This is a genomic window from Streptomyces sp. NPDC004610 (assembly GCF_040609715.1).
GTDB lineage: Bacteria > Actinomycetota > Actinomycetes > Streptomycetales > Streptomycetaceae > Streptomyces.
Genome location: NZ_JBEXLA010000031.1, coordinates 73037 through 130413, shown reverse-complemented (window position 1 = coordinate 130413; position 57377 = coordinate 73037). Strand labels below are relative to the sequence as shown.

General features: G+C 72.8%; 48 protein-coding genes and 1 pseudogene. 26 read left to right on the top strand and 23 right to left on the bottom strand.

Annotated elements, in window-relative coordinates:
- Positions 1–33: 33 nt before the first annotated feature.
- On the bottom strand, positions 34–249 hold the full coding sequence (locus ABZX40_RS30010) for a hypothetical protein (RefSeq protein WP_355744441.1): 216 nt from the start codon (positions 247–249) through the stop codon (positions 34–36).
- Positions 246–608, bottom strand: coding sequence for an NAD(P)H-dependent oxidoreductase (locus tag ABZX40_RS30005; RefSeq protein WP_355744444.1), 363 nt, complete (start codon positions 606–608; stop codon positions 246–248). Before ABZX40_RS30005 ends, ABZX40_RS30010 begins: the two co-directional genes overlap by 4 nt.
- A gap of 149 nt (positions 609–757) precedes the next feature.
- Here ABZX40_RS30005 and ABZX40_RS30000 point away from each other — a divergent pair, with 149 nt between their 5' ends.
- Positions 758–3403 (top strand): AfsR/SARP family transcriptional regulator, encoded by a 2646-nt coding sequence (locus ABZX40_RS30000; RefSeq protein WP_355744447.1) that lies wholly within the window; start codon positions 758–760, stop codon positions 3401–3403.
- Positions 3404–3412: 9 nt separating this feature from the next.
- Here the strand turns inward: ABZX40_RS30000 and ABZX40_RS29995 are convergent, their stop codons facing one another.
- Positions 3413–4165, bottom strand: coding sequence for a TetR/AcrR family transcriptional regulator (locus tag ABZX40_RS29995; RefSeq protein WP_355744450.1), 753 nt, complete (start codon positions 4163–4165; stop codon positions 3413–3415).
- Positions 4166–4251: 86 nt separating this feature from the next.
- Between ABZX40_RS29995 and ABZX40_RS29990 the strand changes: the two genes are divergently transcribed.
- The 7 genes from ABZX40_RS29990 (at position 4252) to ABZX40_RS29960 (ending at position 11758) form a co-directional block, all read left to right on the top strand.
- A complete protein-coding gene (locus ABZX40_RS29990; RefSeq protein ID WP_355744453.1) occupies positions 4252–5889 on the top strand; it encodes an MFS transporter in 1638 nt (545 codons plus the stop codon).
- A gap of 129 nt (positions 5890–6018) precedes the next feature.
- Positions 6019–6609 carry a hypothetical protein gene (locus tag ABZX40_RS29985; protein WP_355744456.1) on the top strand — a complete coding sequence of 197 codons (591 nt, stop codon included), beginning with the start codon at positions 6019–6021 and terminating at the stop codon, positions 6607–6609.
- Complete coding sequence (locus ABZX40_RS29980; RefSeq protein ID WP_355744459.1) at positions 6606–9458, top strand: M48 family metalloprotease; 2853 nt, start codon at positions 6606–6608, stop codon at positions 9456–9458. The genes ABZX40_RS29985 and ABZX40_RS29980 overlap by 4 nt, the downstream gene beginning before the upstream one ends.
- A 139-nt stretch (positions 9459–9597) precedes the next feature.
- The gene (locus ABZX40_RS29975) at positions 9598–9834 is read left to right on the top strand and encodes a hypothetical protein (RefSeq protein ID WP_355744462.1); all 237 of its coding nucleotides are present in this window, start codon (positions 9598–9600) and stop codon (positions 9832–9834) included.
- Positions 9834–10211 (top strand): toxin Doc, encoded by a 378-nt coding sequence (locus tag ABZX40_RS29970; RefSeq protein ID WP_355744464.1) that lies wholly within the window; start codon positions 9834–9836, stop codon positions 10209–10211. The genes ABZX40_RS29975 and ABZX40_RS29970 overlap by 1 nt, the downstream gene beginning before the upstream one ends.
- A gap of 215 nt (positions 10212–10426) precedes the next feature.
- Entirely contained in the window at positions 10427–11149 is a 723-nt protein-coding gene (locus ABZX40_RS29965; RefSeq protein ID WP_355744467.1) for an alpha/beta hydrolase, read from the top strand.
- A gap of 84 nt (positions 11150–11233) precedes the next feature.
- A complete protein-coding gene (locus tag ABZX40_RS29960) occupies positions 11234–11758 on the top strand; it encodes an ATP-binding protein (protein WP_355744470.1) in 525 nt (174 codons plus the stop codon).
- A 46-nt stretch (positions 11759–11804) separates the two neighbouring features.
- On the opposite strand, the gene ABZX40_RS29955 is transcribed toward ABZX40_RS29960, so the two are convergent.
- The 6 genes from ABZX40_RS29955 to ABZX40_RS29930 all read right to left on the bottom strand — a co-directional run bounded on the left by ABZX40_RS29955 (position 11805) and on the right by ABZX40_RS29930 (position 17406).
- Complete coding sequence (locus tag ABZX40_RS29955) at positions 11805–12803, bottom strand: MerR family transcriptional regulator (protein ID WP_355744473.1); 999 nt, start codon at positions 12801–12803, stop codon at positions 11805–11807.
- Positions 12790–13479 (bottom strand): HEAT repeat domain-containing protein, encoded by a 690-nt coding sequence (locus tag ABZX40_RS29950; protein ID WP_355744476.1) that lies wholly within the window; start codon positions 13477–13479, stop codon positions 12790–12792. Before ABZX40_RS29950 ends, ABZX40_RS29955 begins: the two co-directional genes overlap by 14 nt.
- A gap of 78 nt (positions 13480–13557) precedes the next feature.
- Complete coding sequence (locus ABZX40_RS29945; RefSeq protein ID WP_355744479.1) at positions 13558–14184, bottom strand: ATP/GTP-binding protein; 627 nt, start codon at positions 14182–14184, stop codon at positions 13558–13560.
- A complete protein-coding gene (locus tag ABZX40_RS29940; protein ID WP_355744481.1) occupies positions 14165–14557 on the bottom strand; it encodes a DUF742 domain-containing protein in 393 nt (130 codons plus the stop codon). Before ABZX40_RS29940 ends, ABZX40_RS29945 begins: the two co-directional genes overlap by 20 nt.
- The gene (locus ABZX40_RS29935; protein WP_355744484.1) at positions 14558–14992 is read right to left on the bottom strand and encodes a roadblock/LC7 domain-containing protein; all 435 of its coding nucleotides are present in this window, start codon (positions 14990–14992) and stop codon (positions 14558–14560) included.
- Positions 14989–17406 (bottom strand): nitrate- and nitrite sensing domain-containing protein, encoded by a 2418-nt coding sequence (locus ABZX40_RS29930; protein ID WP_355744487.1) that lies wholly within the window; start codon positions 17404–17406, stop codon positions 14989–14991. The genes ABZX40_RS29935 and ABZX40_RS29930 overlap by 4 nt, the downstream gene beginning before the upstream one ends.
- A 356-nt stretch (positions 17407–17762) precedes the next feature.
- Here ABZX40_RS29930 and ABZX40_RS29925 point away from each other — a divergent pair, with 356 nt between their 5' ends.
- The 3 genes from ABZX40_RS29925 to ABZX40_RS29915 are packed head-to-tail and all read left to right on the top strand — an operon-like array spanning position 17763 to position 19355.
- Complete coding sequence (locus tag ABZX40_RS29925; RefSeq protein WP_355744489.1) at positions 17763–18518, top strand: sporulation protein; 756 nt, start codon at positions 17763–17765, stop codon at positions 18516–18518.
- A gap of 28 nt (positions 18519–18546) precedes the next feature.
- Positions 18547–18729 (top strand): hypothetical protein, encoded by a 183-nt coding sequence (locus ABZX40_RS29920; protein ID WP_355744492.1) that lies wholly within the window; start codon positions 18547–18549, stop codon positions 18727–18729.
- A complete protein-coding gene (locus ABZX40_RS29915) occupies positions 18726–19355 on the top strand; it encodes a hypothetical protein (protein ID WP_355744495.1) in 630 nt (209 codons plus the stop codon). The genes ABZX40_RS29920 and ABZX40_RS29915 overlap by 4 nt, the downstream gene beginning before the upstream one ends.
- Positions 19356–19409: 54 nt before the next feature.
- Here the strand turns inward: ABZX40_RS29915 and ABZX40_RS29910 are convergent, their stop codons facing one another.
- Both ABZX40_RS29910 and ABZX40_RS29905 read right to left on the bottom strand, forming a co-directional pair.
- The gene (locus ABZX40_RS29910) at positions 19410–21404 is read right to left on the bottom strand and encodes a DUF5107 domain-containing protein (RefSeq protein WP_355744498.1); all 1995 of its coding nucleotides are present in this window, start codon (positions 21402–21404) and stop codon (positions 19410–19412) included.
- A 99-nt stretch (positions 21405–21503) separates the two neighbouring features.
- Positions 21504–22787, bottom strand: coding sequence for an ROK family transcriptional regulator (locus tag ABZX40_RS29905; protein WP_355744501.1), 1284 nt, complete (start codon positions 22785–22787; stop codon positions 21504–21506).
- Between the two features lie 543 nt (positions 22788–23330).
- Here ABZX40_RS29905 and ABZX40_RS29900 point away from each other — a divergent pair.
- The 6 genes from ABZX40_RS29900 to ABZX40_RS29875 all read left to right on the top strand — a co-directional run bounded on the left by ABZX40_RS29900 (position 23331) and on the right by ABZX40_RS29875 (position 30585).
- Positions 23331–24683, top strand: a complete 1353-nt coding sequence (locus tag ABZX40_RS29900; RefSeq protein ID WP_355744504.1) for an ABC transporter substrate-binding protein — start codon at positions 23331–23333, stop codon at positions 24681–24683.
- Positions 24684–24688: 5 nt separating this feature from the next.
- On the top strand, positions 24689–25648 hold the full coding sequence (locus ABZX40_RS29895; RefSeq protein WP_355744506.1) for a sugar ABC transporter permease: 960 nt from the start codon (positions 24689–24691) through the stop codon (positions 25646–25648).
- Between the two features lie 9 nt (positions 25649–25657).
- Entirely contained in the window at positions 25658–26626 is a 969-nt protein-coding gene (locus ABZX40_RS29890; protein ID WP_355744509.1) for a carbohydrate ABC transporter permease, read from the top strand.
- A 117-nt stretch (positions 26627–26743) separates the two neighbouring features.
- Complete coding sequence (locus tag ABZX40_RS29885) at positions 26744–28684, top strand: hypothetical protein (RefSeq protein WP_355744512.1); 1941 nt, start codon at positions 26744–26746, stop codon at positions 28682–28684.
- Positions 28685–28739: 55 nt separating this feature from the next.
- Entirely contained in the window at positions 28740–29630 is an 891-nt protein-coding gene (locus tag ABZX40_RS29880; protein WP_355744515.1) for a glycoside hydrolase family 16 protein, read from the top strand.
- Positions 29631–29853: 223 nt separating this feature from the next.
- Entirely contained in the window at positions 29854–30585 is a 732-nt protein-coding gene (locus ABZX40_RS29875; protein WP_355744518.1) for a glycosyltransferase, read from the top strand.
- 46 nt (positions 30586–30631) lie between these two features.
- Here the strand turns inward: ABZX40_RS29875 and ABZX40_RS29870 are convergent, their stop codons facing one another.
- The 3 genes from ABZX40_RS29870 to ABZX40_RS29860 form a co-directional block, all read right to left on the bottom strand.
- The gene (locus ABZX40_RS29870) at positions 30632–30835 is read right to left on the bottom strand and encodes a hypothetical protein (RefSeq protein WP_355744521.1); all 204 of its coding nucleotides are present in this window, start codon (positions 30833–30835) and stop codon (positions 30632–30634) included.
- 279 nt (positions 30836–31114) lie between these two features.
- Positions 31115–31621: a peptidase inhibitor family I36 protein gene (locus tag ABZX40_RS29865; protein WP_355744524.1), complete on the bottom strand. Its 507-nt coding sequence runs from the start codon at positions 31619–31621 to the stop codon at positions 31115–31117.
- A gap of 5 nt (positions 31622–31626) precedes the next feature.
- Complete coding sequence (locus tag ABZX40_RS29860) at positions 31627–32667, bottom strand: helix-turn-helix domain-containing protein (protein WP_355744527.1); 1041 nt, start codon at positions 32665–32667, stop codon at positions 31627–31629.
- Positions 32668–33037: 370 nt separating this feature from the next.
- On the opposite strand from ABZX40_RS29860, the gene ABZX40_RS29855 reads away from it, so the two are divergent.
- Entirely contained in the window at positions 33038–33910 is an 873-nt protein-coding gene (locus ABZX40_RS29855; RefSeq protein ID WP_355744530.1) for an NAD(P)-binding domain-containing protein, read from the top strand.
- A gap of 55 nt (positions 33911–33965) precedes the next feature.
- On the opposite strand, the gene ABZX40_RS29850 is transcribed toward ABZX40_RS29855, so the two are convergent.
- The gene (locus ABZX40_RS29850; RefSeq protein ID WP_355744533.1) at positions 33966–34610 is read right to left on the bottom strand and encodes a TetR/AcrR family transcriptional regulator; all 645 of its coding nucleotides are present in this window, start codon (positions 34608–34610) and stop codon (positions 33966–33968) included.
- Positions 34611–34723: 113 nt separating this feature from the next.
- The gene (locus ABZX40_RS29845) at positions 34724–36778 is read right to left on the bottom strand and encodes an FHA domain-containing protein (RefSeq protein ID WP_355744536.1); all 2055 of its coding nucleotides are present in this window, start codon (positions 36776–36778) and stop codon (positions 34724–34726) included.
- 509 nt (positions 36779–37287) lie between these two features.
- On the opposite strand from ABZX40_RS29845, the gene ABZX40_RS29840 reads away from it, so the two are divergent.
- A complete protein-coding gene (locus ABZX40_RS29840; RefSeq protein WP_355744539.1) occupies positions 37288–38862 on the top strand; it encodes a serine/threonine-protein kinase in 1575 nt (524 codons plus the stop codon).
- A gap of 114 nt (positions 38863–38976) precedes the next feature.
- Entirely contained in the window at positions 38977–40902 is a 1926-nt protein-coding gene (locus ABZX40_RS29835; protein WP_355744542.1) for an SMI1/KNR4 family protein, read from the top strand.
- 95 nt (positions 40903–40997) lie between these two features.
- On the opposite strand, the gene ABZX40_RS29830 is transcribed toward ABZX40_RS29835, so the two are convergent.
- The gene (locus ABZX40_RS29830) at positions 40998–42554 is read right to left on the bottom strand and encodes an MFS transporter (protein WP_355744545.1); all 1557 of its coding nucleotides are present in this window, start codon (positions 42552–42554) and stop codon (positions 40998–41000) included.
- Positions 42555–42648: 94 nt separating this feature from the next.
- Between ABZX40_RS29830 and ABZX40_RS29825 the strand changes: the two genes are divergently transcribed.
- Together ABZX40_RS29825 and ABZX40_RS29820 are read left to right on the top strand one after the other, a co-directional pair.
- Positions 42649–45432: a BTAD domain-containing putative transcriptional regulator gene (locus tag ABZX40_RS29825; RefSeq protein WP_355744548.1), complete on the top strand. Its 2784-nt coding sequence runs from the start codon at positions 42649–42651 to the stop codon at positions 45430–45432.
- Between the two features lie 21 nt (positions 45433–45453).
- Complete coding sequence (locus ABZX40_RS29820) at positions 45454–45867, top strand: cytidine deaminase (RefSeq protein WP_355744551.1); 414 nt, start codon at positions 45454–45456, stop codon at positions 45865–45867.
- Between the two features lie 87 nt (positions 45868–45954).
- On the opposite strand, the gene ABZX40_RS29815 is transcribed toward ABZX40_RS29820, so the two are convergent.
- The 3 genes and pseudogenes from ABZX40_RS29815 to ABZX40_RS29805 all read right to left on the bottom strand — a co-directional run bounded on the left by ABZX40_RS29815 (position 45955) and on the right by ABZX40_RS29805 (position 47669).
- On the bottom strand, positions 45955–46404 hold the full coding sequence (locus ABZX40_RS29815; RefSeq protein WP_355744554.1) for a TetR/AcrR family transcriptional regulator C-terminal domain-containing protein: 450 nt from the start codon (positions 46402–46404) through the stop codon (positions 45955–45957).
- Positions 46405–46416: 12 nt separating this feature from the next.
- A pseudogene (locus ABZX40_RS29810) lies at positions 46417–46542 on the bottom strand (helix-turn-helix domain-containing protein); the annotation flags it as partial.
- Positions 46543–46706: 164 nt separating this feature from the next.
- The gene (locus ABZX40_RS29805) at positions 46707–47669 is read right to left on the bottom strand and encodes an NADP-dependent oxidoreductase (RefSeq protein ID WP_355744557.1); all 963 of its coding nucleotides are present in this window, start codon (positions 47667–47669) and stop codon (positions 46707–46709) included.
- Positions 47670–47835: 166 nt separating this feature from the next.
- On the opposite strand from ABZX40_RS29805, the gene ABZX40_RS29800 reads away from it, so the two are divergent.
- Positions 47836–48939, top strand: coding sequence for an FAD-dependent oxidoreductase (locus ABZX40_RS29800; protein WP_355744560.1), 1104 nt, complete (start codon positions 47836–47838; stop codon positions 48937–48939).
- 76 nt (positions 48940–49015) lie between these two features.
- Positions 49016–49819: a glucose 1-dehydrogenase gene (locus ABZX40_RS29795; RefSeq protein WP_355744563.1), complete on the top strand. Its 804-nt coding sequence runs from the start codon at positions 49016–49018 to the stop codon at positions 49817–49819.
- Between the two features lie 121 nt (positions 49820–49940).
- Here the strand turns inward: ABZX40_RS29795 and ABZX40_RS29790 are convergent, their stop codons facing one another.
- From ABZX40_RS29790 to ABZX40_RS29780, 3 genes are all read right to left on the bottom strand, one after another.
- Positions 49941–51455 (bottom strand): FAD-dependent monooxygenase, encoded by a 1515-nt coding sequence (locus tag ABZX40_RS29790; RefSeq protein WP_355744566.1) that lies wholly within the window; start codon positions 51453–51455, stop codon positions 49941–49943.
- 596 nt (positions 51456–52051) lie between these two features.
- On the bottom strand, positions 52052–52867 hold the full coding sequence (locus tag ABZX40_RS29785) for a response regulator transcription factor (protein WP_355744569.1): 816 nt from the start codon (positions 52865–52867) through the stop codon (positions 52052–52054).
- A gap of 145 nt (positions 52868–53012) precedes the next feature.
- Entirely contained in the window at positions 53013–53540 is a 528-nt protein-coding gene (locus ABZX40_RS29780; RefSeq protein WP_355744571.1) for a MarR family winged helix-turn-helix transcriptional regulator, read from the bottom strand.
- A 135-nt stretch (positions 53541–53675) separates the two neighbouring features.
- On the opposite strand from ABZX40_RS29780, the gene ABZX40_RS29775 reads away from it, so the two are divergent.
- A complete protein-coding gene (locus ABZX40_RS29775; RefSeq protein WP_355744574.1) occupies positions 53676–55133 on the top strand; it encodes an MFS transporter in 1458 nt (485 codons plus the stop codon).
- Between the two features lie 12 nt (positions 55134–55145).
- On the top strand, positions 55146–56696 hold the full coding sequence (locus ABZX40_RS29770; protein WP_355744577.1) for an LLM class flavin-dependent oxidoreductase: 1551 nt from the start codon (positions 55146–55148) through the stop codon (positions 56694–56696).
- The last annotated feature ends 681 nt before the right edge of the window (positions 56697–57377 follow it).

The window sequence follows — 57377 nt, the reverse complement described above, 5'->3', positions numbered from 1 at the left end:
CCCCCAAGCCATCAACTCGACAGGGGGAGAGAGTCATGCCAACTCCGGAGGCCGGGCGCCCCATTGCGGGGCCACCAAGAAGGTAATGGGGGGGGGCGGCTTCGCCGTGGACGGGGCGTCGTGCATCGGCTTGCCGCGGGGGGTCGGGGTGTTGCGGTGCGGATCGTCGTTCGTCTGGGCGTGGTTGGTCGGGGGATGCTTGGTCGGGACGTCGTTCGTCGGATCGTCGTTCGTCGGGACGTCGTTCATGACGTCACCTCCAGCTGGGGTGCGGTGTGAGCGGGTGGGGTGGCGGTCGCGGGCCGGTCGCCGAGGGTCTCCCGGCGGGCCGCTTCGGCGGTGGCGAGGGTGGCGCGGACCCTGGCGGGCCGCAGATGGGCGGGGACACCGGTCATCTCGGTGCCGTGCAGCAGCCGTACCGCCGACGCGGTGATGCCGCTGAACTCCGAGATGCCGACGCGCAGTTGGACGTCCATGGCCCGGTCCAGGCCGGTGTGCGCGAACTGCTCGGCGGTGCCGCCCGCCAGGCCCAGCCACAGCATCCGCTTCCCGGCCAGCCGGGGGGCGCTGCGGCCGTAGGCGAAACCGTAGTTCCAGACCCGGTCCACCCAGCCCTTGAGAACTGGGCCTCGACCCCAGCCCGGCCCTGGCCGCCCTGCACACCGCGATGCTCCGCCAGGACCCGGCACTGAACGCCCCCGCCAAGCCCCGCACCTCACCCCCATCCCCATCCCCACCCCCACCCCCATCCGCACCCGTGCGGGAGCCCGCCCCGTCCAACACCACCCCCACCAACCTCCCCGCTCCCCCGCTCACCCCCCTCGTCGGCCGCGAGGACGCCGTCGCGGATCTGGCCCTGCTCCTCGCCGAGCGGCGTCTGGTCACGCTCACCGGCCCCGGCGGCGTCGGCAAGACGCGCCTCGCGCTGGCCGTCGTGGCGGAACTGCGCGGGACGTACCCGGACGGCGAGTGGCTGGTGGAGCTGGCCGGGGCCGACCGGCGCCCGGCCGGGCTCGCCGCTGTGCCCGGGACCGCCGCCGTGGGCAGGACCGCTGCCGTAGCCACCGCCGTCGCCGTGGCCAGGACCGCCGCCGTATCCACCGCCGCCGTATCCACCGCCGCCGCTGCGGCCGGAACCACCACCGTAGGCACCGCCGCATCCACCGCCGTAGCCACCGCCGTCGCCGAGATCACCGCCCTCGCGCTCCGGCTGCGCGACGACGGGACCTGGGGGCAGCGCGCGCCGGGTGAGCCCGACCCCGGGGCCGTCGGGCGGCTGGCGACGGCGCTCGGGGACCGCCGTCTCCTGCTGGTGCTCGACAACTGCGAGCATGTCGTGGACGAGGCCGCCGCCCTGGTCGAGTTGCTGCTGCGCGCGGTGCCGGGGCTGACCGTGCTGACGACCAGTCAGGAACCGCTGGCGCTGGCCGGGGAGACCCTGTGGTCGGTGCCGCCGCTCGCACCCGCCGGTGCCCTGGAACTGTTCGCGGCGCGGGCCGCCGCCGCGGCGCCCGGCTTCGTGCTGGACGACTCCAACCGGGCCGCTGCCGAGGCGGTCTGCCGCCGCCTGGACGGCATCCCGCTCGCCCTGGAACTGGCCGCGACCCGTGTGCGCGCCCTCGGGGTGCACCGGCTGCTGGAGCGCCTGGACGACCGCTTCCGGCTGCTCACCGCCGGGACGCGCGGCGCCCCCGCCCGGCAGCAGACGCTCCGCGCGATGATCGACTGGAGCTGGGAGCTGCTGACCGAGCCGGAGCGGGCGGTGCTGCGCCGGCTCGCCGCGCACGCCGAGGGCTGCACCCTGGAGGCCGCCGAAGCGGTGTGCGCGGGCGGTGAGGTGGCCGCCGAGGACGTCCTCGGGATCCTCGCCCGCCTCATCGACCGCTCCCTGGTCACCGCCGCGCCCGACGGCTCCCGCTACCGGCTGCTGGAGTCCGTCGCCGTGTACTGCCTCCAGCGCCTGGACGAGGCCGGGGAGCGTCCGTCCGTACAGGCCCGCCATCTCGCCCACTACCTCGATCTGGCCCTCGCCGCCGAGCCCCGGCTGCGCGGCCCCGGCCAACTGCCCGCGCTGCACCGGCTCGACGCCGACGGCGCCAATCTCCGGACGGCCCTCGATACCGCCGTACGCCGGAGTCCACCGGACGCGCTGCCGCTGGTCGACGCGCTGGCCTGGTACTGGATCCTGCGCGGCCGTCTCGGCGAGGGCCTGCGTTCGGCGACCGCCGCGCTCGCCGGGCCCGGCGGGGACCCGGTGCTGCGCGCCCGGGTCGGTGTCTGGCGCACCGGCCTCACCGTCCTCACGGGCGACGGAACCGACCGGGCGGCCCGTATCGAGGCGGCGGTGACGGCGTACGAGGCGGTGTGCGCGGCAGCGGCGGGGCCCGGCGTTCCGCCGGACGGCAGGAGCCCGGACTGGGCACGCTGGTTCCTCGGTCACGCGCTGGCCGGTACCGGGAACATCACCGAGGGCGAGGCGCTGACCGGCCGGGCCCTCACCGGGTTCCGGCGGCGCGGCGACACCTGGGGCGAGGCCGCCGCCCTCGCCGACCGTGCGACGCAGCGGCTGCTCAAGGGCGCGCTCACGGACGCCGGGCGGGACGCGGAACGCGCGGCCGGGCTGTTCGAGGGGCTCGGGGACGCCTGCGCCGGGCTGTGGACGGTGTATCCGAGGGCCTCGCTCGCGGAGATCCACGGCGACTATGTCCGTGCGGCGGGGCTGTGGCGGGACGGGCTGGAGGTGGCCCGGCGGTTCGGGACGTCACCGCAGGCCGTCGATCTGCTCGCCGGGCTCGGCAGGGCGGCGCTGCTCACCGGTGACCTGGACGCCTCGTACACCCATCATGAGCAGGCCCGGCGCGCGGCCGTCGAGATCGGCTTCCAGGCCGGTGAGATCAACGCCCGCCTCGGTCTGGCGCTCACCGCCCGCCGGGCGGGCCGTCCCGACGAGGCCGAGACCCATCTCCACGCCGTCCTCCAGTGGCACCGGGACGTGGGACTCGACGGCGCGAACGCGCTGATCCACGCGGAACTGGGCTTCGTCGCCGAACTGCGCGGGGACGCCGCCGGGGCCCACGACCGGCAGCGGCAGGGTTACACCACGGCCCTGACCACCGGTGACCCGCGCGCCCTCGCTCTCGCCCTGGAGGGCATGGCCGCCGCGCACACTCTCACCGCCACACCGGACGCCCTGCGTACCGCCGCGCTCCTGCTGGGCGCCGCCGCCGCTGCCCGCCGCGCCACCGGGGCCCCGCTGCCGCCCGCCGAGAGCGGCGATGTCGACCGGGCGACGGCCCGGATCCGGGCGGGGCTGGAGGCGGCGGAGTGGGAGCGGCTCCTCGGCCGGGGCGGGGGCCTGACGCCGCAGCAGGCGGTCGCCGAGGCGGGCGGCGCGGGGCGGTGAGCGGCGACCCTACGGCTTCCCGATGAGTCCCTCGATGCCGTCGAGCAGGCGCTGCAAACCGAAGTCGAACTGTCCCCGCGCGTAGGGCACCGCGCCGGCTGCGAGGGCCCGGCCCAGCGCCGGGAACCGGCTGAAGTCGACCAGCCGGGCGAGGACCTGGTCCCGCTCGCGCGCCGCGTCGACGCCCCCGCCCTCGACATCGCCCTCTGTACCGGCCTTGCCGGTCGCGTCCCGCTGGAGTCGGGCCGCGCCGCGCACATACGCGTCGACGGACTCGATCGCGGCCAGCTTCTGCGGTTCGCCGAGCGCGACACCGTCGAAGACGCGCAGGGCGGAGTCCAGCCAGCGCATCATGTTCGGGCCCGGCAATTGCTCGGCGCCGCCCAGTTCGAGGACCCAGGGGTCGTCCCGCAGATCCCGCCACTCGGCGTGTGCCGTGGCCGCCAGCTTCGCCCGCCAGTCGCCGGGCCACTCGTGCGGCAGGGGCCCGGTGACGGCCACGGCGTCGATCATCAGCGCCTCCAGCTCGGCCCGGCCCGGGACATAGGTGTAGAGGGAGGCGGCGGCGACTCCGAGGTGGCCCGCCACCCGGCGCAGGGACAGCGCGGCCGTACCGTCCCGCCGCGCCAGCTCGATCGCCGCGCCGACGATCTGGTCCAGCGTCAGCCCCCGCGCGGGTCCCCTGGCGCCGCGCCGGTCCTGGTCCCAGAGCAGCGCCAGCGCACGCGCCCGCGCGTCCCCGGACGTGTCCCGCTCCACCATGCCCGGACCTGCCTCTTCCTCAGCGTGCCGCCACCCGGTTGTGCGCACACCCTAACTCCGACTACCGTTCGGAATTATCTTGAACAGTGTTCGGAGTTTTAGGTCTGGAGGAGCCCATCGACAACACCACCCCCGCCACCCCTGGTGTCGTCGACACACCACCCGAGGCCCTCGCACGCCGCCGCCGCGCCGAACGAGCCCTCCGCGCCGCCACGCTCACCAACGGCCCCAACGAACTGCTGGACTTCCTCCTCCCCCTCTGGGCCGGTGCCGCCCTGGGACTGAGCCCCACCGAGGTCGGCGTCCTGCTCGCCGTGGAGATGGCCGTCTCGGTCGTCGCCCGCCCCCTCGCGGGCATCCTGGCCGACACCCGCGAACGCCGCTCCGTCGCCGCGGTCGGCGCCCTGCTGTACGGGGTGTCTGCGGCCGGTTACGCGGTGACCCCGGGGGCGGCGGGCGCCTATGCCGCCGCGATGGTCGGCGGGGCCGGGGGCGCCCTGCTCTGGGTCGCGCTCCGCGCCCTCGTCGGCGAACGCCTGACCGACGACTCCGCGGCCTTCGCCAGACTGTTCTCCGCACAGGAGACAGGCACCTGGGTCGCCTTCTTCGCCGGGCTCACCCTGATCGGCCCGATCGGCTACGACGGTGTCTTCTGGGCCTGCGCCGCGGCGTGCGCGCTGGCGGCCGGGGCACTGCTGTCGGCGCCGCGCCAGGAGCGGCCGGGCGGGAGGCGCGGGCGTGACGGGCATGACGTCACCGGGCTCGGATCCGTGGGCCGTCGGCTGCGGCCCATGCTCGTCGCCGTCGTGCTCACCATGACGGCGGAGGCCACCCTCTCCCTTCTGCTGCTCCTCCACCTCCAGCGCACCTTCGGACTCGACGCCCTGGGTGTGGCCTATGTCTTCCTGCCCGGCGCCATCGCGATGAGCGTCGCCGCCGAGCGGCTGCACACCTGGGTCGTACGGTTCGGCCGGAGACGGGTCCTCACCTACGCCTCGCTCGCCAGCGCGGCCTTCGCCGCCAACCTCGCCTGGGCGCCGAACCCCTATGTGATCGCCGTGCTGTGGATCCTCAGCGGACTCGCCTGGGCAGCCGTCATCCCCGTCCAGCAGGCGGTGATCACGGAGGCGTCCGGCGACCGGGTCGGGCGCGGCATGGGCGTCTACGAATCGGCCGGGCTGCTGGGCGCGCTGATCGGTTCCCTGCTGGGCGGCGCCCTCTACGACACGGCCGACTGGACCGTCTCCTGTCTGAGCATCGCCGCCCTGCTGCTGGCCGGAGCCGTGATCATGCCCCACGCGGTGGGGAGGGTGGGCGTGACCGACGTACCCGAAACACCGGCCTCCGCAACGGCACGGAAACCCCGGCCCGACCCCGGACCTCAAGCTGACCCCGGCCCAGGACCCAAGCCCGACCCCGACCCCGCCCCCGAGCCCGCTTCCGGCGCGCAGGGCAGCCACCCCCTCCGGCAACTCGCCCGCCGGGCCGCCCTGTTCGCCGCGGTCCAGCTCGCCCTGCTCCTCTTGGGCGCGTCCTGGCTGCACGACCTGGCCACCGGCGACTTCCTCGACGTCCTGATGCGCGGCTCCGATCGCGACTCCGCCGTGCTGGACGCGCTGGTCACGATCGGGAAGTTCTGGACGTTCGCGTTGATCATGGATGCGATCTGGACGGGTGTGGGGTGCGTGCGGCGAGGACGCCGTCGGCTCAAGGGATCTCGGTGACTCCGGTGGCCCGCCATGAGTGCGGATGGGCGAGTGCGAATGGGCAAATGTGGTCTGTCCCCGGGCGTTCCCGCTGCTGCACTCTGAGAGGGCCGTGCAGGAGCGGTCCGACGGGGAGGCTGTGAGCGCATGCGGGCGAGCGTGCTCGATGTGGTGCGGGACGTCATCGACCAACAGGCGCCGCACGAACGGCAGTTGGTGGAGGACCTGGTCGGACTGGACTACGGCCTGGTGGTGCGGCGGATGCGGCAGGCGGCCTCCGGTGGGCGGGCCGACCCGCTGGGATTCGGCCTGGACGACCTCGCGACCGTACTCACTCCCCTGGTGCTGCTCCTCGTCGACGAGGCGTGCCGTGCCGCCGTCGCGGACGGGACCGGGCGGCTGATGACCCGGGCCACGTCCGCCCTCGGGCGGCTGCGCCCGTCCGCCCGCCGTGCGATCACCCCGCCCGAGGTGCCCGACCTCGACCGCGGGCAACTGGCCGCCGTGCGGCGGCGGGTACGGGAGGAGGCCGTCCGGCGCGGGCTCTCCGAGGCGGACGCGGGCGGCCTCGCGGACAGCGTCGTCGCGCGGCTGGCGTTGGCGGGGGCGGCGGACGGGCTGTCCGTGCCACCCGGAGCGCCGGACCGAGCCGGTGGGCCGGACGGACCCGGCGACGGCCCGGACACCGACGGCGGTGACGGCGACGCCGATCGCCGGGAGGACGGAGCCGTACGATGAGCGGCGACGGGAACACCCCAGGGCTCCCCTCACTCCCCCGGGCCCCGGCCCCGCCGGCCCCCGACCCGGGCGCGCTGCCCGCCGGAACCACCCTGCGCTTCCTGATCCTGGTCGTGGTGATGATGGCGGCCACCCTGGACATGCTGGGCGACCTCCTGCGGCCCGCACCCAGCGAGGACATCACCTTCCTGTGCCAGTTCGCGGCGGGGTTCGATCCGGGCGGCGATTTCCTCGACACCGTGACGCGGAGCCTCGCCCAGTCGGAGGCCATCAACAAGTGCGCCGAGGGCGCCTCCGTACCGGCGGAGTGGTACGGCCCGGTCGGCAGTGGGGCCGTGCTGCTGGTGGCCGCGGCGGTCTATCTGCTGCTGCCGCGCTGGAAGCGGCGGCGGCGCGGGCTGGTGCCCCTGCACGAGCGTGATCCCCGGGGTGAGATCCACGCCGAGATCGCCCGGCTGGCCTGGAGCGCGGGGCTGCGGACCCTGCCCGCCGTCGTGGTCGATCTGACCGCCCTCGACGCCGGTGCGGTGGTCTTCGGCCATACGGGCGGACGCGTCCTCAGTGTCAACAACGGCCTGCTGCACGCCCGCCGCTCCGACCCGGCCCGCTTCCAGGCCGTCGTCCTGCACGAGTTCGCCCATCTGCGTCACCGGGACGTGGATATCGCGTATGCCGTGACGGCGCTGTGGCGGACGTTTCTGGTGCTGGCCGCGCTGCCGTTCACCCTCTTCTACGGCGGGAGTCTCGTCGCGGCGCAGTTGGGCTGGTTCGTGGGCGTCGACTCCGTCTTCTGGCCGGCCGCCCGGCCGATCATCGTCAGGGAGATCGCCGTCGCGGCGTTCCTGTTCCTCCTGGTCGTCCTGGCCCGTGCCGACACCCTGCGCCACCGTGAGCTGTACGCCGACCGGTGGGCCGTGGCCCTCGGCGCCGATCCGGGCGTCTGGCGGGGCCGGGCGGAGCGCGTCACGGCACGGGGCCGCCCGGCGCGTGGCGTCTCGGCGCTGTGGCGCAGTCACCCCTCCTGGGAGGAGCGGCGTCGCGTACTGGACGATCCCGAGCGGCTCTTCGCGCTCACGGACCCGCCGTTCTTCCTGCTCGGCGTGGCGACCCTGCTCACCGCGGACGCGGTGGGCAACGGCTGGGACGACACCTGGGCCGCCTGGCTGGTCGGGGGTCTGGCCGCCGCGCTGCTGACGGTCTCGGTCTGGCGGGCGGCTCTGTACGCCGCGTACCGCGGCCTGCGGGGTCCCTCGGGTCTGCGGGCGGGCCTGCTGCTCGGACTGGGCCTGGTCTGCGGGGAGTTGCTGTCCGGTGACTTCCTGCTCAGCACGTGGTGGCCCGCGGATCCGCGCCCCCTGCTCTACCCGCTGCTGGGCGCGGTGGTCTGCCTCTGCTGGCTGGCCCAGTGCGCGTGGCTGCGCCTGCGGCACACACCGGGCACACTCCCCGCGTTGCGCGGGGCGGTCCTCGTGGCGGTGGCCGCGGGCTGGGTGGTGGCGGCGGGCGGTCTCGGCTGGTGGCTGGACGAGGGCCAGCTGAGGCTGGCCGGCAGTCTGTCCGAGGCGGGCGGCCTGGACCAGCACGTACGAGACTACTTCCCCGGCCCCTGGGAGGAGGACGGGCATTACGCGTCGGTGCTGCCCTGGGTCGGCTCGGTCCTCGCCGGCGCTAGCGTCCTGGGCACGGATGCCTCCACCGCGGCCGGCGCCGTGGTGCTCTGGGCCTATCCGGCGGTACTGCTGCTGCTGCGGGCGCGCAGGCGGGGACTGCCGTCGACGGTGCTGGCCGGTCTCGCCGGGGGTGTCCTCGGGGTCGCCGCGGTGGCGTTGGCGATGGCCTGGATCCACCCCTGGCGGCCCCCGGTGGGTGAGCGGGGTGGGGCTTTCGGGCTCGTCTACCTGTGGTGGCGGACCGTCGCCCTGGGCGCCGCCGTGGCCGGCACGGCGGCCGTTGTCGCCCTCACCGCCCGCGCCGACCGGCTGCCCCGCGCCCTCACCGCCGCGGGTGTCGCCCAGGTCGTCGCACTGGCGGGGCAGTTCCTGCTCCTGTCCGCCGACGGCTGTCTCGGCCCGCTGCGGGTCATGGGCGAGACCTGCCACTGGGTCCCCGACGGCGCCTGGCCGCTGACCCAGCTCCAGTTCCATTCCTCCACGGCGGTCATGTTCGCCGCCGCACTGATCGCCACGCCCCTGACCCTGCTCCCTCGCGCCGAGCGGCGTCGTCCACGGGGCGAAGCCGATGCCGCGTTCCAGCCCCGGGAGCAGGTGGTGCGGCGGTCCTGGCCGATCGGGATCGCCGTGGGTGTCGTCGCGCTCATGGCGGTCGTGTCGTCCGTCGTCGCCGTGCGTTCGGTGTCGGAGTCGCGCGGCGCCCTGGCGATTCCCACCAGTCCGCCACCCGCCGACACGGACGAGAGAGTACGAAGCTTCCAGATGCTGGCCTGGTTCACGACCTCCGGCCAGGACGACATGTCCGCCCTGGCCGGGCGGTACTCCGCGTTCGGAACATGGCTGACGGAGGCTGCGGACGCCGGGACGGACACCATCGACGGTGACGTCCTGCGCCCCCTCTGCGCCGGTCTCGCCGAGGACGCCGCCACCGCCCAGGAGCACCTGGGCGTACCCGACCCCGGCCTCGGCGAGGCATGGACCACCCTGCTGACCGACACCCGGGACGCGGCCGAGGAGTGCTTGGCCCTGATCGACTCACCGGAAACCGATGTCCAACGCAACGTGGACATGCTGAATCGGCTGGTCGACGGCCATATCGCGGCGGGCCGCACACTGCCGTCGCTGACGGACCGGGTCGACGCCGCGCTGGAGCACTGGCCGAAGTGGGCGGGGGACTGAGCGCGGACGAGGTCGGGGGGCGCGGGCGGCCGGATCGCCGAGTCCGGCGGCCTCAAGCCCGCGGACGGCCCGGCGTGCGCCCCCGGCCGCCGCTGCCCGGCCATGACACTCCTGGCACCAATCAGGTACCATCCCCGGCATGCCATCACTGAACGTGTCCTTCTCCGACGAGGAGATGGAGGGCGTCCGCGCCTCCGCCGCGGCGGAGGGCAAGAGCCTCAAGCAGTATCTGCACGACCTCGGCGTACGGGAGAGCCACCGCAAGCAGTTCGTCGCCGGGGCCGCCGCCTGGGCCGACCGGCTGCGCGGCGAGTTCGACGAGGCGTTCCCCGAGGAGGTCCCCCCGTCCGGGCGCGGCAGCGCCGCGGCGGCCTGATGGCCCTGCACATCGATGTCTCCTGGCTGCTCGATGTCCAGGAAGCCGCCCTCGGGCAGGACGACGTGACGGTCTCCGACTACTCGGCGCTGGTGGCCGCCGTCGCCCGGCACAGGACCCGGATGCCGACCCTGCACGCCTCCGACCCCGATCCCGCCTGGCGCGCGGCGGCGCTCCTGCACAGCATCGTCCGCCTCGAACCCCTCCCCCACCGCAACGGTCTCTTCGCCGCGTTCGTCGCCGCCCAGTACATGGACCAGTCCGGCGAGGGCATCGACCCGCCGTACGGCGCGCTGTCCGACCTGGTGCGCAAGGTGCGCGACACCCGGCTGAGCGTCTACACGGTCGCCGAGGCGCTGCGGGCCTGGAGGGTCTGACCTCGCCTCAGACCGGGGCTGGGCTTGGCCGTGCGGGGAAAATGCCTGGCGGACGGCGGTGGGGCACTGCTAGCTTTCCGGAGGCCGTGCGAGAGAACGAGGAGGTGGTACCCGTGAACGCAGTATCGACATGGGTGCTCTCCCTCGGGGTCACGGTCGGGCGATAGGTCGTCGTCCGGGAGCGCCGTTCCAGCGCACTTCCGAAAGGCACGACCATGCGCTTCACCGCAGAACAGCACCTCGACGCCGGTGTCCTCGAACGTGAATTCACCCTCGGTGAGATCCCCGGCACCCTGTGGACACCCGACTCCACCGCGCCCGCCCCGCTGATCCTCATGGCCCACAACAACGGCCTGCCCAAGTCCCAGCCCCGGCTGGTGGCCCGTGCCCGGCACTGCGCGGCGTACGGCTTCGCGGTGGCGTCCATCGACGCCGCCGGGTGCGGTGACCGGCCCCGTTCCGCCGCCGACGAGCGGACCCGCGCCGAACTGCGCCGGGCGATGCAGGCGGGCGAGCCGGTGGATGACATCTTCGAGTCCTTCGTCGGCCCGCTGGTCGAAGGGGCGGTCCCGGAGTGGCGGACCACCCTGGACGCCCTCCTCGCCCGGCCCGAGATCGGCGGCCCGGTCGGGTACTCGGGGTGGACCGCCCTCGGTATCCGCCTCGCGGTGACCGAGCCGCGCATCGTGGCCGCCGGGTTCTTCGCCGGGGGTTATGTGCCCCGCGCCCAGCGGGCGGAGGCCCGGCAGGTCGGCGTCCCGTTGCTGTTCCTGCTCCAGTGGGACGACGAGGGCAATCCCCGTGGGCGCGCGCTGGACCTGTTCGACGCCTTCGGCAGCAGGGAGAAGACCCTGCACGCCAATCTGGGCGGTCACACCGGCACCCCGTGGTTCGAGGTGGACGACGGGAACCGCTTCTTCGCCCGGCACCTGAAGTGAGGCCCGGAGGGCAGTCGTAGCGGTGGGTCCGGGGGGCCGGCGTGCCTGGTCCCCCGGCCCCCCGTGTTGCTAGCGTCGAGTCCCATGATCGTATGGCTCAACGGCACGCACGGCGCGGGCAAGACGACGACCAGTGCGCTGGTGCGGCAACTGATCCCGGATTCAAGGGTGTTCGACGCCGAGAAGGTCGGCGAGACGCTCATGGACATCACGCCGGGGCTGCCCGCGACGGGCAACTTCCAGCACTGGCCGCCATGGCGGCCCCTCGTGGTCGAGACCGCCCGGCATGTCCTCGACTACACCGGCGGCACCCTGGTGATGCCCATGACCGTCCTGGTCGAGGAGTACTGGCGCGAGATCAGCTCGGGCCTCGCCCGGCATGACATCCCCGTCCGGCACTTCGTCCTCCACGCCGACCAGGACACCCTCCGCGCCCGTATCGCGGGCGACACGGTGCTCGGCCCCGACTCCCCCTTCCGGCTCCAGTACCTTGAGCCCTACGCCGAGGCGGCCCGTACCTGGCTGCACGCCGAGGCCGAGGTCGTCGACACCACGCACCTCACCCCCGCCCAGGCCGCCCGGCGGATCGCGGAAGCGGTCAAGAACTGACCGGGGCGCGGGACAGGGCGGCCGATGCCTTCCCTCCGCCGATCCCTCAGCGCACAGCGCGCAGTTGCAGCAGGTACGCGGCGGTCAGGGCGACGGCTCGGTCCTCGTCGTCGGACAGGTCACTGAGTGCCTGTGACGCCGTCGGCCCCGGGATGTCCGCGAGTGCCTGGGTCAGCCGTCCGCGCGCGGGTGCCTGAGTGGTGTCGTCGGTGAGGAGGCGGACCATGGCGGTCGCGATCCGGTCGGCCGTCGCCGTGTCGCTCACCAACTCGCCCAGCGCGTCGGCCGCGTCGGTGTCGTTCGTGCCCGCCACGATCATGTCGAGGAGCACCGGGACCGCTTCGGCCGCTCCGCGCGTCCCCAGAGCCAGTGCCGCATACCCGCGGACCACGGCGTCGGGGTGGGTGAGGGCCTCCCGCAGATGCGCGGTCGCCTCGTCGCCGGGCAGTTCGGCGAGGGACTGAACGGCCCGCTCGCGTACCGCGGCCACCGGTGAGCCGAGCCCCTCCGCCAGCAGCGCCGGGCCGCCCTCGCCCGCTCGCGCCAACGCCCAGCGCAGGGCCCCGGCGACGTTCGCGTCCGCCTCGCTGAGGGCCGCCTCGACCAGGGCCTCCACCGGCGCTCCGTCGCCCGCGGCGAGGGCCGCGCGCTGGCGGGCGTCGGCGTTCGGTGAACCCAGGGCCTGGAGGAGCGCGACGACCTGGAGGACGTCCTGCCAGTCGGTGGGGTCCGCGGCGTCGATCCGGCGGAGCCGGGTGAGCAGCTCGGTCTCGGCGGCGATGCGGGCGCGGGTCTGGCGGATGAGGTCGTCCACGAGTGCCGAGGGCGTGAAGCCGGGGTCGTCGAGCGCCCGCCCGATCTCCCGCAGCGACAGGCCCAGCGACCGCAGGCTCTCGATATGGAAGATGCGCCGGATGTCCCGCGCGGAGTACTCCCGATAGCCGGAGCCCGTACGGCCCGAGGGCCGCACCAGGCCGAGCGACTCGTAGTGCCGGAGCATACGGGCGCTCACCCCGGACCGTCTCTCCACCTCACCGATCAGCACGGGTCTCATCATGGTCCGCCGTGGGCGCCCCGGCGAGCGCCACGACGCGCTTGGCCTCCTCGATCGCCGGCTCGAACCCGGCGTCCGGGTCGCGCAGCAGCCGCTGGGTGGCGAGGGCGTGCGCGCGGACACGCGGCTCGGGGGAGGCCGTCGCCGTCTCCAGGACCGGTGCGATCCGCTCACCCAGGGCGACCAGCGCCTGGCTGAGGCTCAGCCGTGTCTCCCGCTCGCCGCGTCCGAGCTGCGTCGCCAGCTCCGCCGCCAGGGCGTCCTCCTCGCCGTCCGGCACGAGCACGACCGCCGCCCGCCAGGCGCTCCGCGCCACCTCGTCGTCGGGGTCGGACAGCAGCGCCCGGGTGATCGCCGGCCACGCCCGCCGGTCCCCGATCTTGGACAGGGTGTGCAGTGCCTGACCGCGTGCCTGGGCACGCTCCGAGCGGACCTCGCGGAGCACTTCGGGGAGCGTCATGGTCACCGGGTGGCGGGTGAGTGCCCAGGTGAGCATGTCCCGGACGAAGAACTCGGGCTCGATCGCGCACCGCTCGACGAGCTTGGCGACGAAACGGGGGTCGGGTGCCGTGCCGACCGCCAGCGCGGCCCGCAGCCGCACCGACGCACGGCTGTCCTCCAGCCCCTGGAGCGCTCGCGCCACAGCTGTCTGTGTCGTCATGGTCATCGGGACCACCTCCTGGACAGCAGTGAAGACCTTGTCACCGTGTCAAGGTCAAACGGCGCCGACGGCACCGGCAGGGCGTCAGCGGCGGGCCGGGAGCGGCGCGCGACCCGCCATCAGCCGGCTGACCAGGGCGAGCAGCAGGTCCCGGCTCACCCGCCGGTCCCGCAGATCGCCCATGACGACGGGGACGTGCGGGTCGAGGTCGAGTGCCTCCCTGACCTCGGGCACGGTGCGGTCCTGGAGTCCGTGGAAGCAGTTGACACCGACCACGAACGGGACGCGGCGGCTCTCGAAGAAGTCGATCGACGCGAAGCTGCTCGCCAGCCGCCGGGTGTCGGCGAGGACGATCGCGCCGAGGGCGCCCTGCACCAGGTCGTTCCACATGAACCAGAAGCGTTCCTGACCGGGGGTGCCGAAGAGATACAGCACGAGATCGGAGGTGACCGTGATCCGGCCGAAGTCCAGTGCCACGGTCGTGGTGGTCTTGTCCTCCACGCCGTCCAGGTCGTCCACGCCGAGGCCGGCGACGGTCAGCCGCTCCTCCGTGTTCAGGGGCGGGATCTCGCTGACGGCCCCGACCATCGTGGTCTTGCCGACGCCGAAACCGCCCGCGATGAGGATCTTCACGGCGGCGGGTGCCGCGATCGTGCCCGGGTCCGCGAGGGGTACCCGGGGCCGCGGGTCGTCAGAGTCTGAGTAGGGCATCCTTCACCGCCTGCAGAAGAATCATGTCGGGTTCCTCGCCCATCACGACCGTGAGCGGCGGCCGGACCACGACGCGTCCGAGGCCGAGCAGATCGTCGACGAGGATCTTCGTGACCGCGATGGGCTGTCTGAGGAGAGCGGAGACCTCGGCGAGTGCGACGGGGGTGCGGCACTGCCGGAGGATCAGCCGGTGCTCGGGTTGCAGACCGCGGTCGGCCTGTGGGTCGCCGGGCCCGGCGACGGTGGCGATCACGGTGATGAGAGTGAGGTCGTCCCGCGCCGAGGCCGTCCGCCCCTGGGTGATGGTGTAGGGCCTGACCAGGCTCTCCTCCGCGTCATCGTCGTCCGCCGCCGCGTCGGCCCAGTGCCTCACTCACGCCTCCCCCGGCTCCCGCGCATATCCCTGGGCGATCCGCGCCTCGGTGCCCAGATGCCGGCCCACCTGCTGGACGAGGGTGTCCATCGCCACGGCCATCACCTCGGCGTCCACCTCCTGGTCGGCGACGACGGCGAGATGGGTGCCCCGTCCGGCGGAGCTGATGAACAGCCACAGCGCGTCCAGTTCGACGATGACCTGGTGGACCGCGCCACCGCCGAACACCTCGCCGATGCCGCGGGCCAGGCTCTGCTGACCGGTGGCGATGGCGGCCAGGCGTTCGGCGTCGACCCGGGTGATGCCGGCGGACTGGCTGACGACGAGCCCGTCGTCGGACAGCACCACGGCGTTCCGGGTGCCCGGAACCTGGTCGACCAGTCGGTCGAGCAGCCAGTCGAGGTCGGAGTTGGTGGCGGTGGTTCGCAGAGTCATCGTTCGTCTTCCTTCCGGGTCCCGTCGGGGCCCGGTGCGGGGTGGTTGGGTCGGGAATCGGGGGCGGGCCTGAGCCGGGCCGCGCGGGACTGGCGCTGGAAGGCCCCGAGGGTGGCGCCGGAGCGGACGCCGGTCCGGCGGGGCAGCGCAGCGGTGGTGGCCGGGTCCGTGCGCGGTGTCTCGGGGTGGGCGGGGGGAGGCTGACGGAGTTCGGTGGCGAGACTGGCCTGTCGTACCCGCCGGGGCAGTGGCTGAGGGTCCTGTGCCGTGGGCGGGGGCGGGGTGGGGCGGGCCGGTGGATCGACCCAGGCTCCGACGAGGGGGCGGGTGAGGGGTTCCCGGTCGCGGGGCCGCTGCCACCGGGGATCGGCGGGATCGGCCGGCTGAGCGGCGGTGCCGTGCAGGGCGAGCTGGTCGGGGAAGGCCGCGGCGGCGCCGGGCGGGATCTCGTCGGACAGCGGGCCGCCGTCGGTGATCAGCTCCCCGGGCACCAGGACGACCACCCGGGTGCCCCCGAAGGACGAGCGCTGGAACTCCACCTCAAGGCCCAGGTTGGCGGCGAGCCGGGCCACGACGTACATGCCCAGCCGGGCGTCGTCGGCGCGGGACATCACATCCATCCGGGGCGGGTCGGCCATCAGCGCGTTGGCCTCTGCGTACTGCCCGGGGTCCATGCCCATGCCGCGGTCCTCGATCTCGATCGCGACGCCGCGGCCCACCTGGGACGCCCGTACCTCGACCGGTGTCGGCGGCTTGGAGAAGGACACCGCGTTCTCCATCAGCTCCGCCAGGACGTGCGCCAGCGGGCCGACGGCGCGCTCGGACAGCCATGCCTCGCCGTCGGTGTCGATCCGGATGCGGCGGTAGTCCTGCACCTCGCCCTGCGCCGAGCGCAGGATGTCCAGCAGGAGGACGGGCCTGCGCCAGCGGCGCTGCGGCTGTCCGTTGCCGAGGATGACGAGGTTCTCCTCGTAGCGGCGCAGCCGGGCCGCCAGATGATCGAGGTCGAAGAGCCCTTCGAGGACCGCGGGGTCCTCGTGCCGGCGCTGCATCTCGCCGAGACGCTTGAGCTGCATGCCGATGAGCAACTGGGTGCGCCTGGCGATGCGTTGCAGCAGCCGCTCGAAGCCGCGGTACAGCTCGACCTCCCGTACGGCGATCTCCAGGGAGGTGGCGCGGGCCTGGTTGAGGGCCTGGCCGAGCTGGCCGAGTTCGTCGTGGCCGTGGCGGACCTCGGGCAGTTCGGCGTCGGTGTCGACCTTCTCGCCCTGGCGCAGTCGCTCCACCAGGCCGGGCAGCCGGGTCTGGAGTTCCAGGGCCTCGGAGCGCAGGGCGAAGATGCGGCGGCGCAGGATGCCGGTGAGGCGCAGTGTGAACACGAGCATCAGCAGGACGGCGGCCACGCCCACGGCGGCGTTGACGATCACCTTCGTCATCAGGCTGTCGAGTTGGGCGTCGGTGCTGGCGTCGATGTCCGCGGCGTGGGCGTAGCCGGCCTTCTCCAGCTGAGGTTCGATCTCGCTGAGGACGAGCTGCCACTCCTCGCCGACCGAGGCGGACACGGGGGTGCGGCCCGACTGGTCCGCGTCCTCGGTGCTGAGCAGGTCCGTCTCGATGTCGACCTTCTGCTCCCAGTCGGCACCGTTGCGTACTTTGTCATACGCCTCGGCACGCGGGCCGGGCAGTTGGGGCACGACCTTGTCGTCGTAGATGTGCTTCTGGGCGCCGATCGCGCCGGCGAGCTGGAAGCGCTGTCCACCGGTGAGCCGGCCGCCGGCCGCGCCGGAGGCGATGATCGCGTCCTCGCGCGCGATCATCTCCAGTCCCCACTGGGCGTCGAACGCCGGGCGGGAGAGGATGGCCTGTTCGCCGATGCCCACATTGCTGAAGCCTTCCAGCAGCTCCAGTTCCGAGGTGATGATCTCGGTGTAGTCGTCGAACGTCTGCTCAGGGTCGGCGGACCCCTCGTCCAGGGCGGCGCGGTAGGTGGGCAGTTGCCGGTATCCGTCTTCGAGCTGCCGGAACGACGTGTCGAGAGCCGTCGGCACGGAATCGGACAGCGCGTCGAGGGCCGTGACGGACGCGTCGGTCAGCTCGCGCTGACGCGTCAGGTCGGACCGGTCCGCCTGAGGTTCCGCCAGCACGATCGAGGTCAGGCGCCGCTCCGCCTGTACGGCGGAGAAGAGGGTGAACAGGGGCTGGTTGAAGAGGTGCGCCGCCTCGTGCCGCTCCTTGACCCGGCGCCAGTCCTCGTAGTGCTGGGCCGAGTTGGTGGTCCCGAGGGCGACCAGGGCCAGACACGGCGCCAGGGCCAGCGCGAACAGGATCGTCCGCAGCGACAACCGGCGCCTGGGGGCCGCGCCCTGTGCCGTGCGGCGGCTCGCGGAGCGGGTGGTGCGTGCGTGGAGTGGCACAGGAGTCCCCGGCGGATGAGTGGTGACGGACCCATGCCCGGCGACCATGGCCGAGTCATGACAGGGAGGCAGCCTACCGACTGTGCAGACGATCTCCACACGACTGACGTCGATCGCTTCCTGTGAATCCGGCGGCGGCGCACGGCACTTGGCGCGACTCGGGTGATTGCGGGCGGGTATCGGGCAGCACGCCAATTCTGGGGCGGTGCGCGTATTTCGGGCGACGCGGTGGGGGTGAGGGGGCGAGCCGGGGGCGGAAGTGGCGGTGGCCGGGCCCACCCCGCCACCAGCTGACCCACCCCGCCTAGAGTGATCCTTCCGACCGGCGGGGAGCCGGGCGGGGAAGGGGAGGGACCATGGTGTTCCGTAAGTTTCTGAGTGTGCTCGGCGTGAACGCGCCCGGCGTCGAGACGGTCGTGGAGAATCCGGCGGTCCGGCCGGGCGACACCCTGCACTGCACGGTGACCGTCGCGGGCGGCGGAGCCGATGTGGACATCGAGCGGCTGCGGCTGGAGCTGGTGGTGCGGGCCGAGGACCGCGAGACCGATGGTTCGACCGGCTGGTACAACCCGTACACGGTGGTCGCGGCCGACATCGACGGCTTCCGGGTGAGTGCCGGGGAGACGGTCACCCATCGTGTCGAACTCCAGGTGCCGTGGGAGATGCCGCTCACCCACGGGCGGGGCGCGCGCATCCCCGGCGGCCGGGCGGCGGTGCGCACCGAGCTGGCCGTCGACAAGGCGGCGGACAAGGGGGACTTCGACGAGATCGCCGTACACGCCCTGCCGGCTCAGGACGCGATCCTCCAGGCGTACGAGGATCTGGGCTTCCGGCTGCACGAGGCCGAGGTCAAGATCGGTCTCCTGCGGAGTGCGCCGCGGATGGAGGACCGGCAGACGGCCCCGTACTGGCAGGAGATCGACTTCTTCTGCCCGGAGTCCTGGAACATGGGCCGCCAGGAGCTGGAGACGGTGTTCATCGCCCGCGAGGACTCACTCGACGCCCACCCGGGCGGCAACCCGCCGGCGACCTTCGTCTACGCCGGGCTGGATCAGCGGGTCTGGACGGAGACGCTGGACAAGCATGTACGCCAGTGCCACGGGATCGACTGACCGGTGGGTTCGCCTGACCGAGGGCTGGATGACCGCGTACGGGGAGGCTGAGGTGCCGGGGGCAACGGTGGACGAGGTGAGGGCGGAGCGGGCCGGTCTCGACGACCCGAAGGCGCGCGGCGTCCATGAGGAGCACGGTGACGAGCGACCGCATCGGCCCCGCTCCGACGAGCCGCGCCCGCTCCGGTCCGCCCGGATCGGGATCGAGTGAGCGGGCAAGGGCGGGTGGAGACGGCCTGGCTCCGCCTCATGGACTGGCTCCAGGCGCATGCTCCCGTCTCCCGCGCCTCCCTGCTGCCGCCCGCCCCGGAGCAGGCCATCGAGGCGGCCGACGCCCAGCTGAGACATCACCTCGGCTTCGGTCTCCCCACCGAACTGGCCGACCTCTGGCGGCTGTGCGGCGGCGTCCAGCATCAGTACATCGAGGCCAACGAGGAGGCGGGCGAGGTCGGCTCGGGGGCGTTCCTGCCCGGTGGGATCCTGCTCGGCCCGGCGGCTGCGCTCCGGCCGCGGCTGCCCGAGATCGGCGGGAGCGATGTGTGGGGCGCCCCGGTGGTCCCTTGGCTGACCGGTGACCAGGCGGGGCCGGAGTACGGGCACTATGCGGGCGCGGAGGGTGTCGGCCGCTGGTCGATGCCGGACAACCTGGCGTGCGACAAGCCCGGCTATCCCTCGATCACCGCCTATCTCGAAGCCGTGCACCGCACGCTCACCGAAGGGCCCGCCGATGCCATGGCACCGGACCGGCCCGGTCTGGTGTGGGGCTGTCTGATCTGGGACGATCCCGAGGCGCCGCTGCTGGACGATGCGCTGGGGCATTGGCGTCCCCTCCACTGACCCGACTCCGGGCCCCGGTGTGCGCAGGCTCCGCGTCGGCCGCGCCCCCCTCCCTCAGTCCGCCCCCGGATGCAAGGTGAAGTCATACGCCTGAGGGATCTCAGGCATGGGGCCGCCGCCGCCCTGGGCCCGCCCCGCCCCGGACCCCTGCGTCTGCGCCCGCCGCTTCTGGTACTCCCGCCACAGGTCGCCCAGGGAGGTCTCCCCCTCTCTGAGGGTGGGTACCTCGATGCCCTCTTCGAGGAGCGGGCCGCAGCGGTCGAGCCGGTCGGCGGCGAGTGCGGCGCGGGCTTCCAGGAGCCGGGTGCGGCCGTCCGCGCGCTGCTCGGGGCCGAGGGCGTCCACGACCGACAGGGCGAGGGACGGCTGATCGTCGCGGAGCAGCAGCTCCAGCAACTCATGGATGAGCGGGGTGAGTTCGGGGGTCAGTTCGTGAGCCCGCAGATAGGAGTGGACGGCGGTCTCCGTCTCGCCGCGCCGGTCGGCTAGCACGGCCAGGTTGCGGTGGGCCCAGGCGTTGGGTTCCGCGGCGACCGATCTCGACCAGGCGCTCTCGGCGGCGGCGAGGTCGCCCCGGGCGGCGTGCAGGACGCCTTGGTGGAGGAGTCCGAGCCAGTCCCCGGCGTCCTCCAGCAGCGGGGCCCAGGCGGGGTCGGCCTCATAGGACGCCGGGGCGGTCGCGGGCGACGCGGTGGGCATCGTGCCGGTGGTGAGCAGGGTGAGCCAGGGTTCCTGCTCGGGGCCTAGGGTGCGGTCGGTGAAGGGGGTGGCGGGGAAGCTGAGGGAGTGGTCGCCCTGGGCCGACCTGCGGCGCCGCTCCAGCGCCCCCCAGCCCGACCCGTCGGACAGCACTTCGAGGGGCGGGCTGTCGATCCAGGCGGCAGCGGCCTTCAGGTCCGCCTCCAGGGCGTCCCGGGTGATCAGGGAGTCCAGGCCGGCCTCGGCCGCCGCCCGTGCCCGGGGCCAGTCCCCGTGCACCGCCGAGGCGTCCGCGCTGAGCAGCCCGTACGCCTCGGCCCAGGTCCACTCCCCGCCGGCCGGGAGGGGCTCGTGTTCCAGTTGGGTACGGGCCAGACCGGCCTGGATCTCCAGATAGGAGGTGTCCGGTCCGGAGAGCCACTCCTGCCAGCGGCGGCCCCCGGGGTGTCTCCCCCACAGGAACAGTTTCCGGCCGCGCAGGCGGTCGGTGGAGGTCTGCGCCAGGCCCTGGCCCCGGCCGTCAAGGGCCGTGATCCAGCGGCGCTGTTCCGGGGCGAGGTCGAAGAAGTAGTCGGCCGCCGCCCGTGCCCGCGTGGTCCGGGTGCGGTCCAGCCCCTCGTGCTCCGGAACGGGTACGTGCCGCAGCACCTGGTCGTAGGCGAAGTGCCAGGCGCTGTCGGCCGGGGCGAGTACGCGGACGTCGGGGGCCTCGGGTACGGCGATGTTCGACCACCAGTAGATGGGCACCGTATGGCTGTTGGGGTTGATGATCCGGATGTGGACGAGGAGGACGCCGGAGCCGTCGGGGAGGGACGCGTCGATCTGGAAGACGACCCGGCGCAGTCGCTCGAACTCGTACATCCGCAGGACGGGTGTGCCGTCGGGCCGCCCGGCGCGGACGGTGTGCAGCGGGGAGCAGGTGGTGGGCGTGTGACCGATCGTGCCGATGTTCCACTCCACGCCGCCGGCGACCCAGGCGTTGCGCAGGGCGAGGTTGGCGGGCTGGAAGACGGGGTTGCGGAAGAGGAGTTCGCGGTTGGTCGGCTTGTGGATCAGTGACCAGAGACGGCCGCCGGTGTGCGGGAGGAAGGTGGCGCGCAGGAGGTCGTTCTCCAGGACGGCGACCTGGTGCTCGCGTGGTTCCCGGGTGCGCCGGTAGCCGTCCTGGAGTGTGTAGGGCAGCACGGAGGGGAGCCTGCCGTAGGCGATGTTGCGCCGCATCTCGTCGTCCGCGGTCGCGAGGTCGGCGACGGCGTGGGTGTCCCGGCCGGTGAAGAGCGGCGGAAGGGGGTTGGTGGGTCCGGTCTCGGCGGTGGGCATCACCAGGGTGGACAGGCGCAGTTCACTCATGTCGTCTCGCTCAGGGTCATCGGGTTCCCCAAGAAGGGTCGGCGGTCCGCGGGGACCGGGGGTGGGTGGCCATCGGAGGGTGTTGCCGCAGAAGGGTGGTCAGTCGGTCCGTGGCGGCGGGTCGGGCGCGGAGGCGTCGACCAGGGTGGGGTCCTGAAAGACGGTGTCCAGGACGAACCGGGCCGCCCCGAGGGCCGCCGCGGAGAAGCCCATCTCGGAGCGGCTGACCTCGGTCCTCGGGAAGGCCGGCAGCATGACGCGTTCGTCGAGCCGACGCTGTACGGCGGGCTGGAAGTAGTCGCCGAAGAAGGCGAAGTAGCCGCCCAGCACGATGACTTCGGGGTTGAGGACATCGGCGAGGATGCTCACCCCGTGCGCCACGCTCCCGGCGGTCTCGTCCAGCGCCTCCAGGGTGCGGGCGTCCCCGGACCGGGCCCGGCGCAGGACATCGGACATCCGCTCCTCAAGATCCCGGGCGGGATCCCGTACGGGGTCGTCGGCGTCGGCGACCCGTCGCAGGAGGGCGTCCAGACCGACGACGGTCTCCCAGCAGCCGGTCCGGCCGCAGCGGCACCGCCGGCCGGGGACACCCAGGGCGGCGTGCCCGATCTCGCCCGCGAGACCCGCGTGCCCGCGCATCAGCCGCCCGCCGGTGATGACCCCGCCCGCGACGCCCGCCTCACCGGTGAGCAGCAGCAGTTCGGTGACCCCGCGCGCGGCGAACCGGGCGTGTTCCGCCACGGAGGCGAGCCGCGCGTCGTTCTCCACGCGCACCTCGGGCAGGGAGGCGCCGAGGCGCTCACCCAGGTGGCGGGTGACCTCGATGCCCTTCCAGCCGATGTTCGGGGCGAAGACCACGGTCCCGGAGCGCGCGTCGACCACCCCGGGTGCGGCCAGGCACAGGCCGATCACCTCGATGCCACGCGCCGCGACGGCCGCCGCCGTCTGCCGGATCACCTCCGCGATGACATCCAGACCGGCGTCGGCGCTCAGCTCCCGCACATCCACGCCCACCCGGGTGGCGTGGACCTCGGTGCCCTGGAGGTCCAGGGCGGCGACGCTGATGTAGTCGGCGTTGATCTCCAGTCCGAGGGCGCAGATGGCGAGGCCGTCCACTTCCAGGGACTGCCCGGGGCGCCCCACGCCCTTGCTGCGGTCGGCCGCGCCCTCGCGGACGAGTCCGCGTTCGACCAGCTCGGCGATGAGGCTCGACACGGTCGCCTTCGGCAGACCGCTCTCCGTGGCGATCTCGCTGCGTGAACGGGCTCCGTGATCGCGCAGCAGCCGGAGCAACAGGCCCAGGTTGTTCCGCCGGACGGTGGCGACCTTGCTCGCGTCGACCGTCACCGCCGCGGTGGTCCCGGGACCCCCACTGACCTTCATGTACGTCCCCTCTTGCTGTGCGGTGAGGGTGTCGGACCGCCGCACTGGCGGGTCCGCCGCCGCGATGCCGCTCCCGGCGAAACCTCGCGTCAGCCCTCTTGACTTCCCTCAGGTTAGTTCAGACACTACTCGAACAAATTTAGTTCGGACATTGCTCGAACTAACTTCGTTCAGAGTCTAGCCGAATAAAAGTCGGCAGGACAGGAGACAGGAGCGGCTCGGAGGATCCCCCGGGCCGACCGGAGTCAGTCACCCCGAACCGAACTGCTCGGCATCACCCCGAACCGAGTCACTCCGTGTGACCCCCGAACCGAGCGACCCCGCATCACCCCGAACCGAGCCACCCCGCATCACCCCGAACCGAGCCACCCCGGATCAGCCCGAGACGGCGGCTCCTCCAGCGCGCCTCGAACCGGCTCGCCTCCCCACCCTCCCCCACCTCCACGACCCACTCAGCTCAGATCCCGCGAGATTGCGCGAGATCGGACGAGATCGCCCGAGATCCCACACGATCCCCTGAGCTCCACCACGAGAGTGATCACCATGCCAAGAGTGCCCCGCTCGCGCTGTGTCCCCGCCCTGGTCTCCGGAGTCAGTGCCCTGTCCGTACTGGCGCTCCTGGGCGCCTGCTCCCCCGGCGACTCCACGGGGACGGGAGAGGACCGGCTCGTCTACTGGTCCATGTGGCGGGAGGGCGAGCCGCAGCAGAAGGTCCTGCGGTCCGCCCTCGACGCCTTCACCGAGGAGACCGGCATCGAGGTGGAGGTGCAGTGGTCGGGCCGCCAGGTGCTCCAGCAGGTCGCGCCGCGCCTCAACTCCGGCAACCCGCCCGACCTCACCGACCAGGACGGCACCTTGCTGCACGCCGCACTGGGCGAGGGGGCGCTCGGTCTCCAGGATGTCTTCGACGCCCGGATCACCGGGGAGGGACACCAGGTCTCCGAGGTCGTCCCCGAGTCCCTGGTCGCCACCGCGCGCACCGGGGACGGGCAGCCGATGGTCGTCCCGTACGAGGTCATCGGCTCGACCCTGTGGTTCAACGGCAAGAAGCACCCCGGCCTGGCCGGGCAGGACCGGCTGAGCTGGAGCGAGTTCACCGCGATCCTCGACGGGCTCAGCGGCCAGGGCCGTACTCCGCTGGCGCTCGACGGGGACATCGCGGGCTACGACACCTACTGGATGACCTGGAGCATCGTCCGACACGGCGGGGTCGGGCTGCTCAACCGGGCGTGCGCGGACAGGACCGGCGCGGCCTGGGACGACCCCGCGTTCCTGGCGGCGGCGCGGGACATCCACCGGCTCATCGACCAGGGGTACTTCCCCGAGGACTTCAACGCCACCAAGTTCCCCGCCCAGCAGACCGCGTGGGCCGCCGGCACCAACAGGACCGACTTCCTGCTGATGGGGACCTGGGCCCCCGGCGAGACCGGTGAGGCGCTGAAGAAGTCCGGCAAGGATGTGGCCTCCCTCATCGACTACCGCTCCGTCAAGTATCCGGAGGTCGAGGGCGGCAAGGGCAATGACGCCGCCCAGGCCGGGGTCATCGGGTTCTCGGTGCCCGCGAAGGCCAGGAACGCCGAGGCGGCCAAGGAGTTCATCCGCTTCTTCCTCCACAAGGACCGGCTCACCGGCATCTCCACCGAGGCGGACAACCTCACCCCCCGCACCGACATCCCGGCGCCCGCGACCCTGGCCGACTTCGGCAAGGAGTACGCGGCGGCCGACGGGCAGTACTTCCAGCCCAACGACGACTGCGGCACCGTCGCCGCGGGCTGGGTCACCGATGTGTGGGAGCCGGTGGTGGTCGACCTGTTCAACGGCGGGACCGACGGGGCCGAGGGGTTCGTCCGAGCCATCAAGGAGAAGTCCGTCGCGTACTACCGGAACAACGGCTGACCCCGATGGCGACCGGCACCGCACACCGCCTCGGACGCCTGCTGCGCGGTGGCGACGGGACCGCGCACCGGGGTGGGCCGCGCGGCAGGCAGCGGGGCCTGTACTGGCTCTTCCTCACTCCCGCCCTGACCGTGTATCTGGCCCTGTTCATCGCACCGGCCGTCGTCGGCGTGTATGTGAGCTTCCATCGCTGGCGCGGCACCGGGGACCGGATGGAGCCGGTGGGGGCGGCCAACTACCGGCGGCTGCTGTCCGACGACGTCTTCCGGACGGCGTTCGGCAACACCCTGAAGATCGTCCTGCTCTGCGGACTCGGCATCTTCGTCCTCGCCTTCGCCATCACGGTCCTGCTGCGGCAGGCGAACGGCCGCAGGACACTCCGTACGCTGCTCTTCGTCCCGTACATCGTCTCGCCCATCGCCATCGGTGTGGCCCTGGGTCTGCTGCTCGCCCCCGAAGGGCTGGTCAACAGCGCCCTGCGCGGCCTGGGCCTGGACACACTGGCCACCAACTGGCTCGCCCCCGAGAACGCCTTCCGCACCATCATGACCGGCATCGTCTGGGTCACGACCGGCTTCTACGTCATCCTGCTGATGGCCGGTGTGGACCGGATACCGCCCTACTTCTACGAAGAGAGCGAGCTGGCCGGTGCCAGTGAGTTCCAGAAGTTCTGGCATGTCACCCTGCCGATGACCTGGGACGTGGTGTCCGTGGCCGCCGTCCTCTGGGTGATCAACTCCATCAAGATCTTCGAGTTCATCTACGCGTTCAGCGGCACGGGCGACTCCCCGCCGGTGCCGTCCAGGACCCTGACCATCCAGCAGTTCCTGGTCTCCACGGGCGGCCGCAATCCGTCCTACGAACTCGGCTACGCCTGCGCGATGGGCGTCGTGATGGTCGCTCTCATCCTGCTGCTCGTGACCCTCCTGCGCCGAGTGATGCGCCGGGATCCCATCGAATTCTGAGGGCCTGCGATGACCACTTCCCCGCTCACCCACCCCGCGGGCGACTCAGCACCACCGGGCCCCGCCCGCCCGGTGCCACCGCCCCCTCGGCGCCCCGCCGACCCGGCACGCCACCGCCGCACCCGCCGCTCCCGCGGCACCTTCCGGATCCTCGGCGTCCCAGCCGTCTGGATCTGGGCCTGCTTCAATGTCTTCCTGCTCCTGTGGGTCGTGATGACGGCCTTCAGAAACGGATCGGAGATCTTCACCGACCCCTTCCGCCTTCCCGACTCCCTCAGCCCGGCCAACTTCACCGACGCGTGGAGCGTCTCGGACCTCGGCAGCGGCTTCCTCAACTCGGCCGTCGTCGTCACTGCCGCGTCCCTGACGGTGATCGCGCTCAGCGCGCCCGCCGCCTATGTCCTGGCGCGCGGCCGGCAGCGGTCCGGTGAGCTGGTCACCCTGCTCTTCATCCTGGGGATGGGCATCCCGATGCAGGCCGTGATCATCCCCGTCTTCGTCTGGATGCAGAACATCAGCACCTTCATGTACGCGGCCCTCGGCTGGTGGGACGAGCGGATCAGCCTCTACCTCATCTATGTGGCGTCCTCGCTGCCCTTCACGGTGTTCCTGCTCACCGGATTCTTCCGGACGCTCCCCGGCGAGTTGGAGGAGGCAGCTGCACTCGACGGCTGCACGGGCCTGCGCGCCTTCCGCTCCATCATGCTGCCACTGGCCCGCCCCGGTATCACCACCGCGCTCATCCTGCTGGTCGTCTCGCTGTGGAACGAGACCCTGCTGGCCCTGGTGCTCATCACGGAGACCGAGAAGTACACGCTGCCCCAGGCGCTGCTCGGTCTCTACGGGACCATGCAGTACACCTCCCACTGGGGCGGCCTCTTCGCCGGGATCGTCATCGTCGTGGTGCCCATCCTCGCGCTCTACATCTGGCTGGGCCGCCGCATCGTCGAGGGACTCACCCTCGGCGTCGGCAAGTGACCCGCGCGGTCCGTAGGTGACGCCCCCTCAACGTCCCTCGGACCACGCCCCGCCCTCCGCCGTCGGCCGTCCCGGCCGTCGCGCCCGCCCTCACCACCCCTCCAGGAGACATCGCCCATGAACGACGCATCCCGCAGAACCCTCCTCGTCGGCGGCGCCGCCGCCCTCGCCTCGGCAGGGCTCGTCGGCACGGCCCAGGGCCCCGCGGCGGCCTCGCCCTCCGCCACCGTGAACGGCCCGAAGCACCCGGTCCCCGCCGCCGCGCCGTCGGAACGGGTCGTGTTCACCACCTCCTTCGAGGACGCCGATCCGGAGTGGTTCAACGGGTTCACCAGCTACGACAGCGCCGAGTACCGCACCGGCTCCCGATCCCTGCGCTACACCCGCGACAACCCCTCCACCTACGTCTTCGCCACCAAGAAGATCCCGCACACGAACGGCGACTATGTGCCCATCACCGTGTCGGCCTGGGTGAAGACCGCCGGGCTGACGGGCGGCGGCGCGTCCATCGCCATGGAGTGGTACGCCGAGGACGGCTGCTACCTCGGCGGGGGTTACACGGGCGCGACGACCGCCCCCGACTGGACCCGGCTCGTCTGCGGCCCCCAGGCCGCCCCCGCCGGTGCCGCCCATATGAAGGCGATCTTCTACCTCCAGCGCGGCACCACCGGCTCCGCCTGGATCGACGACCTGGTGGTGACCCGGCACGACCCGAGGCTCCTGCGGGCCACGCTCGCCGCACCGGCCTACCGCGGGCTGCTGATCCCGGGCGAGCACCGCGAGATCGATCTGCGGCTCGGGCTGTATCCGCCGGCCGGGAGCCGGGCGGGTGACTACCGGGTCAAGGTCGAGCTGACGGACTCCGCGGGCAAGCGGGTGCACTCCCGCACCTTCGGCGGATCCGCGCGGCTCCAGTACACCCACCCCACCGCCCGCCTGGCCCACGGGGCGTACGAACTCACCGTCAGCGCCCTGACCCGTGACGGGGAGCCCGTCCAGGAGAAGACGTTCCCGCTGCGCAAGCTGCGTGCCTCGGAGGTCCCGCACACCTATATCGACGCGCACGGCCGCACCCGGCACAACGGGGAGCTGTTCTTCCCGCTGGGCGCGTACAACGGCCCGACGACGGTGCAGCACCTGGACGATCTCCACTACGCGGCGTTCAACACCGTCCTCTCGTACCACGTCCCCAGCGGGCCGGTGCTCGACGCGACCTCGGCGCGGGGGATGAAGACACTCTTCACCCACCGCAACGCCGACGCGGCCGAGATCAACGCCTACAAGGATCACCCCTCGCTGCTCGGCTGGTACATCAACGACGAGACACCGCCCGACACCGAGGGCCCGGTGGTCCGGCCCCGCTACGCCTCGGTCGTCGAGAACGACTTCCACCACCCGGCGTACTCCGTCGACTACCGCGTCTGGGCCGGTGACGACACCCAGGAGGTCACCGACGTCTTCGGCACCGACCACTACCCCGTCAAGGGCAAGCCGACCGATCTCACCGCCTCGGCGGTCTTCACCTCCACGGCGGCGGCCGTGCGCGAACGCCCAGGCAGTGCGGTGTGGACCGTCATCCAGCTCCACAACCTCGGCAACTACGGCCACTTCGGCGACCGTGCCCCGAACCTCGCCGAGGTCCGCTCCATGTCCTGGCAGGCCATCGTCGCCGGGGCGCAGGGGCTGACCTTCTACTCACGCTTCGACCTGGAGGAAGATGCCGCGGGAGAGAGCTACCGGACCCTGCTCGACCGGGCCAAGGCCGTCGTCGAGCAGATCAGCGCACTGTCCCCGGCCATCCTGGAGACCGAGCGGGCGCCGGGCGTCCGGGTGTTCCACAACGCCGATCTGCGCTGGACGACCCGCCGCCACCAGGGCCGCGACCACCTGTTCGTCGTCAACCTCTCCAAGGACCCCACCCCGGTGTCGTTCACCGCCCCGGGCAGCGGCGCCGCCGAAGTCCTCTTCCAGAACCGGAGGATCCCCCGCTCGGGCGGCCGTTACAGCGACCGCCTGGACGGCATGGGAGTCGGCCTGTACCGACTCGACCGCCACTGACCCGAACGAGAAGAGACACACCCCACCGAGCACACCGAAGGAGAGCCCCGACACCATGACGAACCGAACCGCACGACGCGCTCTCAGGTCCGCCTGGATCATGATCCCGGCGTTCAGTGTGACCACCGCCCTGCTCACCGTCCCGGCGGCCGGTTCCGCACAGCCGGCCGCACGCCCCGCCACCTCGCTGGTGGACCCGGCAACCCCGTCCGACGCCGAACCCGCCGCGCGGAGCGCGGCGCAGACCCTCGTCTTCAGCGACGAGTTCAACAGCACCACGCTCAACTCCGCCAAGTGGACGGCCCGCAACTGGCCGCGCAGCGGCGCCGTCCCGCCCGACACCTGGAGCTACGACCCGGCCAACGTCAGCATCAACACCACCGGTCAGCTGGAGATCAAGGTGCGCAAGACCGGCGCGACCTCGTACACCGGTGGCCTCATCGACAGCGCGGGCAAGTTCGACTACACCTACGGCAGGCTGGAGGCCCGCGTCCGGTTCCCTCCCACCAACGGGCACCTGGGTGCCGTATGGCTGCTGCCGTCCGCCGGTCTCGCACCTGGCGGACGGTACGACGGCACGGCCCGCGACGGCGCGGAGATGGACCTCGCCGAATCCAACTACCGGGCCGACCGGTACACGGTCAGCCTGCACTGGGACAGCTTCAACCCCCCGCAGCACCAGCAGTCCTCCACGGTGGCCAACGCACCCGGCATGCACTCCGGCTACCACACCATCGGCCTCGACTGGACGCCCACCAGCCTCCAGTTCACCTATGACGGCACGGTCGTGCGCACCATCACCGACCCCCGGCTGATCAGCCAGGTCAAGGAGTACCCGCTGCTGTCGCACGAGGTCCTGGACCAGTGGACGGACGGCTCCATCCGCGAGGAGATCTTCGACTCGCGGTCCAGCTTCTGGGTCGACCACATCCGCATCTGGAAGTAGCGCCCTCCGCCGGACGACCCCACCGGCCGCGTCCACGCCGACGCGGCGCAGCCTGCCGGGTTACGGCACCGTCATCATCATCGGCGGTGCCGTAACCCGGTCCTCCCCTCCCCCGCTCCCACGGAGAACTCCCCTGCCCCCGTCGCCGTCGCACGACCGCGCCGACATCACGGTCGTCATCGCCACCCGGCTCCGGCCCGAGCGCCTGGGCCATCTCACCGCCATGCACACCAGCCTCACCCGCCAGCGCGTGCCGTGGGAGGCGGTCATCGCGCTCGACGGAGCCGACCCCGCCCGGCTGCCGCGCCCGCTCGCCCGCGATCCCCGGGTCCGCACACTCGCCCTCCCCCGTCCCGTGGGGGCGGCCTGCGCCCGCAACCTGGCCCTCAACGAGGTCCGCACCCGCTATGTCAACTGGGCCGACGACGATGACGAGTTCACCCCCTGGGCCATGGCCCTGCGGCTGCGGACCCTGCGGCGCACAGGGGTGGGCTGGTGCGCGGGATACAGCCAGGACCTCCACGCCGACGGCACGACCACCCTGTGGCGGTGCCCGACCCCACCCGGACGGCACGAGGCCGGAGGCGTGTGGGCCTACTGGAAGCACCCGTCCGACACCATCCCCCTGGGCCCGACCACCCTCCTCACCCGCACCGACCTCGCACGGGCGGCCCCCATGGGCGGACTCGTCCAGGGCGAGGACTACTGCGCCCTGGCGGTCACCTGCCTCGCCGACGGCATCCTGCTGCCGGTGCCGGTGTACCGCTACCGCAAGCACCCCGGCCAGATGACGGCCCAGGCCACCTACCACGAACTGGAGACCCAGGCCCGGACCTTCGCCCACCGCTACGGCACGAGCCTGCTCTCCGCCATGGCCGGTGGTGAGGGGACGGTACCCGGTCCCACACCCGGCGGCGCCATGCGCTCGGGCCCTCAGACCGAGCCCAGGAGATGACGGTCCCCTGCCTGCGGTCGGGGTACGGGTACAGGTCCACTCACTGTCACACCGGACGCCATCCGTCGCCGTAGTGGTCGGCGATGATGTCCGGGACGTCGTACTCCAGCCAGCGCAGCCCGTCACCGGTGGGTGAGACGAACGGCCTGGCGTCCGCGACGCCCTCACGCCCGATCGCCGGAGCGTCGCCTTCGAGGGCGTCAGCCGTGCCGGCGAGATACTGACCGAGAGTGACACCGAGGCTCCGCATGGGCTGCACGTGGCCCCAGGACAGGAAGCATGCGGCGCGTCAGCACCGCGTGCTCGCTCAGCCAGTGCTCGATACGCCCCCACGCTGCGGTCACTCGCTCCACGTCGTCAGCCTCGGCCGGGGCAACGCCCCTCTCCCGACGGCGGCCTCGGCGTTCTCGCTCACCCGGGGCCGGCTGCCGCCGGGGAGCTGAGTGGCCCGGCCGCGCCAGTGCCCGTGCTGCCTCGTCCCCCGCGCGAGGCAGCGGCTCGGGCCTCTCTGGTGCCGATCAGGCCGCCCTCAGCAGTCCGCGAAGACCGAGCTCATCACATCCTCGTCCGCGGACGCGAGGTTGCCCTGGAACCAGGCGGGGACCGTACCCAAGTACCCGCCGTAGTCGGTGTGCTTGTAGATGTGGATACGGGTGGGTGTCCGGTTCCAGGCGGAGCTGGCACGGTCCTGGAACCAGCCGGGCACCGGGTGGTGGCCGCAGCTGGGAACCACCCACAGCCAGCCACCGCCGTTGTCGTTCGGGAAGAAGCACGAGCCGCTTCCGCACTCGGACCAGGCCCTGTGAGCCGGTACAGGCCCTCCACGCCCGCCACCTTGGTGACCCGGGTCTCCTCGGCGCTCGCCGCTGTCGGCGCGGTGAGTGCGAGGACGGCCGCCGTGGCCGCGACGAGCGCCGCGATCCTCTTGCGCATGTCTCCTGTCTCCTCCTGTCTCCGGTCTCCTCCTGGAGTGGCTTGACGCTGTGCGTTCACTGTGGCCCAGTGGCAGCCCGCCGGTCCTCGGCAACGAGCGCACGTTTCCTAGGCATTCGGCGTCGGCGCGGACCCGCGGGCCCTCGCCCGGATCTCGCTCGGCGGGAACCCGTACGCCTTGCGGAAGGCGCGGCTGAAGTCGGCGGGGTGACGGAAGCCCCAGCGCGCGGCCGTCGCGGCCATGGTGATGTGCTCCAGCGCCGGATCGGCCAGGTCCGCGAAGCAGCGTTCCAGGCGCAGGCGCCGGATCATGGCGGCCACGGTCTCCGGTTCACCCTGGAAGAGGAGGTGGAGGCCGCGCAGCGAGATGTGGTGGTGGGCGGCGATGGCCGCGGGGAGCAGTTCCGGATCGCCGAGATGGTGGGCGATGAAGCTCCTGATCCGGGTCCGTAGCGCGGCCTTGCGGGTCTCCGGGGGCAGCGTGTCCTGGGCCTGGAGCCGTCCCGCCAGCGCGGTCGCGGCCAGATCGACGCCGATCACTCCGAGCCGGGACAGTTCCGCCGGGTCACAGGCGCGGGCAGCCGTCGGCAGGGCGGCCAGGTAGGAGCCGAGCAGTGCCGCCGACCCCGCCCCGGCCCGGGTGGACAGCGGCTCGGCCAGCAGCCGGTCCCCCCGGCCGCCGGCCAGCGGCAACACGGTGCGCGGGAGTCGCAGCAAGGTCAGACGGGTCTGTCGGCCTCGGTCGAGGAAGTCACAGGTCAGGGGGGCCGAGGTGGAGAAGAGAGTCATGTCGCCGACGCCGAGGCAGGCGACGCCGCGGGCCTGCTCCAGACGGATGGGGCTCCCAAGGACCAGGACGAGGTAGTACTCCTCCGGATCGTGACGACGGATGTCGAGGGCTGACCGGCGGGCCGTCATCGGGGAGAAGGTGAACGCGGCCACCTGACTCTGCGGCATCCCCACGGCCTCCACGCTGCCCCGGAAACGGGCGGCGTGCGGGCTGTGGATCGTCACGGGCATGACCTCGTCGCCGACCATCTCGACCCACCAGTCGAACCGGTCCGCCGCCGGGATCGCGTCGGTGCTCGCCGACACCACCGGCCCGTCCTCGCGATCGGCCTCCCGTGTCGCCTCATGGTTGATGGACATCCCCCGATGCTCACGGTCGGACGTCCAGGCGGAAAGCGGCCAGCCGGTCAGATGACGTCGGTTTCGGACCTTCCCTCAGGAAGGGGATCGGTTCCGGGGAGAGGGAGCCGCGGCGAACCGGGCCGGGGCCATCAGGCGGAGAGGGTGGGGAGGGCCGGGTGAACTGGGGCGGGCTGGGAGAGCGGGAAGTTGGCTGCGGTGCCGCGGCTGCTCCAGTGCCTGTCACAGCAACCGGCCTTCGGCCTGCCGCCCCCGCGACGAGGACGCCCGCGCACGGATCGACTAATTAGAGCGTTCGCTCCACTCCTCCTGCTAGTGTGCCGTCTAGATGGAGCGATCAATCCAATGCGGAAGCGAATGAGGGGTCTTGATGCAGAAGCAGCCGATCACCGTCATCGGGCTGGGACCGATGGGGCATGCCATGGCCGGTGCCTTCCTCGATCACGGCCACCCGGTGACCGTGTGGAACCGGACCGCGAGCCGGGGCGAGGCCCTGGTGGCGAGGGGCGCCGCGCAGGCGGCCACCCCGGCGCAGGCGGTGTCGGCCGGTGAGGTGGTCATCCTCAGCCTGACGGACCACGACGCGATGTACACCGTCCTGGACGACGCCACGGACGCGTTGGCGGGCAGGACGCTCGTCAATCTCAGCTCGGACACCCCGCAAAGGTCGCGGGAGGCAGCCGCGTGGGCCGTCGGCCACGGCGCCGAGTACCTCACCGGAGGTGTGCAGGCATCGCCCACCGGGATCGGGCAGCCGGAGTCGTTCACCTTCTACAGCGGGCCCCGCCCTGTCTTCGACGCCGTCAAGGAGACGCTGGAGGTGCTCACCGCGACCGACTACAAGGGTGAGGACCCCGGCCTGGCGGCGCTGTACTACCAGCTTCAGCTGGATCTCTTCTGGACCACCGCCCTCGCCTATCTCCACGCGCTCGCGGTGGCCGACGCCCATGGGATCAGCGCGCGGGTGCTGGGGCCCTACCTCTCCGACACGGTCGGCTCGATGACCGACTTCTTCGATTTCTACACCCCGCGCATCGACGCCGGTCTGCATCCCGGCGATGTCGACCGGCTGGCCATGGGCGTGGCCAGCGTCGACCACGTGGTACGCACGGCCGAGGACGCGGGCGTCGACGCCACCCTGCCCGGCGCGGTCCTGGAGATCTTCCGCCGGGGGATCGCCGCGGGGCATGCGGCCGACAGCTTCACCAGCCTGTTCGAGACCTTCAAGAAGCCCGCCGCCTGACCGCATCCGGTGTGCGTAGCGGATGCCGGGTGTGGTGCGGCCACGGCCCACCCGGTCAGCGACCGCCCGCCGCCGCCTCCGCGCGCAGACCCACGATCAGGCGGGCGAGATGACTCCCCGCGGCCTCCAGCGGGGCACTGCTCCGCGTCATCTGGGCGGTCAGCTCGGCGCCTTCGAGCGTGCTGATCACGGTGTGGGCCAGGGCCCGCGCGTCCTCCTCGCCGATCCCCGCCCCGCGCATCCGCTCGAAGATCAGGGCGTGCCAGCGCCCGAACACGGCGGACACCGCTGCCTGAAGGTCGGGAAGGCGGCCCACGGTGCCCAGCGCGGTGGTCGTGATGGGGCAGCCGTCGTTCCAGTCCGAGGCGCGCAGGCCGTCCGCGAGCCTGTGGGAGAGGAGCACCATCGCGTCGGCCGGGTCGTCGCACTGCTCGAACGCGGCGCGCAGTTCGTCGATGAACTCCAGGTCGCCGCGGTGGATCGCCGCCACGGCCAGTTCCTGTTTGCCGCCCGGGAAGAAGTGATACACCGAACTGAGCGTCGCCCCGGACTCGACCGAGATCTGCTTGATGCCCGTACCGTCGTAGCCCTGGCGCTGCATCAGCCGCGAGGCCGCCCGGACGATGCGCTCACGGGTGGCGACCAACTCACCCGCATCCTCCACCGGGCCCCGCTCACCGTTCGACGGCTTCCTCTTCACGCCTCGGACATTACCAGTGGAGCGTTCTTTCCAGGACTGGGGTGTTCTGTCCAGGAGACGGGGGGAGCGTGCTGTCCGGGTGAGGAGCCGGGGAAGGCGGCGAGCAGGTGCCGCTACGTCGTCCGCGGTGGCCGGGCGTCGTAGGGGTTCAGGGACATCGCCTCGCGCGGCACCCCGGTGGGCGGCGCCGTGGTGCGGGGGTCGGTGGTGCGGGGGACGTAGACCGGGCCGTCGTCGCGGTAGAAGAGGTCGATGTCGGCTTCCTCGCCGCCGACGATCAGGGTGTCCCAGGCGCCGCTCTCGCGCAGGGTGCGCAGGGTGGCGGGGGCGACGGTCGCGAGGTGGGTGCGCAGTTCGGCGTCCGAGGGCATGCCGGGCAGGCGCGGGGCGAGGCGTTCGCGGATGCCGGTCATGCGGTCGAGGAGCGCGTCGAGGGCGTCGCCGGGGCCGGTGGCCGACGGGGTCGGCGGGGCCGACGTGCCGCCGGAGGGAGGGACGCCCGGGGACTGCGTACCGGAGGTCCCCGCGGCGCGGGCGATGATGTCCTTGATGGCGCGGGTGACACCGTGTTCGTCGGTGGTGACCATGGCGTTCCAGGCGCGGCTCTTGTGCCGGTACTGGAGCATGGACATGGCCGCCTCGTGGCGGATGAAGTCGGCGTCCCGCAGGGGCTTGCCGCGCCAGGCGCGGCTGAGCGAGCGGGCCAGCGAGGTGGCGGACGCCAGACCGCTGTTGAGGCCGCGGCCGGGCCAGAAGTGGATGGCGTTGGCGGCGTCGCCGAGCAGGAAGCCGTACGTGCCCGGCGCGGTGGCGGTGGGGCGGGTGAGCTGCGCGGTGAAGCGGGGGCGCTGGACCATGTCCAGGCGGAACGAGGTGATCGCGGTCAGATCGTCCTCGGGGACGTCGAAGAGGTTGAGTCCCTGGAGGATCTCCTTCCAGAGCGGGGAGCCGCGCAGCAGGGCGGGCAGGAACAGGGTGCCGTGGGTGGGGCAGCGGAACTCGTTGCCCTCCTCCCGGGTCATCAGGCAGGGCCGGGCCGCGACGCACTCCTCGAAGACATGGCGGACCGGGTCGATACCGATGACGCTCTTGGCCTCCTCCCGGGTCAGCCGCATGTTCAGAAAGCCCTCGCCGCGCAGCGAGTTGAGCAGGAACCGGTTCTGGGAGACGGTGAGGAGCACGCTCATCGGGTCGGGCAGCCGCGACTTCACCCTCAGACCGAGCACGAGGTCCTGGAGATGCTCGCCGTCGAGGGAGTAGATCGAGGCGTCGGCGGTGCCGAACCGGTCGGCGAAGTGCTCCCGGGTGCGCGAGCGTCCGCCCTCGCAGATCACCAGGATGTGCTGCTGGGCGAGGCGCCCCGGCTCCTCCGGGTCGAAGCGCCGGGGCACCAGCCGGATCGCCGGCCGTCGCCCGGCCAGCGCCAGCAACCGGTCCTCGATATAGGCGATGCGGATGTTGCGGGGCGGCCTGCCGTCGACGGAGTCGGGCCCGACGGGCCACATCTCGGAGAAGGCCGCGCCGTCCGCGAACAGCGTGCCCCGCACCTCCTCCGGCAGCGCCAGATACTGCCGGGACTGCACGGTCACGACCTGCTGACGGCGTACGTTGCCGTCGGCCTCGCCCTTCCACACGACGGTGGCGCCCTCGCGGGTCCAGCGCCCGTCATGGACGGTGATCGCGACCCGGCCGCGCAGCATCTCCTCCAGCGACAGCGCGAACGCCAGCCCCACCGGCCCCCCGCCGCTCACGGTGACCCGCAGCACCCCGGGGTCCGACACGTCCACCCTCGGGACGTCCAGCAGGGAGAGGTCCATGACCGTCTCCAGGGCGTCCTGGGCCTCGTAGAGGAAGGTCTCCTCGCCGATGCGGATGCAGTCGTTGGGGCGCAGGACGTGCCGGGTGATCCGTTCGTCGTTGACGAAGGTGCCGTTCCTGCTGTCACGGTCGTAGAGGATGTGCCGGCCGTCCTCGGTGACGATCTCGGCGTGCAGCCGCGACGCCCGCTGGCTCACGATCACCACGCCGTTGTCGCTCTTGCGCCCGAAGGTGAGGGGAGCGCTGCCCAGTACCACGCTCTGTCCGGAGAAGGGACCCGTGCGCCCAACGATGACGGATGGCACTCCACACGCCTTTCGACCGATACCTGCTGCTGGTGTGCTGCTCATGATGTGCTGCTCGTGCAGGGGACCGGCTCATCGTCGTGGCCGGTCGGCGGCCACGTCCAGTCCCGTACACGCAGAACACGTACGCCGGGCCCGTTCGGTTTCGACCGGCGTGAGCCGGTGGGGAGTTCGGGACGGATTCGTTGCCCGATCGCGTAGTTACGGAACTGCCACAGAGTGGAACGAACCGTGGGTGCCCGCGCGACGTACTTGTTCGGACGGAGGGCGTCGCCCGCCCCGCCGGAGCAGGCCACGACACGAGGAGACCCGTCCCGATGCACGACCAGGACGAGCAGAGCCCGCCGGGAGCGCGACCGGGAGCCCCGGGGACGCGGGGAACGCAGGGGAGCCAGGGGGCCGAGGGGACCCATGGGGCCTACGGGGCTGATGGGGCCGATGAGCGCCAGGGGACTCAGGAGACCTTGGGGACCCTGGGGACGCAGTACGCCGAGGGGACCCAGGAGACTCAGGTGGCCCGGACGGTGTTCGGGGTACCGGACTGCGGATCACCGGTGGCCCCTCACGAGGGGCGGTTGGTCGCCGGGCGCTACCGGCTCCTCTCCCGGCTCGGCGAGGGCGGTATGGGCACGGTGTGGCGGGCCCGCGACGAGAAGCTGCTCCGGGAGATCGCGGTCAAGGAGGTCCGGCCGCCCGCCGGTCTGACCGGGCCGAACCTCGACCGGATGTACCGGCGGCTGGAGCGGGAGGCGTGGGCGGCGGCGCGGATCAGCGACCCGACCGTGGTGACCGTCCACGACGTGGCCATGGACGACGGCCGTCCCTGGATCGTCATGGAGCTGGTCCGGGGCCGCTCGCTCGGTGAACTCCTGCGGTCGCAGGGGCCGATCACCCCGTCGCGAGCGGCTCATGTCGGCGCCGAGGTGCTCAGCGCACTGCGCGCGGCGCACGCGGTCGGTGTCGAGCACCGTGATGTGAAACCGGCCAATGTGCTGCTCGCGGACGACGGCCGGGTGGTGCTCAGCGACTTCGGTATCGCGATGGTCGAGGGCAGCACACAGCTCACGCTCACCGGCGAACTCGTCGGCTCCCCCGAGTATCTGCCCCCCGAGCGGGCGCTCGGCCGTCCGTCCGGCCCCGAGTCCGATCTGTGGTCGCTGGGCGTTCTCCTCTACACGGCGGTCGAGGGCGTTTCGCCGTTCCGTCGCGCGACACCGCTGGACACCCTGCGCGCCGTGGTCGACTCCGACCTCCCCGCGCCCCGCCGGGCGGGCCCCCTCGCCCCGGTCATCGAGGGCCTCCTGCGCAAGAACCCGGCGGAACGGCTCCCCGCCGAGCAACTGGCGCGGGCCCTGCGCGAGACAGCCAGCGAGGGGACGACGACCAGCGCTCCTCTGCTCACGGACGCACCGACGCTGGACGACCTGCCCACGCCCCCGAGCGGCGACGACGAGGCGACGCGCGGCGACACGGCACACGCCACCATCACACCGGACGCCCCGGCACAGGGGCCCAAGGCACGGGGGCCCATGGCACAGAGGCCCATGACACAGGACGGCAGCACGGCTCAAGGCGCCTCGGAGACAACGCCTTCGGGCGCGCGGGGAACTGCGCGAGAAGCGACCACCGCCCGCACCCCCCTCCCCCCACCTGCCCCCGCCCCAGCCCGCTCCCCCCGCCTCCGCGTCCTCTCCCTCATCACCACCGCCGCCCTCCTGCTGGCCGCCGCGGCGACCTACGCCCTGGTCCAACACACCGATGACGACAACCCCGAGACCGCACCGGAGAACGGCACGGTCGCAGCCGTCACCGGCACCCACACCACCTACACCGGCACCTGCGCACCCCCCGCCGACCTCGCTCCCACCTTCACCGTCACCTTCACGGCACCCGAACCGACCCAGGTCTCCTACCGCTGGGTCTCCGAGGACGGTTCCGTCGTCGACCCCGGCTGGCGTGTCCTGGCCCTCGACGCGGCGGCGGACGGCACCGGGACGGGAGAGAACACCGTCCGTCTGACGGCGTACTCCGGCGCCGGGACCCTGGACAGCCGGATCGGCGTGGAGGTCCGGCAACCCGACGCCACCACCTCCAACGCCGTGCCGTTCTCGGTGACCTGCACGAACTGAGCGTCCGGTGACGGCAGCCCGCGCACCCGGCCCGAGAACCGGGCCCTACCGCGCGGGCGTTGCCCGCCCGCCGCGCAAGGGGCGTTGTCAGTGGCGCCTGTCAGGATCGTAGCCATGACGGAGATGACCGAGAGCTGGTGGCGGGCTCTTCTGGTGCGGTGGAACCAGGAGTGGATGGGCGCTCAGGAGGCGAGCGATCTGCCGGAGGGGCAGGGCGCGGGTGACGGGGATGCCTGGCCCGCGGGCGGGCTCGGGTTTCCGCCCGCCTCCGAGGAGCGGATCCTCGCCCTGGAGGCCCGGTTGGGGTGTCGGCTGTCGCCCTCGTACCGGGCGTTTTTGGCGGTGAGCGACGGGTGGCGGCACGCGGGCGGCTTTCTGTGGCTGCTGGCCGGGACCGAGCAGGTCGGGTGGCACGAGGACGCGAGGGGCCTGTCCGAGTACTTCCCCGGGGATGTCGGTGACGATCCGACCCCGGAGGACGACCTGCTCGCCGGATTGTGGACACGGGCGCTCCAGCTGGACGTGGAGTCGGACGCGCTCACCGTCCTCCTGGATCCGGGGGACGTGGACGGGACGGGTGAGTGGGCGGTGTACTCCTGGGCGCCCTGGCGTGCGAGCCCACCGGAGCGGTACGCGTCCTTCGGTGTGTTCATGGAGGCGATGTACCGGGAGTTCCACTGTCTGGAGCCGGACCGCTGTGAGCGCGAGGGAAGGGTGTTCGCCAACGCGACCACCCGCGCGCTGGACGCCTCCGTCGAGAGCGCCCGGCTGGAGGCGCTGGCCGGACGCCTTGAATCCGCCTCGGCCACCCTCGCGGAGGCGGGCTCGTACGGGAGGCCCCGTGCCGGTTGGCTGCGGGAACAGATCGGGCTGCTGCTCGGGGAAACCTCCGCGGTGTCCTTCCGCCGCCTCACGACCGACCCGCTGTACGCGCCTGAGCTGCTGCCGCTGGTGGTGGCCGAGCATCTGCGGTACCACCGCCGCGCCGGGGCGCCCGGTCTCCATCTGCCGGGCGCCCCCGATCCGGTGCGCGAGACGGTGGCGGAGATCGAACGGCAGCTGCGGGAGGGTGTCTTCCGCTACACCGCCGAAGGCCCGTTCGGGCGGGCTGTGGAGGAGGCGCGGGAGCAGGCCCGCTGGGGCGACATGGACGCCGCCTGGCGCACCTTGCGTGCCGCGCTGCCCGAGTGGCGCCCGCTCGGCCCGGACCATCTCGCTCCGGTCGGTCTGCTTGCCGACCCGTTGCTCGGCACCGTGCTCACCCCGGAGCGGGGCCGGGAACTGCTGGCCACGCCCCGGGCCGGACAGCGGGGTGACCGCCCGGCTCCGGTGGCCGACCAGGACCCGCCGGGCCTGGCCTGGCTCACGGAGAAGGACCCGCACAACGCCCCGGAGTCGTACCGCTTCGTCCTCGTGGAGAACGTGGACCCCGCCGAACTGCCCGGCCGTATCGGCGCCGAGGACAGTCAGGACCTGGGGCGGCCGACGACGTCGTGGGAGCGTGTCTCGTCTCCCCGCGGCGAGGACACCCAGCCCTGGGCGGACCGACCGGTGACCGCCGTCGGCCGCGCGGGGCCCGGCTGGAGCTTCGTCTTCGACGCGAGACCGACACTGTCCTTCGACGAGCGGCGGTTCGTCTCGCCGGGCACCCAGGCGTCCCTGGGCACCCGCGCGGTGACGGTGTGGAGCGAACCCCATGACGGTCACCGGCCGACCCTCTTCCAGCTGTCGGTCGCCGAGAACGGCGAGGAGGTGTACGGGTTCACCGTCCGGGGAGATGTGGTCACCACTCGGGGTACCCCGGGCGCCCTCACCCCGGAACAGTTCTTCGTGCCCGGCGAACCCCCGAAGGGACGGAGCGGCGAGCGCCGCACCCTCGAGGCCCTCACCGCCGAGTTCGGCGTCCGGCTGCCACGCTTCGCCCTCCGGTACGGACGTCTGCACACCCTCCGCACCCGGTCCTGGAGCCGGTCTCCCGGCCCGGACGACACCTTCGCGGTGCTGCGCGCCGTGTGGAACGGCCCGTCCGGGGATCTCTAGGGTCACGGTCCGCCGGGACGTCCTCGGCACGACCAGGGATCTCCAGGGTCACCGGTCCACCGGGACGTCCTCGGCACGTCCGGGGATCTCCAGGGTCACCGGTCCGCCGGGACGTCCTCGGCAGGCTCGGTTCCGGGTACGGGCCCGCTGGTGCCGATGTGCCGCAGCACGACCGCCGAGAGGAAGGAGAGCAGCAGCGTCCCGATCGCGGCCGTCAGCATCGCCGTGTTCAGTCCGGACGTGGCCGCTTCCTCGGCCCGGTCGAGGAAGTCGGCGGGCAGCCGGTCCGACGCGGCGGACGCGCCCGCGAGGCTGTCGGTCGGGGCTTCGGCAGCGTCGGCGGGGGTGTCGGCGGGGATCTCGTCGCCCACCCCGCTCCGGTAGACGGCGGTGGCCACGCTGCCGAGGATGGCCACGCCCAGGGCGAGGCCCAGTTCCTGCACGGTCTCCGACATGGCGGAGGCGGAGCCGGCCTTCTCCGGTGGCGCGGCCCCGACCACCAGGTCCGTGCCGAGGGAGGCGAGCGCCCCGAGCCCGAGGTAGACCAGCCCGAAGCCGGTCACGATCAGGGCGAGGCCGCCCGCCGCGTCGACCTGGGTGAGCAGCGCGTAGCCGAGTGTGGAGAGCGCGAGGGTGGCGGCCACCACGATGCCCGGCGGGACCCGGCGGGCGACCACCGGCGCCCCGATCGCGGCGAGGAACATCATCAGCGCGGGCGGCCCCATCCACAGGCCCGCCTCGACGGGGGTCATGTTCTCCACGAACTGGAGTTGCTGGGTGATCAGCAGCATCGCGCCGCCCACGCCCACCAGCCCGACGAGCAGGACACCCAGCGCGGCGCTGAACGTCCGGTCGCTGAACAGCCGCATGTCCAGCAGGGGGTTGGTGAGGCCGCGCTGACGCCGGACGAACAGCATCGCGAACAGCGCTCCGGCCGCCGCGGCGAGCAGGGTGAAGGGCTCCGGTCCGTCCTTGGCGACGCGCTTCACCGCGTAGACCAGCGGCAGGATCGCGAGGAGCGACAGGCCCACGCTGAGCAGGTCGAAGCGCCCGGTGCGCGGGGCACGGTACTCGGGGATCAGCAGCGGCGCGGCCACCAGCAGGACGAGCGCGACGGGGACGGCGAGCAGAAACGCCGAGCCCCACCAGAACCGGTCCAGCATCAGACCGCCGACCACCGGCCCGAGAGCCATGCCGAGCGCGAAGGAGGTCGCCCACACCCCGATCGCCAGGGAGCGCTGGCGCGGGGCGGCGAACATGTTGGTGATGAGGGCCAGCGTGGACGGCATCAGGGTGGCCCCGGCGATCCCGAGGGCCGCCCGCGCGGCGATGAGCAGTGCGGTGCTGTCGGAGTAGGCGGCCACCACCGAGACCGCTCCGAAGGCGGCGGCGCCGATGAGCAGCAGCTTGCGGCGGCCGATCCGGTCACCCAGCGTGCCCATGGTGATGAGGAAGCCGGCGATCAGGAACCCGTAGGCGTCCATGATCCACAGGGCTTCGGTGCTGCTGGGGCGTAGCTCGTCGGCGAGGGAGGGCAGGGCGAGATAGAGGACGGTGACATCGAGGCCGAGCAGCACGGTGGGCAGGGAGAGGACGGCCAGCCCGCCCCACTCCCGGGGACCGGCGGAGGCGGGGGCCGAGGCGGCGCTCATCGCACTCCCCCACGTTTCGGGTTCGGGAACATACCGCGTGACCCTGCCCGGCGGCGCGCACGATTTCCTGATGGTGGCCCAGGACTAGACTGCGATGATGCGTTACGGGGTGCTCGGGCCGCTGGCCGTGTGGGATGCCGAGGGGCTGCCCGTCAAGGTCCCCGAGGCGAAGGTCCGGGCCCTGCTGGCGAATCTGCTGCTCCACGGGGGCGGCCCGGTACCGGCGGACCGGCTGATCGACGACCTGTGGGCGGGCGACGCACCGGCCGGGTCGGTCAACGCCCTCCAGACCAAGATCTCCCAGCTGCGCCGCGTACTGGGCCGGGAGCGGGTGGTCCGCGAGCCCGCCGGTTACCGGCTGGTGCTGGCGGACGGCTCGCTCGACGCCCTGCGTTTCGAGGACCTCGCCGCACAGGCCCGCGCCCATGGGGATCCCGCGGTGCGAGGGGATCTGCTGGGCGACGCGCTCGCGCTGTGGCGGGGCCCGGCCTACGCCGATGTCGCGGAGTCCCTCTTCACCCATGGTGAGATCGCGCGGCTGGAGGAGCTGCGGCTGACGGTGCTGGAGGACCGGGCCGAGGTACGGCTGACGCTGGGCGAGCATCTGGCGCTCACCGGGGAGCTGGGCGAGCTGGTGGCGCGGTATCCGCTGCGCGAACGGCTGCGGATGGCGCACATGCGCGCGCTGTACCGGGCCGGACGGCAGGGCGATGCGCTGCGGAGCTTCCAGGAGTTGCGGCGCGCGCTGGACGAGGAGCTGGGGCTGGCGCCCGGACCGGGTGCCGTCGCGCTGCACGGGGCGATCCTGCGCCAGGAGCCGCATCTCGCACCGCCCACCGTCGAGTCACCGTCCTGCCGTTCCAATCTGCCCGCCCCGCTCACCCCGCTGGTCGGGCGGCGCGAGGCGCTGGGCCGGGTCCGGGCGCTGCTCGGCCCCGACGCGGGCACCCGCCTGGTCACCCTCACCGGTCTCGGCGGAGTCGGGAAGACCCGGCTGGCGACGGCCGCGGCCCGTGCGTCGGCCGATCGGTTCCCCGACGGGGTGTGGCTGGTCGAGCTGGCCGGTCTGGCCGCCACCGCCACCTCCGACGACATCGCCGAACGAGTCATCACCACCCTCGGGCTGTGCGACACCGCGGCGTCGGAACCGGATCTGGACGACCTGGTGGGCTGGCTGTGCCAGGCGGTGGCGCCGAAGCGGCTGCTGATCCTGCTGGACAACGGTGAGCATCTGATCGAGCAGGTCGCCGCCTTCGCCGGGAGGGTGCTCGCGTCGGTGCCCGCGGGACGGCTGCTGGTCACCAGCCAGGAGGCCCTGGACCTTCCCGGTGAGGTGGTGCACCCGGTGCCCCCGCTGGCGCTGCCGGAGGGCACCGGCGCCGGGGCGGCGGCCCGCTCCAGCGCGGTGGAACTGTTCGTGCAGCGGGCGTCGGCCGCGGTGCCCGGCTTCGTCCTCGACGACGGCAACGCGGCGGCGGTCTCCGCCATCTGCCGCAGGCTGGACGGCATTCCGCTCGCGCTGGAACTCGTGGCCCCACGGCTGCGGACGCTGAGCCCGGACGAGCTGGCCCGCGGTCTGGAGAGCCGGTTCCCCCCGGAGGTCCGGATGCGGGGCCTGCCCGCCCGGCAGCGGACGCTGCGGAGCATGCTCGACTGGAGCTGGCAGTTGCTGGGCCCGGACGAGCGGGCGGTGCTGCGGCGGCTGACCGTGCACGCCGACGGCTGCACCCTGACCTCCGCCGAGGCCGTCTGCGCGGGCCCGGATCTGCCCGCCGAGCGGATCTCCGACGTGCTGTCCCGGCTGGTGGACCGCTCCCTGGTGGTGCGTGCGGCGGGCCGGTTCCGGCTGCTCGAATCAGTGGCCGCCTACGGCGCCGAACGCCTCACCGAGGCGGGCGAGACAACCACCGTCCAGACACGGTTCGTACGGTGTCACATCGAGCTGGCCGAGCGGCAGAACGAGGTGCTGCGCGGCCCGGACCAGCGGAGCTGTCTGGAGCGCCTGGACGCGGAGACCAACAACCTGCGCCGCGCGCTGGACCTCGCGGTCACCGGCCGCACCGGCGGGCAGGCGCTGCGGCTGGTGAACGCGATGGCCTGGTACTGGTTCCTGCGGGGCCGCCTCACCGAGGCCCGGCGCTCACTGCTGTCGGCGCTGGCCATCGACGCCGAGGCGGCCTCCACTCACTCAACCGCACGCCTCACCGCCCGGACCTGGCTCACCGGAATCGAGCTGCGGACGGCCGCGCCGACCGGCACGGCTCCGCTCCCGCCCGGCGCGGATCCCACGGTGGGCATCGGCGATCCGGTGCTGCGGGCCCGGCTCGGCTGGTTCATCGGCGGCGGCTGGGCCGCCCACGGGCACCACGACGCGGCCCATCGTCTGCTGACGGCGAGCCTGGCCGGTGCGCGTGAGGCCGGGGACCGGTGGGGCGAGGCAGCCGCCCTGGTCGAGCTGGTCGCCCTCGACCCGGCCCGGGGCGCGTCCCGCGCGGAACTGGGCGCCGCCCTCTTCCAGCAGATCGGGGACCGTTGGGGACAGCTCCGGGCCACCCGCGCCCTGGCGCTCGTGGCGGAACGCGACGGCGATCCCGAGCGTGCGGAGCGGCTGCACCGGGAGGGGCTCCTCGTCGCCGAGGAACTCGGCCTGTGGACGGAGGCCGTGGAGACACTGCTGCGGCTCGGCGACAGCGCGCTGCGTCGCGGTCACGCCCGGCAGGCCACCGACCTGTTCCAGCGGGCCCGCTCCCTCGCGGCCGAACGGGCGTACAGCCGGGGCGAGATCGACGCCGGGCTGGGTCTGGAACGGGCCGCTGCCGCTGAACCCCGTCACGGCAGGCGGCACCCCTGTGACCAGCCGAGTCACCGTCCCGCCTGACATCCCACGAAAGCAAGGAAGATGACCAGCCAGTCCCACCCCGTCGACCACGAACTCATCCAGGCCGCGACACAGGTGGCCCGCACCCGCTGCCAGGGCGAGGAACACAGCATGGCAGCCGCGGCCCGCGCCCACGACGGCCGGATCATCACGGCGGTGAACGTCTACCACTTCACCGGAGGGCCGTGCGCGGAACTGGTCCTCATCGGTGCGGCAGCCGCCGAGGGCGCCGACCGACTGGACACGATCGTCGCCGTGGGCGACCGCGGCCGGGGAGTGGTACCTCCGTGCGGTCGCTGCCGTCAGGTCCTTCTCGACTACTTCCCCACCCTCAAGGTCATCGTCGGCGACGGCGACCGGGTCCGAGCCGTCCCGGTCGCCGAGCTGCTCCCCGAGAGCTATGTCTGGGCCAACCACCAGCGCGACGACGAGTGACCACCGGGAAGCCTCCGGCCGCTCGCAACCTCGGCCCGGCGGGGGTTCCGGGCTCGAGAAGACCCGACTCACCTCCCCGGCCTCACGTCACCCCACCGCCGCCCCATACCCGTGCAGAAACGCCTCCACCCCCCTGGTGACGCAGTTGCGGGTCTGGAGCGGTGTCAGTTCCGGGCTGCCGTAGGGGCGGACGGTGATCTCGGAGTTGACCAGGGCGACGAAGTGGACCGTGGCGCGGGCGGGGTTCTTGATGTGCAGGAGACCGGCCTCGGCCAGGCGTTGCAGTTGCCAGGCGACCTCGCGCTGGACGCGGGTGGGACCGGCCTGGTGCCATGCCTCGATGACCGCGGGCGGGAAGTGCTGCACCTCGGCCTTGATCTGGCGGATCATCGCGAAGTGGTCGGGGAACTGGGTGCGCTGGCCGACGAACGCGAGGCCGAGGGTGAGCAGATCGGCGCGCGGGTCGGTGCCGGTGACCTGCTCGCGGACGGTGGCGATGAAGGCGTCCGCGACCCGGCTGGCGCTGTCGTGCACCACGTCCGAGAAGAGCTGGTCCTTGCCCTGGAAGTGGTTGTAGATGGTGCGCGTGGAGACCCCCGCCTCGGCGGCGATGGCCTCGATGCTGGTACGGCTGTACCCCTCCCGACCGAAGACGGTGCGCGCGCCCTGGGTGATGGCCCGGCGTTTCGCGGCCCGGCCGCCGGGGCGGCCCGTGCCCGCCGGGCGGGACGCCTCGCCGGGGTCGACGGCGGCCGTCGGTGTGGTGTTCAGGGGAGCCTCCGGTGCTTCAGCTGGGGCGTTCGGCCTAGGTTTCCTGCACGCTTTACTTTACTTTGGGGCTATCGGGCGGGCGGCACCCCGTCAGCCTCCCCCTCCCCCTCCCCCGCCCCCATCTCCAGGACCGTCTTGCCGCGGCTGTGCCCGCCCTCCACCGCGCGGAGCGCCTCCGGGGCCCTGCTGAACGGCACCACCCGCGTCACCTTCGGGTCGAGGGCGCCGGTGCGGGCGAGGTCCACCACGGCGGTGAGGATCGCGCGGTCCCTGACCGCCCCCAGCGGTGCGCCGCCGAGCAGGGCGACCGTCTCCCGGTCGGCGCCGCTCACCAGCTTCGCGGGGTCCGTCAGCAGCGTGGCGGCCTCCCGCAGCACCGCTCCGCCGACCAGATCGAGGACGCCGTCCACACCGTCCGGCGCCACCGCCCGCACCCGCGCCGCCAGTTCCGGGCCGGAGGCGACGAACCGGACGCCGAGCGCCTCGGCGAACCCCTGTTTGTCCGGCGCCGCCGAGCCCAGCACCCTCACCCCGCGCCCCGCCGCGATCTGGGCCGCGACCACCCCGACCCCGCCCCCGACGCCGGTCACCAGCAGCGTCGCCCCGGCGGGCAGGGCGAGCCGGTGGACCGCCGCGTACCCGGTGGCCCCGGCGATCGGCAGCGCCGCCGCGTCGGTCCAGGGCAGCTCGGGCGGTTTGGGTACGGCGGCCTCGGCGGGCAGCAGGGTGTACCGGGCGTAGCCGCCGGTCACCGGGCCGCCCAGGACCGCGTCCCCCACCGCGAAGCCGGTGGTGCCGGGGCCGAGCGCGACGACCTCGCCGGCCGCCTCGCCGCCCATGACCGCGGGCAGCTCCACGACCGGCGCCCCGGGCGGTCTGCTGCCCGAACGGCGTTTCCAGTCCACCGGGTTGACTCCGGCCGCGCGGACGGCGATCAGCAACTGGCCCGGTCCCGGAACCGGTTGCGGAAGGTCCGTGAAGTGCTCGACCTCCGGTCCGCCGAAGCGGTCGTACACATAGGCCAGGGGCATGGGGTTCCTCGACACCTTCCGTCGCCTGCGATCCTGCGCTGCGCGCTGCACCCACTAAGTACCATGCAGATTGCATTTTACCTAGGCTTCGGGCTAGGCTCCGGCACGTCGGAGGAGCTCTGTCCGGCCGGTGGATTCCGCACGGTAGGCACAAGGAGCGCAACCTATGGGCAGCACGGTCGCAATCGTCGGCGGCGGATACGGAGGAACCGCACTGGCCCGCCACCTCGACCCCGACTTCGACGTCGTCCTGATCGATCCCGGCGACGCCTTCGTCCACGCGGTGGCCGCCCTGCGCGGGCTGGTCGACGCGGACTGGGCGCCCCGCATCTACTTCGGCTACGAGGGGCTGTTCGCCCGCTGCCGCCATCTGCGCGACCGCGCCGTCGCCGTGGACCCGAGCGGGGTCACCACCGCCGGGGGCACGGTGATCGACGCCCAGTACGTGGTCCTGGCCACCGGGTCCTCGTACCCGTACCCGGCCAAGCCCGACATCGACGACAGCGCGCAGTCCCAGCTCCGGCACGCGCACACCCGGGCCGAACTCGCCGCCGCTTCAAAGGTGTTGCTGCTCGGGGCCGGTCCCGTGGGGCTGGAGCTGGCCGGGGAGATCACCGAGCAGTGGCCGCACATCGAGGTGGTGGTGGTCGACCCCGCCGAGGACGTGCTCGGCGGCCAGTACCTCCCGGGACTGCGCGGCGCCCTGCGCGAGCAACTCACCGCGCGGGGCGTACGGCTGGAGCTGGGCAGCGCGCTGACCTCGCCGCCGCCGGTGGAGCCGGGGGTGCGCCGCCCGTTCTCGGTCACCACCCGGGCCGGGGCGCGGATCGACGCGGACCTGTGGTTCCGCTGCTACGGCATGGCCCCGCGCAGTGACATGCTGCGCGGCGCCCTCGCGGCGGCCCGGCGGCCGGACGGACATGTCGAGGTGGACGAGCAGCTGCGGGTGCCGGGCACCGCGAACGTCTTCGCCATCGGCGATGTCACGGCCGTGCCGGAGCCGAAGCGGTCCAAGGCTGCCTCCGAGCACGCGGCCGTGGTGGCGGCCAACATCAGGGCGCTGGCCGCCGGGCGGCCGGCGGAAGAGGTCTACCGGCCGGGCGAGAGCGCGATCCTGGTGCCGCTGGGGGCCACCGGGGGTGCCTCGCAGGTCCCCGGTCCCGACGGCCCGATCGTGCTGGGCGCCGCGGAGACGTCCCGCTACAAGGGGGACGATCTGCTGCTCGGGCGGTTCACCGAGCTGTTCGCGAACCCGGCCGCACGCACCTGACCGAGCACCACCGCACCTGACCTAGCACCGCGCTCCCTCTGCCCGCCGTACCAGTCGAACGAGAGGTCGTCGACCCATGACGGACGCAACGCTGTCCCTTGCCGGCAAAGTGGCTGTGGTCACCGGTGGTGCGGGAGGGATCGGTTTCGCCACCGTGGAGGCCCTGGCGCGGGCGGGAGCGGACGTGGTCCTCGCCGATGTCGCCGACGGCCCCGCCCAGGCCGCCGCCGCGGAACTGGCCGCCAAGGGGCTCTCGGTGGTCGGCCACGGTGTCGACATCGCCTCGGAGGAGAGTGTCGAGGCGCTGGTGGACTTCACCGTGGACACCTTCGGCGGCATCGACGTCCTGGACAACAACGCGGCGCTGACCTCCGCGATCCGGCAGGACCGGGATGTGGTGTCGATGTCCGTGGAGCTGTGGGACCAGGTGATGGCGGTCAATCTGCGCGGGCCCATGCTGCTGTGCAAGCACACCGTGCCGGTGATGATCGAGCGCGGCGGCGGGTCGATCATCAACATCACCAGCGGCCAGGGGCTGTCCGGGGACCGGGTGATGGTGGCCTACGGCAGCTCCAAGGGCGGTCTGATCTCCCTGACCCGGTTCGTGGCCGCCGCCTACGGGGCACATGGCATCCGCTGCAACGCGGTGGCGCCCGGACTGGTCCGCACCCCGGCCCTGGAGGCGGACATGCCCCAGCCCGTGCAGCAGATGTTCCAGAGCGCGAACCTCATTCCGCGGCTGGGCACCCCGGAGGACGTGAGTCAGCTGGTGGCGTATCTCGCCTCCCCCGCGGCCTCCTTCATCACCGGTCAGGTGCTGTCGGTGGACGGTGGGTTCCTCGCCCATCTGCCCACGCTCTCGCCGCTGCCGCCGCGGTGAGACGGTGACGGCGGGGGTGACGGTGACGGCGGCGCGGGATCGGCCAGGCGTCCCGGCCCGGCCGGAAGGTGACCGGCCGGGGTTCGCCGCCCGGCCGGGTCCTTCGGGCCGTCCGGGGCGCTCACCCCAGCCAGGGGGTGAGGCCCGCCTCGATCGCGGGGGCGTCGGCGGGTCCGGCCCAGGCGCAGTAGCCGTCGGGCCGCACCAGGACGGCCGTGTCACCGCCGTAGGCACGCGTGCCGGTGCCGGTGTCGGTGTCCGTCCGGTGGGTGATGAGCAGGCGGTCGGGGCGGGGGGTGATCTCCGGGCCGGTGTCGGCGCCGGAGGTCCCGGACGGGGGCAGGAGCAGGACGAACCGGCCCTCGCGCAGCACCTCGTACAGGCGTCCCGTCGTGAGGGCGAGGTCGGGGGTGCGGTGGCCCGTCAGGGGGTGGGTGCCGCGGGCGGCGGGGTAGGACCAGCCGAGTCCGGTGATCTCCCCCACCGCCTGGCGGGCCACCGGCCGGACATGGGTGACCACCAGTCGGCGCAGGGTGCGCAGGGCGATCTCCAGCGGGTTGCGTGCCATGGCGAGCCGCAGATTGAGGCCGCTGCTGCGGAGCACCGCGCGGCCGATGGGGTGGCGTTCCTGGTGGTAGGTGTCCAGCAGGGTGCCGGGGGCTCGGCCGGTGGCCACCGCGGCGAGTTTCCAGCCGAGGTTGACGGCGTCCTGGAGGCCGGTGTTCATGCCCTGCGCTCCGGCGGGCGAGTGCTGGTGGGCGGCGTCACCGGCCAGCAGGACCCGGCCCACGCGGTACTGGGGCACCTGGCGTTCGTCGCTGTGGAAGCGGGAGAGCCAGCGCGGGTCGTGCATGCCGAAGTCGGAGCCGAAGGCCCGTTCGGTCAGGGCGCGCAGTTCCTCGAACCCGACCGGGCTGTCGTCGGGTTCGTCGCGGTGGGCCCGGTCCCAGGCTCCGACGCGCCAGTAGCCGTCACCGAAGGGCGCGATGAAGCCGAAGGAGTCACCGGTGCCGTGCACCCGCACGACGAGGGGCGGTCGTTCGGTGAAGCGTACGTCGGCCAGGATGACCGAGCGGATCACCACCTTGCCCGGGAAGGGCAGCCCGAGTGCCTCGCGGACCGCGCTGCGGGTGCCGTCGGCGCCCACCAGGTAGGCGGCCCGCAGGGAGGTCTCGCCCGTGGGGCCGCGCAGCGAGGCGGTGACTCCGTCGGCGTCCTGCTCCAGGCCGGTGAGTTCGGTGCCGTGGCGGATGACCGCACCGTTCTTCAGTGCCCGGCGCAGCAGCAGGCGCTCCACCTCGTACTGCGGTGTGATCAGGAGGAAGGGGTAGCGGGAGGGGAGGGCGCCGAGCGCGAAGGGGACGGCGCCGAACAGCCGCAGTTCGCGGATGATCTGTCCGGTGGCCACGAGGTCGTCGGCGAGGCCGCGGGCGTCGAGGAGTTCGAGGGTCCGGGCGTGCACGCCGAAGGCACGGCTGAGGTTGCTGATGCCGGACGGGCGCTTCTCGACCACGACGACCTCCACGCCGGCCGCGGCGAGATCACCGGCCAGCAGCAGCCCGGTGGGGCCGGCTCCGGCCACGACGACCCGGGGGGTGCGGGGGGTGCGGGGGGCCTGAGGGGGTGTGCGGGACATCCGCGACTCGCTTCCTGGTGTCGGAATCGGAGCCCGCCCCGACTGCGGGCCGGATGACGGGCCGTACGGTGCCGGGCCGGGTCGTCCGCCGTGCGGCGCCGGGTTCGGTGGTCCGCCGTGCGGTGCCGGGTTCGGCGGTCCGCCGTGCAGCGCCGGGCCCGGCGGTCCGCCGTATGGTGCCGGGCCCGATGGTCCGCCGCGCGGCGCCAGGTCCGGTGGTCCGCCGTACGGTGCCGGGCCCGGCGGTCCGCCGTGCGATGCCAGGTCCGGTGGTCCGCCGTACGGTGCCGGGCCCGGCGATCCGCCGTGCCGCGCGGGCCCGGTTGCTTCACGGCCCGCGCCGCACGGTTCGCCGGTAATCCGGTGATCGAGGGATCGGGTGATCCGGTAATGCCGTTTCCGGGCGAGCGGCTCTATCGGAGCGGAATTCACGGCAGTGATCCGCTGCCGCGATCCACCGCTGTGATCCAGAATTCCCCCGGCGGTTCTGCAAATGCGGCGGCACCCGCCCGGATGCCGGTTCCGCATGCCCGGGAGCAGAAATTCGCGCGCCTCCTCGCTTTCTCGGTCGCCGATCCGCTTTCTTCGCGGAGCGATTACGCGTGCCCCAGTTTGAAACCGACTCCGCGTACGGTGACGATCCAGCCGCTGGCGCCGAGTTTCGCGCGGAGGCTGCTGACATGGGTGTCCACGGTCCGCCGGGACCAGGAGTCCCCCCACACCTGCTGGAGCAGCCGCTTGCGCGGGATGACGGTGTCGGGGTGGGACGCCAGCAGGCAGAGCAGGTCGAACTCCTTGCGGGTCAGCTCCACGTCCCGGCCGTCCAGGCTGACCTCGCGGGAGTTGACATCGATGTGCAGCGGCCCGTAGTCGATCTTCTTGCCCAGTCGGCGCTGGGTGCTCACGCGCCGCATGACGGCGTCGATCCGGGCCATCAGCTCCCGGAAGCCGTAGGGCTTGACCATGTAGTCGTCGGCGCCGGCCTGGAGGCCGAGGACCCGGTCCAGTTCGGAGCCGCGGGCGGTGACGACGATCAGCGGGACGCAGCTGACCGAGCGGATGGCCTTGCAGACCTCCAGGCCGTCCAGGTCCGGCAGTTCGAGGTCCATCAGCACCAGGTCGGCGCTCTCGTGGGCCTCCAGGGCCGCGGCGCCACGGGTCACGGCGGTGACATCGTGGCCGTGGCGGCGCAGGCCGTCCTCCAGGGTGCCGACGGCACCCACGGTGGCGGTGGTGTCCGCGGTGTTGTCCTCGACGATCAGGATGCGCCAGCCGCCGGACGCGGGAACCGCGGCCTGTAACGAGCCCGGCAGGAGTTCGGCGACCGGACGGGAGACCGGGGGTGTCCCGGATCCGTTCGGCTGGGTGGGTATGAGAGGCTTCCGCAGGACTTCTGAAGATTGAGGCGTCATTTCTCTCCCCCGCAAGTCAAGTTCCTTGCACGAAGCAAAACTTACGTACCAGCATACAAAGACTGCATGGTGAATTCCAAACATGTTCCGTGAATTCACTGTTGCAGCCGTGTGAAGCCGATTCGGGGTTCGGGAATATCAGGAACTAGCCATCCGTAATTCGGGAACCGGTTTCCGGGGCGCGCGCCCGGTCGTCGGCGTCGAGGACCCGGCGCAGCAGTTCCGTCAGCGTCTCGCGCTCGGCCTGGGTGAAACCCCGCAGGAACGAGTCCTGGGACTGCTCGGCCACCCGCCACAGCCGGCGCTGGAGCGCCTCGCCCTCGCCGGTGAGTTCGACCAGTTGCCGGCGCCGGTCGGCTCGATCCCGCGTACGCCGGACCAGTCCCCGCTCCTCGATCGCATCCAGGTAGCCCCCGAGATGGCTGCGCTGGAAGCCGAGCCGGTCGGCCAGCACATGCTGGGGCAGCGGGCCGAAGTCGGCGAGCGCGGTCAGGGTCGCGAAGTGCGGCAGCCGCAGTCCGTGCCGGCCCACGGCCTCCACCAGGGCGTCATGGCCGATCCGCGCGGCGTGCCCGGCGAGATAGGACGGCAGCGACAGCAGGCTCGGGGGCCGGGGCACCGCCGCCGCTCCGCCCGCGGTCGCACCGCGGCCCTGTTCAGGGGTTTCGTTCATCTGTTCACGGTAGCGCAACATTATGGCTGGACGTAATGATGACAGAGTGGAATGATTACGCGATGACATTAGTTCGGCGCTCGATCCGTGGTGCCGAGCCACGGACCGCGGCGCCCGTTCCCGAAGGACCGCTCCATGACCGAAACACCCACGACCAAGGCCGAGGCCCCCACCGGCTCATCGTTAAGCACCGCCGCCCCGTTCGCCGCCCTGCTGCTCGCCGTCCTGTCGTTCTCGCTGATGCAGACGATGGTGGTGCCCGCGCTGCCCGACCTCCAGCGGGAGTTCGACGCCTCCACCACCGGTGTCTCCTGGGTGCTCAGCTCCTTCCTGCTCACTGCCTCGGTGGCCACCGCGCTGCTCGGGCGGGTCGGCGACATGTTCGGCAAGCGCCGGGTGCTGATCGCCAGCCTCAGCGTGTTCGCCGCCGGTACGCTGCTGGCCGCGCTGTCCGGCTCGCTGGCCCTGCTGATCGTCGCCCGCGCGGTGCAGGGCGTCGGATCGGCCGCGTTCCCCCTCGCGTTCGGCATCGTGCGCGACTCGTTCCCGCGCGAGCGGGTGCCCGTGGCGATCGGGCTGATCTCCTCCACGTTCGGCATCGGCTTCGGTGTCGGGCTGGTCGTGCCGGGTCCGATCGTGGACGCGCTGGACTGGCGGTGGATCTTCTGGTTCGGCCTCCTCGTGATCCTGCTGGGTATCGCCGCCGTCAGCGCCTTCATCAAGGAGTCCGCGGTCACCTCCCCCGGCCGGATCGACTGGACCGGTGTGGTGCTGCTCAGCGCGGGCGTGGTGGCGCTGCTGCTGGCCATCAGCCAGGGCAAGTCGTGGGGCTGGGCGTCGGGTCCGGTGATCGGCCTGTTCGTCGCGGCGGCCGTGCTGCTCGTGGTGTTCGTGTACGCCGAGAAGAAGGTGCGCGATCCGCTGATCGACATCCCGCTGCTGGTCCGGCCCGCCGTACTGACCAGCCATGTCACCGCGCTCATCATCGGTTTCGGCATGTACGGCGCCTTCACCCTGGTCCCGCTGCTCGCCCAGACCCCGCGGGCCGCCGGGTACGGCTTCGGCGCCTCCGTCACCGAGGCCGGGCTGTTCATGGTGCCGATGGCGGTCACCATGCTGATCGCCAGCCCGCTCGCCGGGCGGATCGGCGCCACCGTGGGCTGGAAACTGCCGCTGGTCCTGGCCTGTCTGATCGGCGTGATCGGCTTCGTCATCTACGCCGGGGCGCACGACAGCGAGGGCGCCATGTACGCCGGTTCGGCGGTGCTGGGCATCGGCGTCGGGTTCGCCTTCGCCGCGCTGGCCAACCTCGTCGTCAGCGCCGTCGACCGCGGCCAGACCGGTGAGGCGACCGGCATCAACACCATCATGCGTACCATCGGCGGCTCCCTCGGCGCGCAGATCGCCGCCTCCCTGGTGGCGTCCCGGACCGTTCCCGGGACGCAGTTCCCCGCCGAGTCCGGCTACACCACCGCGTTCGTCATGTCGGCCGTCGCGCTGGGCGTCGCCACCCTCGCCGCGCTCGCCGGGCCCGGCAGGCTCTGGAGCCGCACCCCGGCCCCCGCGCCCGCCCCCGGCCGGTCCGCCGCCTAGGAGTTCACGCACATGCCTGACTACGGACACGACCTCCTCTTCGGCGCCGTCCTGGTGCCGGGCGCGGGACCCGGGGACGAACCGGTGGCGACGGCCCGCGTCGCGGACCGGTCCGGGCTGGATCTGGTGAGCGTGCCGGACCATCCCTACCGGCCGGATCTCCTCGACGCCTGGGTGGCGCTCGCGGTCATCGCCGCGTCCACCACCCGGGTACGGGTCTTCCCCAACGTCGCCAACCTCCCGCTGCGTCCGCCCGCCGTGCTGGCCCGCACCGCGGCGGGCCTGGACCGGCTCAGCGGCGGCCGGGTCGAACTCGGGCTGGGCGCCGGGTCCTACTGGGACGCCATCACCGCCGACGGCGGACCGCACCGCACCCCCGGCGAGGCGGTCCGCGCCACCCGGGAGGCCATCGCGATCGTCCGGGCGCTCTGGCACGGCGACGGGCCGGTCCATGTCACCGGCGAGCACTACCGGCTCGACGGCGCCGCCCCCGGCCCCGCCCCCGCGCACCCCATGGGGATCTGGGTCGGCGCCATCGGCCCGCGCATGCTGGACCTGGTCGGCCAGACGGCCGACGGCTGGCTGCCCAGCGTCCCGCATGTACCGCCGGGCCGGCTCGGGGCCGGGCACCGGCGGATCGACGAGGCGGCGCTCGCGGCCGGGCGCCCGCCGTCAGCCGTCCGGCGGCTCTACAACCTCTCGCCGGGTCCGGGCGGTTTCCCGCGCGGCCCGCTGGACACCTGGCCCGAGCAACTGGCCGCGCTCACGCTGGAGCACGGCACGAGCGCGTTCCTGCTGCCCGCGCGGCAACCGGCGCTGATCGAGGTGTTCGCGGCGGAGGTGGCGCCCGCGACCCGGGAACTGGTCGCCGCCGAGCGCGGCGGTACGGCGGCCAACATCCCGGTGGCGGCGGCCGTGGCGGTGGCGGGCGCGCGCACGGCCACCCTCGCCCCGCCCGGCGAGCGGCTGTCCGTACGGCCCACCCCCGATCCCGGGGTACGTCGGTCCACGGAGCGCCTGTGGGACGAGTCCACGCGCCCCACCGGTCCCCCCGCCGACCCCGAACGGCGCTACCCGCGCCACGAACAGGAGCCCGCCCGCAACCTGATCGCCGCGCACGACCAGCTGCGCGCCGACCTCGAACGGCTCGGCGCGGTGGTCCACGAGGTCCTGGCCGACACCCTCGACCCCGGCGAGGCCCGCTCCGAGATCCAGAAGCTGAGCCTGCGCCAGAACATCTGGACCCTCGGCGCCTACTGCGCCTCGTACTGCCGGGTCACCGCGCTGCACCACACCCGCGAGGACCAGGACCTCTTCCCCTACTTGCGCCGCTCCGACCCCCGGCTGGGCGCGGTGCTCGACCGGCTCGCCGAGGAGCATCACGCCATACAGGGCGTGATCGAGCGCCTCGACCGCGAGCTGATCGCCTTCGCCCTGGGCGAGTCGGGCGGCGAGGGACTACGGGCGACGGTGGACCTCCTCACGGACACCCTGCTGTCACACCTCTCGTACGAGGAGCGGGAACTGATCGAGCCGATGGCGCGATTCGGGACGGGGTGGTGATCCGGGGGAGGGAGGAGGACGGGTTGTAATCCCGGCGGGGGGGGGCGGCCTGGTGGTGCCGGGAGGGGACGAGCTGGTGATCCCGGGGGGGGTGTGGACGGGCTGGTGATCCCGGGGGGGGAGACGAGCTGGTGACCTGCGGGGAATGCCCGCGGCTGGACTCCGCCGGGGGCGGGCCCCCTGCCCGGGCCCGGCCCTCGCCGGGCCTGCGGCCCGGGGTGCTTTCCGGGGGTATGCGACAGGGGCGGCGCCGAGGCGGGGGTTGGCACGCAGGTTGCGGGCCTGGCGACCCGCCACCGGGGCGACACCCCGTCGAGCCGCCTGCGACCCGGCACCGCACCCGCCGGATCGGCCGCCTGGGGTCCGTCCCGGCTGGGGTCCGTCCCGGCTGGGGCTGCGGCCTGGGTTGCGGGCCCGCCGACCCATCGCCGGGCCCGCAACCCGGGCCCACTCCCGCCGAGCCCGCGACGCAGGCTCCGCCCCGGCTGGCGCTGTGGCCCGGGTTGCCGACCTGCCTGCCCTCCACCGGGGCACGCCTCCCGGCGGGGGCGCGACCCGGGCTCCGCTCCGGCCGGAACCACCATTCGTGCTCCGCCCCCGATGCGGCTGCGGTCCGGGTTACGGGCCTGGCGACCGCCCCCGGGGCGCTGTCCCCGCCGGGCTCGCAACCGGGGTTCCGCT

Excerpts from the sequence above, each read along its gene's own strand:
- ABZX40_RS29950 (WP_355744476.1), bottom strand. The coding sequence starts at position 13,479 with ATGACCATGACGACACAGACAGCTGTGGCGCGAGCGCTCCAGGGGCTG.
- ABZX40_RS29935 (WP_355744484.1), bottom strand. The coding sequence starts at position 14,992 with ATGACTCTGCGAACCACCGCCACCAACTCCGACCTCGACTGGCTGCTC.
- ABZX40_RS29860 (WP_355744527.1), bottom strand. The coding sequence starts at position 32,667 with ATGTCCATCAACCATGAGGCGACACGGGAGGCCGATCGCGAGGACGGG.
- ABZX40_RS29805 (WP_355744557.1), bottom strand. The coding sequence starts at position 47,669 with ATGCCCCTGGCCTATGTGTACGACCGCTTCGGCGGACCGGAGGTCGAG.
- ABZX40_RS29925 (WP_355744489.1), top strand. The coding sequence starts at position 17,763 with ATGGTGTTCCGTAAGTTTCTGAGTGTGCTCGGCGTGAACGCGCCCGGC.
- ABZX40_RS29780 (WP_355744571.1), bottom strand. The coding sequence starts at position 53,540 with ATGAACGAAACCCCTGAACAGGGCCGCGGTGCGACCGCGGGCGGAGCG.
- ABZX40_RS29975 (WP_355744462.1), top strand. The coding sequence starts at position 9,598 with ATGCCATCACTGAACGTGTCCTTCTCCGACGAGGAGATGGAGGGCGTC.
- ABZX40_RS29920 (WP_355744492.1), top strand. The coding sequence starts at position 18,547 with ATGACCGCGTACGGGGAGGCTGAGGTGCCGGGGGCAACGGTGGACGAG.
- ABZX40_RS29820 (WP_355744551.1), top strand. The coding sequence starts at position 45,454 with ATGACCAGCCAGTCCCACCCCGTCGACCACGAACTCATCCAGGCCGCG.
- ABZX40_RS29970 (WP_355744464.1), top strand. The coding sequence starts at position 9,834 with ATGGCCCTGCACATCGATGTCTCCTGGCTGCTCGATGTCCAGGAAGCC.
- ABZX40_RS29825 (WP_355744548.1), top strand. The coding sequence starts at position 42,649 with ATGATGCGTTACGGGGTGCTCGGGCCGCTGGCCGTGTGGGATGCCGAG.
- ABZX40_RS29870 (WP_355744521.1), bottom strand. The coding sequence starts at position 30,835 with ATGCGGAGCCTCGGTGTCACTCTCGGTCAGTATCTCGCCGGCACGGCT.
- ABZX40_RS29965 (WP_355744467.1), top strand. The coding sequence starts at position 10,427 with ATGCGCTTCACCGCAGAACAGCACCTCGACGCCGGTGTCCTCGAACGT.
- ABZX40_RS29900 (WP_355744504.1), top strand. The coding sequence starts at position 23,331 with ATGCCAAGAGTGCCCCGCTCGCGCTGTGTCCCCGCCCTGGTCTCCGGA.
- ABZX40_RS29875 (WP_355744518.1), top strand. The coding sequence starts at position 29,854 with ATGCACACCAGCCTCACCCGCCAGCGCGTGCCGTGGGAGGCGGTCATC.
- ABZX40_RS29885 (WP_355744512.1), top strand. The coding sequence starts at position 26,744 with ATGAACGACGCATCCCGCAGAACCCTCCTCGTCGGCGGCGCCGCCGCC.
- ABZX40_RS29790 (WP_355744566.1), bottom strand. The coding sequence starts at position 51,455 with ATGTCCCGCACACCCCCTCAGGCCCCCCGCACCCCCCGCACCCCCCGG.
- ABZX40_RS29785 (WP_355744569.1), bottom strand. The coding sequence starts at position 52,867 with ATGACGCCTCAATCTTCAGAAGTCCTGCGGAAGCCTCTCATACCCACC.
- ABZX40_RS29905 (WP_355744501.1), bottom strand. The coding sequence starts at position 22,787 with ATGAAGGTCAGTGGGGGTCCCGGGACCACCGCGGCGGTGACGGTCGAC.
- ABZX40_RS29845 (WP_355744536.1), bottom strand. The coding sequence starts at position 36,778 with ATGAGCAGCACACCAGCAGCAGGTATCGGTCGAAAGGCGTGTGGAGTG.
- ABZX40_RS29835 (WP_355744542.1), top strand. The coding sequence starts at position 38,977 with ATGACGGAGATGACCGAGAGCTGGTGGCGGGCTCTTCTGGTGCGGTGG.
- ABZX40_RS29960 (WP_355744470.1), top strand. The coding sequence starts at position 11,234 with ATGATCGTATGGCTCAACGGCACGCACGGCGCGGGCAAGACGACGACC.
- ABZX40_RS29985 (WP_355744456.1), top strand. The coding sequence starts at position 6,019 with ATGCGGGCGAGCGTGCTCGATGTGGTGCGGGACGTCATCGACCAACAG.
- ABZX40_RS29795 (WP_355744563.1), top strand. The coding sequence starts at position 49,016 with ATGACGGACGCAACGCTGTCCCTTGCCGGCAAAGTGGCTGTGGTCACC.
- ABZX40_RS29770 (WP_355744577.1), top strand. The coding sequence starts at position 55,146 with ATGCCTGACTACGGACACGACCTCCTCTTCGGCGCCGTCCTGGTGCCG.
- ABZX40_RS29830 (WP_355744545.1), bottom strand. The coding sequence starts at position 42,554 with ATGAGCGCCGCCTCGGCCCCCGCCTCCGCCGGTCCCCGGGAGTGGGGC.
- ABZX40_RS29855 (WP_355744530.1), top strand. The coding sequence starts at position 33,038 with ATGCAGAAGCAGCCGATCACCGTCATCGGGCTGGGACCGATGGGGCAT.
- ABZX40_RS29895 (WP_355744506.1), top strand. The coding sequence starts at position 24,689 with ATGGCGACCGGCACCGCACACCGCCTCGGACGCCTGCTGCGCGGTGGC.
- ABZX40_RS29800 (WP_355744560.1), top strand. The coding sequence starts at position 47,836 with ATGGGCAGCACGGTCGCAATCGTCGGCGGCGGATACGGAGGAACCGCA.
- ABZX40_RS29980 (WP_355744459.1), top strand. The coding sequence starts at position 6,606 with ATGAGCGGCGACGGGAACACCCCAGGGCTCCCCTCACTCCCCCGGGCC.
- ABZX40_RS29945 (WP_355744479.1), bottom strand. The coding sequence starts at position 14,184 with ATGCCCTACTCAGACTCTGACGACCCGCGGCCCCGGGTACCCCTCGCG.
- ABZX40_RS29890 (WP_355744509.1), top strand. The coding sequence starts at position 25,658 with ATGACCACTTCCCCGCTCACCCACCCCGCGGGCGACTCAGCACCACCG.
- ABZX40_RS29775 (WP_355744574.1), top strand. The coding sequence starts at position 53,676 with ATGACCGAAACACCCACGACCAAGGCCGAGGCCCCCACCGGCTCATCG.
- ABZX40_RS29910 (WP_355744498.1), bottom strand. The coding sequence starts at position 21,404 with ATGAGTGAACTGCGCCTGTCCACCCTGGTGATGCCCACCGCCGAGACC.
- ABZX40_RS29880 (WP_355744515.1), top strand. The coding sequence starts at position 28,740 with ATGACGAACCGAACCGCACGACGCGCTCTCAGGTCCGCCTGGATCATG.
- ABZX40_RS30010 (WP_355744441.1), bottom strand. The coding sequence starts at position 249 with ATGAACGACGTCCCGACGAACGACGATCCGACGAACGACGTCCCGACC.
- ABZX40_RS29995 (WP_355744450.1), bottom strand. The coding sequence starts at position 4,165 with ATGGTGGAGCGGGACACGTCCGGGGACGCGCGGGCGCGTGCGCTGGCG.